Raw genomic sequence first — 40574 nt, 5'->3', positions numbered from 1 at the left:
TGGGGCTCGAAGCCTTCCAGCGCATCAAATTTGGTACCAGTCTGGCGCTCCGCGATGTGTGAATCGGACAGCCGCGCGCCGGGAGAGGTGAAGGAAGCGACGCTCAGCCCTTGATGAACGCGAGCAGGTCGGCGTTGATGGTGGCAGCTTCGGTCGTGGGCATGCCGTGCGGAAAGCCCTTGTAGGTCTTCAGCGTGCCGTTCTTCAACAGCTTGGCCGACAGCGGACCGGCGTCGGCATAGGGCACGATCTGGTCGTCGTCGCCATGCATGACGAGAACGGGCACGTTGATCTTCTTCAGGTCTTCGGTGAAGTCGGTTTGCGAGAAGGCGACGATGCCGTCGTAATGCGCCTTGGCGCCGCCCATCATGCCCTGGCGCCACCAGTTCTGGATGACCGCTTCCGACGGTTTGGCGCCCGGCCGGTTGTAGCCGTAGAACGGGCCCGCGGCGAGCTCGCGATAGAATTGCGAGCGATTCGCGGCGAGCTGCGCCTGCAGCCCGTCGAAGACATCCTTGGGCAGGCCGCCTGGATTGGCCGGGGTCTGCACCATCAAGGGCGGCACCGCACTGATGATCGCCGCCTTCGCCACCCGGCTCTCACCGTGCCGCGCGATATAGTGGACCACCTCGCCGCCGCCGGTGGAATGACCCACGTGAACGGCATTCTTCAGATCGAGATGCTCGGTCACCGCCGCGAGGTCGTCGGCATAGTGATCCATGTCGTGGCCATCGCTCACCTGGCTCGACCGGCCGTGGCCGCGGCGGTCATGCGCGATGACGCGAAAGCCGTGATTGAGGAAGAACAGCATCTGGGTGTCCCAGTCATCAGATGACAGCGGCCAGCCGTGACTGAAGACGATGGGCTGACCACTGCCCCAGTCCTTGTAAAAAATCATGACGCCGTCTTTGGTGGTGATCGTGGGCATCGCGCAGCCTTTCGTGCGAGTTAAGCTGATGGAACATACCGGTCGCGGGCATGCTCCGGATTTCAAAATCGCCCTGCGATATCAAATCACGATGTCAATTGGATCGTGAGCATGATCTCCGCGCAAACGCTTCGCGTTTGTCGCGAGGAAAACCGGTCTCCACTTTTCCGGATCATGCTTCAGGCGAAGGAGGCCATCGGCCTGAAGCGCCGCCAGATGCCGATGATCGCCACCACGAATAGCACCAGCACGATGCCCTGCACGACGGCGAAGACGGGGCCGGACGGCGGAGCCGGTGGCACGCTCGGCGCCAACGCGTGCAGCGGGGGTATCTTGAGGAAGGACTGAACCACCAGCACGAAGACGTTGAGATAGAGCGATATCATCGCCGTCACGATGTAGATCGGACGCCAGGTGCCCGAAAGCTTCATGACATAGAGCGCGATGCAGGCGATCGCGAGCAGGATCAACGAAATGATCCCGAATATATGCGAGGGCAGCAGCTCCTTGAACGGGAACATGAAGCCGGTGACGCTGGTGAGGATCGTGAACAGCAGGAAGATCGCGGTGAGCCCGGGCATCTGCTTCGAGCCGAGCAGCCCGAACATCACGACAAGGCCCGCGACGATTGCAATCAGACTGATCACCACGTGAACAAGCGTAAACGTGGCCAAGCTCATACCCAGGACCATGTGAAGCACTCCCGATTGAGAACCGCGCTGAACACTACGATGCAACAAGTGAGATTGCTACATGCTTCGCGGATCGGAAGCCGGCTTATATGATGAAGATAAGATGATTATGATGCGAATAAACTAAAGTATGGGATTTGCCGAAACCGTTTGCATGCCTGTCATAAATGACGGCACACCGACAGCAATCACCAAACTATCTGAATTAGTGCTGTAGCCCGGGTGGAGCGAAACCCGGGGCCGCTCGCGTATGCTGACACGGATGTCCCGGGCTACGCGTTCCCCACGGCGCTATGAATCAATAATAGCGCGGGATCGGGCCGTTATGCGGCGTCTTGCGCTGCGAGAGATCGAACAGCACGCGATCGACATAGCACCAGCCCCAGCCTTCCGGCGGATCATAGCCTTCGATGATCGGATGGCCGGTCGCGTGGAAATGCGCGGTCGCATGCTTGTTGGGAGAATCGTCACAGCAGCCGACATGGCCGCAGGTGCGGCAGATGCGCAAATGCAGCCATTGGCTGCCGCTCTTCAGGCATTCCTCGCAGCCGAGCGCGCTCGGCGTGACGGTCTGAATGTCGGCGATATGGGTGCAGCCTTTCGACATCTGCTGTTTCCTAAGCCGTAGAATTGGCGTTGTCGGCGAGGAAGCCGTGCAGCGCCGCGACGACTTGCGCGCCCTCGCCGATCGCGCCGCCGACGCGCTTGACCGATCCGGAGCGGACATCGCCAACGGCGAAAACGCCGGGCACCGTTGTCTCCAGCAATTGTCCCTGCCGCAGGCCATCCTGTCCGCTCTGGCCGGTGAGCACGAAGCCTCCGCGGTCAACCTTGACGCCGCAGCCCTCGAGCCAGCCGGTCGCGGGATCGGCGCCGACGAACAGGAACACGTTGTTGACGTCGAGCGTGTGCTGCTCCGGCGCCAGGCGGCTCTTCCAGCGCGCGCGCTGGAGCGTGGCATCCTCGCCGCCTTCCAGCGCTGTGATCTCGGTGTTGAACATCAGTTCGATGTTCGGCGTCGCCTCGATGCGCTCGATCAAATAGCGTGACATGCTGGCCCCGAGGCCGCCGCCGCGGATCATCATGTAGACCTTGCGCACATGGCCCGACAGGAACACTGCGGCCTGGCCTGCCGAATTGCCGCCGCCGACCAGCACCACGTCCTGCCCGGCACACAGCTTGGCCTCGATCGGCGAGGCCCAGTACCAGACGCCGCGGCCTTCGAAGGCCTCGAGATTTTCGATGCTCGGCCGGCGATAGCGCGCCCCGCTCGCAACCACGATCGATCGTGAGCGCAAGGTGTGCCCGCATTCGGTCGCGATCGAGAACAGGCCGTCCCGCTTGGAGCAGTCCAGCGACCTGACCGAGACCGGGATCAGGATATCAGCGCCGAATTTCTGCGCCTGGTTGAAGGCGCGGCCGGCGAGCGCCTGGCCGGAAATGCCGGTCGGAAAGCCCAGATAGTTTTCGATGCGGGCGCTGGCGCCGGCCTGGCCGCCGAAGGCGCGCGAATCGAGCACCGCGACCGACAGCCCTTCGGACGCCGCATAGACGGCGGTGGCGAGCCCGGCCGGCCCGCTGCCGACGACGGCAACGTCGTAGAGCTTGTCATGGGTGTGGCCGCCGATCATGCCCATCGCCATCGCAAGCGCGGTCTCGGACGGGTTGCGCAGCACGTTGCCGTTGGGGCAGACCACCAACGGCAACTCGGCGCGCGTTGCCGAGTAGCGCGCCACCAGGTCGGCCGCGTCCTTGTCAGTGGCGGGATCGACCACGTGATAGGGCTGGCCGTTGCGCGCCAGGAAATTCTGCAACTGCGCGATCTTTCCGAGCGACGGCGGGCCGATCAGCACGGGGCCGCCGACGCCGCCCTGGATCAGGTTGACGCGGCGCAGGATCAGCGCGCGCATGATGCGCTCGCCGAGATCGGCCTCGGCCACCAACAGCGCCCGCAATCTTTCCGGCGGAATCAAGAGCGTCTCGACATCGCCTTCGGCATGGCCGTCGACCAGCGCAGGCCGGCCGGAGAGCTGGGCAATCTCGGCCAGGAATTGTCCCGGGCCCTGGTCGATCACCGGCGTGACATGGCCGAGGCCATCGCGCTGGGTGATCGCGACCGTGCCCGAAAGCACCACGAACATGCCCGGTCCCGGCTTGCCGGTCTCGAACAGCGCTTCGCCGTCCGTATAGTGCCTGACCTCGCCGAACCGGCGCATCCGCTCGATCTCGTGGTCGGTCAGGGTCGGAAAGGTCTGCTCGTGCCGCGGAAACGCGAGGGACCTCGCGCTGATCGGATTCGCCATCGCCTCTGCAGCCATCTCAGCTACTCACTCCTCTTACCAAAACACGTCGCAACGATGCCCAGCATGCAGGGACCGGCTAGGGACCCGGCTCGCCATCGCTCGCGTCATCTAGTCGGCCTTCGGCCGGTTCGGAAGATGCAGGATCGCTGCGCCCGCGCGCCTGTGATTTCCGCCGCTTGAGGTTTTCGCGCAGCGCGAGCTTGAGGCGATGCTGTCTTGATTCGTCTGACGCAATCGCGACCTGCCGCTCCCGCCTGTCTTTCTCGTCCTGCATGTTGCATCCGTCTTTCAAACTTGCATGACAATAGACTAGGCGCCGAGGGACATGCACCGGTCGATCGGGGAGGTGGGCTCCCCGGTCTTCCGTGCGGTGGCAGGACGAACCGGCCAAAGCCGCACTCCCGAGCGCCCCAGGGAACCGAAGTGCCCCCGGATTGGCCGAATTTCGACGGGACGAGGTGTTTTTGCGGTCCGCCTCCCCGTCCCCGCGCTTGCGCCGGAGGGGGGCTTGTGGCAAGAACCGCCGCGCCCGCTGGGGCCAATTGGGCCGATTCTTTATTCCCGGGCATGCTGCCGTAGCTCAGTGGTAGAGCACTCCCTTGGTAAGGGAGAGGTCGACAGTTCAATCCTGTCCGGCAGCACCAGAAAACCCACAAAATCAGCAACTTAGATGACCGGCTCCCCGGCGGACGATACTCGATTTCGAGCCGGGTACCCAACCGGATCAAAAGTGCCGAACATGATCGATTTTTGCACAAGCGCCGCCATCAGGTCCAGATTTGGACCGCGTGATCGATTTCACGGCCGGCAGCGAAAATTCACGACTGCGGCGCCATACTCGGCGCCCTCGGCGTTATGTTTTTCACCCACTAGAGGGCGAAGACAGCGCTAACCCGGCCTATCGCTTGCGGATCGACGACGCTCCGCTCGCGCCAACCGCAGTCCTCGCAATTCAGGATGGATGGCGCATTTGCGCCGTCGGGCTAGTGGGTCAGTTTGTAGCAGTGCCCGCCGCCCCTATGCCTGACGCGCGCGCGGCACTTATCCAGCGTCGAAAATGAGCAGTCAGGCTGTCCTGCGGCTTTCGCCCCTCTTAGCTGCGCACAGAACGTGGCAGCGTTGGCAGGGTCTTGCGGATAAAGAACGAAGCTCATCGAGAGAAGCGTCATCATAGCGACAAATGCTAGCGTCGAACGCGACATATCAAGCCTCCCTATGAGGTCTTGCCCACGCGGCAAGCACACGCGTCGTCACAGCACGTTGGTCCGGAGCAGCGGCGGCGCCGCTCCGGACCAACGACACCGCTTTTGATCGGCCGGAGCACGCCAGAAGCGGCGCAAACTGGTGTATCGGCGTTCGCGGCGGGTCTTCAAGTAGAAGAAACCCGCCATTTTCGACGGAAAAAGTCCCTAGAGCTTCGGTTCTGATTGAATCAGAACCGAAGCTCTAGATTCTTGTTTTGACGCGTTTTCTGCGCAGATAAGTCTACGCAATCTGCGTAAACTTGATTGCTATGCGAACCGGCGCCCACCCTCGGATCAAGTCCGAGGGCGTGCTTCGCTCGAAAACGCTCTAGCCTAAGACCGATCTTCTTTTGCGCCCGGCGAGCACCGCACAGTATATGGCCGGATTGGTCGCGCGTTGAGGAGGAGTGATGGACCTCACTCAAATCATCGGCTTCGCGGCGGGATTCGGGACAACCTTCGCGGCTCTGCCCGACCTCATTGCGATGCTGAATCGGCGCTCCAGTGTCGGCATGAACCCCCGAATGGCGGCCATCATGGGCACTTTCCAAATTCTCTGGGTGATCTATGGCGTATCGATCGGCTCAAAGAACATCATCATGTGGAATGTGATCGCGGTCGCGACCAATTACCTTACCGTTGGGGCATACATGTACTTTCGTCGCCACGAAGCGCGATCGTGATATCGGATTGTGAGCTGAGCCGCGCGAAGCGACGCTACCTCATGTCCTGAGGGCGTCGACCATGTGGGCGATGAGAACGCCAACGCTGAGGACGAGCAGGCAAACAATTACAGCTTGAAACAACATCGGTGCGAATTCCGGTGGGGCCGAGGGCTTCATATAGTCCTCAAACGTCGGCGGCTTTTGGTCGTCCCGATGGCGCCTTGGTGTTCACGCGATTACAAATTTGCAAGGGTCGCGCTTGCAAGGGTCGCGCCGCTTCATCGACGTGGACAGGCATCCGGCCTGCGCAATCGTTGGCCGTCGGCAAATTTTCGGGTTCTCGACTGGCGGGACTATGCCCGCCATAACCAGGCACAACCCACGCTAGAGCGCTTCCACCTGGCCATGAGCGCGAAGTTACGAAAGGCGCGTCACGACGAAACCGCCGCACGGGCGCGATTGAGCTGGCGATGTCGGCTTATCGAGCTAAAAGCAGACATCGCGATGGCCCGCAGGCCGTTTTCCGATAGTGAACCGCGCCAGTCAGCTACGCGAACCAGAAATCACTTGCGCTGAGGTTCTGAACGCCCGCGATGGTGAGGTCATTGTTGGCATCAAAGTGAATGATGGTGTTTCCGCCGGTCACCTCGATATTCAAGTCGGCAAGATCGTGGATGTTGTTCGCTGCCAAAGCCGTGAGGTCGATCTTGTCTCGCCCTGCTTGGAAATCGGCCGTGTCATGCCCGCTCGAGGCGGCAAAGACGAACGTATCCGCGCCGCGTTCGCCAAGCATATTGTCGTTCCCGATGCCGCTCGTGAGCCTGTCGTTGCCATCGCCGCCATCAAGGACGTTTCCTGACCCGCCAAAAACCGTGAGTTGATCATTGCCCGCACCGCCGCTGAGGAAGTTCGATCCGAGCGAACCAGGCGCAATGGTCGCCGTCAGGACATCGTTTCCAGCGCCGCCATCCAGGCGGTTCTCGGCAACAGAGTTGTCCGTAACGCCGGGCTTGGGCGTTGCCGAAAGAAACGCGGTGAGCTGATCATCTCCGGCCCCGCCATTCAGGACATTCGCGACATCGTAGAGATCCGCCCCGGGGGGACCAAACCTGCCGCCGGCTACCGCGTCGAGATGTGCCGTGAGGCTGTCGTTTCCGCTACCTCCCTCGAGTTGATTGAGTGCGCGAACAACTTCACCAAGCGCGGTGGAGTTCGCAATCAAGGTGTCATTGCCTCTCCCGCCGTCCAGATAATTCGTGAGATCCGTAACGGTGTTCTCCCCATCGGTGGAATGAGTCGCCTCGAGGGTGTCGTTGCCGTCATCGCCCCAAAGCTGGTTGATGCCGACCGGCGTGGCGCTGTTTGAGTCTGTCACATTGAAAGCGTGCAATACGTCGTCGCCCCGGCCACCGTGAAGCTCGTTTGTTACCAGGTCGGTGGAATTGGATCGTCCTACAGCGCTCGCGTCCAGCACGTCGTTGCCGTCACCGCCGAAGAGTACGTTACTGGCGCTGCCGTGAAGCGCAGCGAATTCTGTTTCGGCATGAGCCGTGACGTGGTCATCGCCGGAGCCGCCATCGACGGTGTTCATGGCGATACTGTTTCCGAGAACGTTACGGCCATCTGCCAGGGCATGAATGGTGTCATCGCCGCTTCCGCCGAACACATCGGTTCTGACCGTTACGCTTCCGAAGACAGCAAGCTCCACATTGGCCGTGGCGTTGATAGTGTCGTTTCCGCTGCCGCCATCGAGGAGCACATCTGCGGTCTTCTCGGTGCTCTGAGGCGGGCTCTCACCCTGAAGGGTGACGGTCCCATCGAGGTGGTCGTTGCCGGCCCCGCCGAATTGAATGGCAAGTCCGTGCAAATCGCCCTGCGGGACGACAACATTGGTTGTCAAAGTGTCATCGCCGCGACCGCCGATCAATGCGGTCCGGTTGAATGCGCTGCTCAAATGATCGTTGCCGGCAAGGCCCAAGACAATGTCGCCGTCAGCCTGTGCGGCAAGGACATCGTCGTGTCTGGTGCCAATGATCAAACTGTTGATGGGATCGATGAGGGAAAGCCAATCGAAGGCCCGGGAATCTGGGAAAAACCCTTCAGTTCCCAACAATTGCTGAGCGGCCTGGCCTTCGATTTGAATCGTATTCGCCATATTTTCCTCCTTGGCACCGGGATAATGATGTCGACGAAAGCTGAGCGACGGAATCGAATTCCGCGAAGCACGAAAATAAATGACAATTAAATGACGCCATTATGCACTGCGCCCGCCGGCAAATTCAGGCCGCGTATTTTGCGGCTACAGGCCCCGTCTCGATTACCCTCCTACGTCGCTGTTGCCGTTGCGCAAATCATCGCGAATTTCCCGCATACGGCCAGGAAATTGCGCCGATCAGAAGCGGATTGGGATTCGACCATCGGGTCGGGCTCTTCTGAGTTGAGCATCCGAATCTCTTTCTTGCAGCATGAAACGAACGAATAGATTTAATCCACCCAACAACAAAGCATTAAATCAGAAGTTGCGCGACATCTAATCACATTTAATGCGCACCGCGTAAATAAAGCCGGGTGCGACAATATATCCGGATATGCGGAACCGTTACGACTGGAGCGGTTCCCACTCGTCTCCGCGCCGCGCTTCGCGACAGGACGAGTCGCTTCGTAACATCAGGGATGACGCTGCGGCTCAGGTGAGCGGAAACCCGCGTGGCCGGGGCCGCTTGAATCCGCGGGGAAGCAGCCGGTGATGAGACTGAAGGGAAATCTTCAGCTCGTGCGCCTTCGCGATGACACCACCAGGAGATCGATGCAGCATCCGTGCGATGCTTTGTGCGGGGTAATCGCTACGCGCCATTCGCTTGAGATCGTCGATGTCGAGGTCAGACCAACGGCGTCCCATGATCCCTCGAGATAATTTTTTGAATACGGATCGAAACGAGCAATTAATTGGGTGGGCTTCGGGGGACCGAATCGGGAAATGCTTGCCGCGCTGAAAATGTACCGGGCCCCGGTTCTTTGACATTGCTAACACCGCGGCTGCTCCCGTTCTTCCCCGGGAAACTACGGCATTCGCGTGCAGAAACGTGAAGCAGTTCGATGGGGGGCGACTTCGGCGGTACTGCGCCTTGGCGCTCAGCGGAGCCGCGCTGACTTGGTCGGCTTGATCGTTCGAAGCGTGTTTCGGTTTGTCATCAAGCGGAATCCGTCCGTGAATTCAACAAGGCACCGGTTCTTGTTGCCGCGGACCAGCACGCGGCAACCTTGGCCCTTCCGTGCCTGGTCACGGCCGCGATAGATGTGTGTCAGCACTTTGTTCGACAGCACGATTGCCCTACCTTTCGTGCCAGGCTCAGTGAACGGCCCTGGCCGGGCGGTGGGACCGCTCAGGGGGCTCCGAAAAAATGCGCTAGGGTTCGGCGCCGAATGGTAGTTCCAGGGATGTGCCTTTTTAAGCTACCTTTTCGGGTATAAACGCGAAGCGCGATATCAGGCCGTGCACGACAGGACGAAGCCAAGCGCTGAAGCGGCTGCTGCCGGATGACATTCTGAAGATCGTCATGCGCGGCCCCGAAGGAAGACAGAGTAGAACATATTCGCTTCTGATTGAATCAGAACCGAAGCTCCAAATTCTCGCCGGATCGCGTCGACGCCATATTCGGCATCCGCCTGATTTCAATGGCTGAATGTCCCGGCTAAGGCTGGCGGCGCCTTCGACCCGTTCAGTCCGGACCTAGCACGTCGAACAAACTCGCGACCCAGATGATCTGGATTGCCAACGCAAAGGCGACGAACGAAACGTGGTATCGTTCGGAAGCCGTAAGCAGCGCCCCTATTGTCCCGCCGATCAGGAGGCTCTGCCTCACCGGATAATACCAGCCATAGAATTGCTTGTAGTAGTTCGCTCCTTTCAGGAGCGTGTCGAAAACATCAACTGAAAACAGAATCAAAAGGAGAACGTAGAATACGGCCCTGCGATTCCAAAAATACTCCTTCAGCCCCTCATGTTCCCCGATGTTGTCCGGAAACACCATTGCGGACAGCATGACGAACACCACGGCGTAGCAGATGATGAGAAAATAGCTCTCGAACGTCCATCGCTCGATCTTGGACAGCGCGAATTCGAACCACCAGAAGTGGATGATGGCGAGGAACAGGAAGATGGCCCATCCAATATGGAGGAGGTTGATCCTCTCCTTTCCGGGGTGCTGAATGAACCGCGTCACGCCGCTGACGAGGCGGGCAAGGCTTATGCCCAGGATCATTCCGACGATGATGCGGATGTGGACGAAGATCTCGTGGCTCTGATGCAGGTCATTGTAGCCATCCATCCGAGTGCCCCCGGTTGACGTCACAATGAGCTTCAGGCTCTGACGGCATGTGACTCCCGTGCCAGGAACCCTGGCACGTTCCGATCAGCTCGAACTGCGACGCCAACCAGGGATCTGGCTGGCGGACGCGTCACTTCGTGGTGTAGCCGCCGTTGACGAGAATGGTCTGACCCGTCATCCACCAGCCGTCGGACACCATGAAGCGAATCCAGGGCACGATGTCCTGGATATCGGTGAGACCCGTCCTGGTCAACTTCGACAGGGCTGCCGCGGTCTTGTGATAGGCGACCGCATCGGCGCCTTCGGCCGGGTAGAAGAACGGCGTGTCCATCGGACCGGGGCCGATCGCCGTCACCGAAATGCCCCGCGCGCCGAACTCCTTGGCCGCGGCGCGCGTAAAGTGTTCGACCGGCGCTTTCATGCCAGCATAGGCTGCATAGAACGGCGTGAACGCCCCCAGCAGGGACGTGACCAGGGTGCAGATCTTGCCATTGTCGTTGAGCGTCTTGCCCGCTTCCTTGAGGAAAAAGAAAGCCGACTTCGAATTTACCGCGCTCATCTCGTCGAATTCAGCTTCGGTGATCTCGGCCATCGGCTTCTTGAGCACCTTGCCGACGGTATTGACGGCGATATCCGGCCTGCCGATGGCGGCAACGGTTTCGGCAAACAGCTTCTCGACGGCGGCGGCGCTGGTGAGGTCGCCTTGAAAGGCCACGCCCTTGGCGCCGGCAGCATTGATGGCCTTCACGGTCTCGTCGGCGGCCGGCTTCGTCGCGGCGCTGTTGTAGTGAATGGCGACGGCTTTCGCGCCATGCGCGGCAAGGTTCCGGGCGAGCAGGCCGCCGAGATTTTTCGCGCCGCCGGCGATGATGACGGTCTTCCCCTGGATGCTGTGATCGATCATCTTCTTTCTCCTTCGTGCTGCTGGTGCGCCAACGGTTTGAACTCCCGTCACGTGCCGCCCTTGCGAGGGGAAGCCGCGATCGTGAAGGCGCCTTTCGTATCGAGTCTATCCCTTGCCCGATGATCGATGCCGTTTCATCAACCGGGCGCGACCCACGCGGTGAAACTGGGTGGGATTTCGACAACATGATCGCTTTCTGCTAGCCTGCCGATGACTGATCGCCCGAGTGCTCGCGTCGTGGATGACGTCGGCAGCATCGACTGAAGTGATGTTGTGGAGGAAGGACTTGCCAGCGTTGCTAGCTTGCGTTCCGGACGCCTGGGGTCCCAAATTCGGCACGGAAAGCGGCGCGGTCACTCGAACATGGACTGGCCCGAACGAAATCGCCTTCAAGGCGCCGGCGCATATGGCGCTGGTGATGCTCACGCCGCAGCCCAATCGCGAGATCGCTCTCAACAGCAGCCGCAAGACGGTCACGCTGGCGCCGGTCGGGACGATCGAGGTCGTGCCGGCCGAGGCTGATCTGTTCGCACGCTGGTGCGTCGCGAAGGAGAACCTGCTCGTCGCGCACGACCAACACCGTCTGGCCGAGCTCGCCGGAGCGGAGTTTCAGAACGAGGATTTCGAGTTCCAGCCGCCCCGGCCAGGCTTCGTCGACCAGCAGGCGCTGCAGCTCGCCAATCTGATCCGGGCCGAGTTCCAGCGCGGGGAGGCCGCGAACGATCTCTGCTTCGACGCGCTGATCACGCTGTTTGGCACTCACCTCTTGCGCAGCTATTCGTCCTTCAGCGCTCGGCCGCGCCCTCTGCTCAGCGGCGGTCTTTCACCCAGGGCATGGCGCGCCGTGACCGACTACATCCATGCCAATCTTTCGGAGAGCCTGTCCGTCGGTCGCCTTGCCGAACTGGCCGGACTTTCACCCAGCCATTTCCTGCGCGCCTTCCGGCAAACGTCCGGCCAGGCGCCACACCAATATGTCGTCGCGCAGAGGCTCGCCCTTGTCGAACGGCTTACCAAGACAACCGACATGCCTTTCGCCGCGGTGGCCAAAGCCGCCGGCTTTTCCAGCAACAGCCATATGACCGCAACCATGAAGCGGACGCGGGGAGTCACGCCGAACAACCTTCGCCGCGACGACCGCCACTAGTCCTTCGACCGCAGGATGCTGATCCGTGTTTCGTCGACGAAGCTCTTCGTATCCTGATCGGCCCGGCGGAACAGATTGCGTTCCACGACGAGTGAGCGGCCGCTGATGGTCTTGGTGCAGCGCTCCTTGAGGTAGACGCCGCCGACCGGCTGGTCTCCCTGATCAGGCTGGCGTTCGGTGCAGGCCCAGCCCTCCGCGCCGTAGCGGGACTTGGCTTGCAGCCCGAGCAGGAACGCCTTCTTCCGGATGTAGAGGCGCGCCTTCGGATCGGTCTCGATCAGCAAGCCGGAGACATGCCCGCTATCGTCGATCGATAGGGTCAGAAGCGCCGGATGGCCCGCCACCATCGTGCCGTCCCGGCTGGTCATCGGATCATATCCAAACCGGATCGCCCGCGTTCCACTGGCGCCGGCAGGACAGTCACGCCAGTCCTTCCAGCCGGTCAAAATATGCCGCGGATCCGTCGCACAATAGAGGTCGACATAGCCTGATTCCGCCAATTCGTTCACGGCCATGCCGAGGCGGATGTCGCGCAGGTCGTTGCCGCCGAATTCTTCCGTCCGGGCCGGAGAATTGGCGAGCGCGACCGCCTGCCAGGCGAGCAGAACGCTGAGGATTGCACAAAGTTTCAACCTGATCGTCACTGGCTCTTCCCCGTGCTGGCCGTCGCATCATCCTGCTTCTTGTAGATGTCGCAAACCCGCGACGTGCTCGAGAAGAAGGTGACGCACTCCGCATAAGTCGGCTCGCCGGCGCCCTTGATATGCGCAAGCACATAGTCGGCGACCGCCTCGATATCCTTCTGCCGCAGGAACGTTCCGGCCTCAGGCGGCATATGGCTGCCCGCCTCCTCGCGGTTCATGCCGTAGCACGTCACCTCGTCATAGGCGCCACGCACGAAGAACGGCATGCCTGTGCTGGGCCGCCCGCAACTGACCGTTTCAATGATTTGCTCACGCGTCAGCACGGTCTTGCGCAGCGACAGCGCATCGCCACCGTAGCCGCCGCCGCCATTGCCGTGCCATTTGTGGCAACCCATGCAATTGGCCTTGCTGAACACCGCCTTGCCGGCATTGGTCGGATCCGAAGCCGTCGCTTGCGCCGACTGACCGAAAGCTGCGGCTGGCATCGAAAGAATCAAGGCGACGACACTCATGAGCAGCACACGTGCCGCCGCCGAGGATGCGTTGAAGATCATCATGACGTCTCTTGTTGACGAAGCAGGAGGGCCCGACATTGCGGGCCCTCCATGGTTGGAAACTCAGAGCGCGAACACGTAGAGCATCGATCCCGGCTGGATCTTCTTCAGCTCGGGCGTTGAATCGATGAACCACTTGTCCCAGGCGCCGCCGAGACCGACGAGGATGGCGAGATATTGCTTGCCATCGACCGTGAAGGTCATCGGCGGTGCGTTGACGCCGCCTCCGGTGTTGAACTCCCAGAGCTTCTGCAGCGACTTGGCATCAAGCGCCATCACTTCGCCGGACGGCTGGCCGCTGAAGACGAGATCAGGAGTTGCAAGAATGCCGCCCAGATTGGGGAACGGCGTTTCCATCTTGCCGGCGATCTTCCCGGTGGTGACGTCGATCGCGGTGACGCTGCCCGTGATCTTGAACGGCTGGCTCGGACCACCGCCGGTCCAGAACTCACGCGGCTTCAGCTTGTCGGGCGTAGCGACCTCGACCTTGATCCGGTTGCAGCTCTCGATCACCGGGATGTACCAGAGCTTCAGATCCGGATTATAGGCGGTCGGCGGCCAGTTCTTGCCGCCCATGTTGCCGGGGCAGATGTCGGTTTCCATGTTGGTGCGGCTTGGCGTCACCGAGGCGACGTAAGTCTGCACCGCCTTGTTCGGGTCGTACTCGATCGGCTTGCCGGTCTCCGCATCGAGCCCCTTGGTCCATGTGACCTTCTTGACGAACGGAAGGCCCCAAATGAACTTGCCGGTGGTGCGGTCGATCGCATAGGCGAAGCCGTTGCGGTCGGCTTCGAGCGCGAGCTTGCGCGGTCCGGTGGGTCCGGGAATATCGACCAGCACGTTCTCCGCCACGCTGTCATAGTCGTAAGGGTCGTTCGGCGTGTGCTGATAGTGCCACTTGATCTTGCCGGTGTTGGCATCAAGAGCCAGCGAGCTGTCGGTGTAGAGATTGTCGCCCGGCCGATACTCGTTGTCCCAGTCCGGTCCCGGATTGCCGACGCCCCAGATGATGGTGTCGGTCGACGGATCGTAGCTGCCGGTCACCCAGGTCGAACCGCCGCCGGCGGCAGCCGCGTTGTTGCTGTCCTTCCAGGTGTCGCTGCCTGGCTCGCCCTTGCCCGGAATCGTATGGGTGCGCCAGAGTTCCTTTTGGGTGTTGAGATCGGTCGCGGCGATCCAGCCGCGGATGCCGTATTCCGCGCCGGCCACGCCTGTTATCGCCATGTTCTTGACGATCAGCGGCGCGCCGGTGATGACTTCGCCCTTATCAGGATCGGCGACGGTGCGTTGCCAGGCGACCTGACCGGTCTCCTTGTTGGTCGCGATCAGCCGGCCGTCCAGCGTGTGGGAAACGACGAGATTGCCCCACAAGGCAACGCCGCGGTTGTCGACGCCGCAGCAGGCGACGGCACCGGCCCAGTCACGGTCGGTCTTGGGATCCATCTTCCAGACCAACTGGCCGCGGCCGCCATGCGCGTCGATCTTGTAGACCGAGCCCCATCCATCGGTGACGTAGAGGAAGCCGTTTTCGGCGATCGGCGTGCCTTCGAGGCCGCCATGGCTCCAGATGCCGCCGGGCTCGATGCCGCCGAGATGCATGGTCCAGGCGACCTTCAGGTTCTTCACGGTATCGCGGTTGATCTCCTTGAGGGAGGAGAACCGGTGAGCGGAGTAGTTCTGGTGATGATGAAGCCAGTTGCCCGGTTCCTTGTCGACGTTGAGCAACCGTTCCTGGTTGACCTCGTCAGCGGCGAAAGCCGGCAATGCCGCCATCATGCCTCCGGCGGCGACTGCTGCGGCGAGCAGACCCGCTCGCCTGGTGATTCTTCTTGCGTGACCTGAAAATCGCTCCATGAGCAAATGCCCTCCTTTGGCAAGTTCATGTTGGATCGAGCGTCCGGCACATCCGAACCGCTCAGTCGAGAAGCCTCGTTCAGCGGGCTCACCTTGCCCGTTGTCGCGATCACGGCGTTCGTGAAACCTCCACCTCCGTTTCCTTGGTTCCGGCTTTCTGGAAGACGACGGCGCATGTGAACTTCTCGCCGTCGACAAGCTTCTGCCGCGTCTGCAGCAGCATCACGTGATATCCGTCGCGCTTGAGCTCGGTGGTCTTGTTTTCCGGAATCGGAATCGACTTGATCTCGCGCATGGCCGGCGCGCCCTCGCCGCGATCGACGGTGTGCTTTTCGGAGAAGTTCGCGAACGGACAGCGGACGCGCAATATCGCGTCGGGCTCGGTCGCATCGTTCCTGATCGTCATCAGTAGCGGGAGATTGATGCCGATCTCGTTGGATGCAGGCACACGGGCGTTGGTCACCTGCAGCGGAACATCCGCCGCGGCGGCCCCGAGCGTCAGCCAGGTTCCGACCGCAACCAATCCAATCGCAAGGATTCCCGATCTGCGGGACAGCGATGTCGCTATGGCGATCATCGGCTACGTCCTGGCGGAAGCGTGATCCTGCGAGTGCCCTGTCGGCAGCGAGCGACAGGTGATGGATGCCCAAACGAAATGCTTCGTCCGACTCATCGGCGCTTTCCTCCCAAGATCATTCTTTTTTCTTAGCGAGCGACGTTACGCTCGTTGCAAAAACAAATCATCCCAAAATATGGCGACGAGAGGACCGATGTCTGGAAAAGGATTCCAATGAATGATGCGCTTCACGCATTTCATTCCAACGATGCGCACAGAGACAAGGCGTGGTCACGCCCGCGCGAGAGCCCAGTGTTAGAGCCAAGTCTTCGTGAGTGCTCAACCAGCGCAGTGCAAGCCCGCTGGTACATTGGATTCCAAGTGGGCCATGATGGCCTCGAAGCGACCCGGTACGCGTCGATCAAGCTTTGCTCAAATCACTCGAAGACTTCGTTGCACCGCAACAGCCGTGGCCGGCGACAGCGTTGTGATCCTCATTCTCCTTTGAGACCGGCGTCGCGGATCAACTGGCCCCACTTGCTCGTCTCCGCGTCGATGAACGCGCCGAACTCCGCGGCCGTGCTGCGGCGGACTTCCAGCCCCTGGGCGAACAGCTTTTGCTTCACGTCGGGATCGGCAAGGATGCGGACGATCTTGTCCTGCAGACGATCGACGACGGAGCGCGGCGTGGCAGCCGGCGCCATGAAGCCGTACCAGCCGGCAGCGATCACATTGGGCAGACCTTGCTCACGCAAGGTGGGCGCGTCCGGATAGATCTGGCTGCGCTCGACTGACGCCACACCCAGCACGCGGAACTTGCCGCTTTGGATATAAGGCAACGCCGTGCTGATCGCGGTCAGCGTGGCATCGACGCGGCCTGCCAGCAATTCCGTGTAAGACATCGCATCGCCGCGGAAGGGAACGTTGAGGCCCTTGACGCCCGCATCCCTGAATAACAGCTCGGCCGCCAGATGGGGTTGGGAGCCGGCGCCTGGAGAGGCGAAGGTAAGCCCGTTGGGCTGCTGCTTGCCGTAGGCGATCAGCTCCTGCAGGTTCTTGAAGGGCGCCTCCGCACTGATGATCAGGAACAGCGGCACGATGACCGCCATCGCCACCGGCTGCAGGTCCTTGCGGTCATAGCCCAGTTTTCCGAACAGCGCCTCGGCCGTCGCATAGGGCGCCGCGGCGTAAAGGAAGGTGTAGCCATCCGGCGTGGCGCGCGCGACCGCTTCGTTGGCGAGGCGCGTGCCCGCGCCCGGCCTGTTCTCGACGATGCATTGCTGGCCGAGCTGACGCTCGAGCTGCTCGGTCAGGATGCGCAGCGAGATGTCGTTGGCGCCGCCTGCCCCATACGGCGATACAAACCGCACAAGACGCGAAGGCCAGGCCCCCTGTGCGAACCCCCGGGAACCGCAGACCGCAGCGAAGCAGGCCGCGACGCCGCCCAGCAGAGTTCGGCGTGTGACTTTCATGAATGCCTCCCTTTCGTTGTTGCACGTCCGCAGCGTGTTCTTGTTGTCTCCGCGGAACCGCGCCGGTGCATGGCCGACCTCAGATCACTTTCTTCTGGGTGAGCCGTTCGATCTGCTGCTCCGAAAGGCCGAGCCAGTCCCGATAGACCTCGCGATTGTCCTGCCCGACGTCGCCGGCGGAATGGCGCAATTGCGCGGGATCGGCGGCAAAGCGCGGGACGACATTCGCCATCGCCACCGAGCCGAAGTCGCGATCAGGAACGCGGGCGATCATCTCGCGCGCCTTGGCTTGCGGGTCTGCCGCGATCTGATCGATCGAATAGATTGGCGCGATCGTGCCCTGCGCGGCCGTGAATTTTGCGAGCACCTCCTCGAGCGTGTGTTCGGCGCACCACGCCGCGAAGATCTCGTTGAGCTCGCCCGCATGCTTCACGCGCCGCTCGTTGCCGGAGAAGCGCGGGTCCTCGATCAGGTCGGGCCGTCCGATCGCCCGGCAGTTCGCCGCATAGAGCGCATTGGTCGAACCTGCGAGCGTGACCCAGCGATCGTCCTTGGTGCGAAACACCGCCGCCGGCGCGGAATAGCCGTTGGCATTGCCGATCCGGCTGCGCACGGAACCAAGCTGGTCGAACTCGATGGGAAGGACATCGAGCAACCGGAACACCGCCTCGGTCAATGCGAGATCGATCTCTTCGCCGGGAGCATCGGGATCCCGCGCCCGCTTCCACAGCGCCGCGAGCACGCCGACGGCGCCGAACAGGCCGCCGATGGAGTCCCCGATCGGGTAGCCGGGATGCGTAGGCTCGCCATCGGCCTCGCCCGTGATGTAGGTCAGCCCGCTCATCGCCTCGAAAATGCGGGCGAAGCCGGGTCTATCGCTATAGGGCCCGTCCTGTCCGAAAGCCGTCGCACGCAGAATAACGAGGCGAGGCTGGATCGACCACAGGACTTCGTTCGAGAGACCCCAGCGATCGAGCGTGCCCGGACGAAAATTCTCGATCAGCACGTCGAAGCGCGGCAGCATCTGCTTGAACAGCGCAAGGCCTTCGGGGGTGCGAAGATCCAGCGTCGCGAATTTCTTGTTGCGGTTTGCCGCCTTCCACCACAGGGGCTTGCCGTCCTTCAACGGCGGGAACGACCTGAGCCCATCGCCCTGCCCCGGCATCTCGATCTTGAGGACCTCGGCGCCATAGTCGGCCAGCAGGGTAGCGGCCAGCGGCGCGGCGATGATGGTGGCGATGTCGAGAACCTTCAATCCCGCGAGCGGTCCGGCCATCTCATGCTCCGCTACTTGCGACGCGCATCGCGCCAGCGACCGTCGTTTCCCGCATCATTTCGTGACCTTCGTCTTGGGCCGTTCGCGCGGCTCGATGATCGGCTCGGCCTCGTTGACGAGCGAGCGGATGCTGACGGCAAGAGCCCGGATGCGCGGGCCGATCTCGGATTCGAGCTGTCCGGGCTGCAGGCGGAACGCAGGGATTCCACAATTGATGGCAAACGACTGCTTCAAGCGCCGCGCGTGAAACAGCGGCGCGGCGACCGCGTGGATCGACGGCATGTATTCGCCGTAGCAGGTGCAGAAGCCGCGATCCGCGCACTGCTGAATTCCGGCGCGGTACTTGTCGCGATGCGTGGACCACGCTTCGGCGTTATCGGTTTTGATCTGCCGCTCCAGCAATGCGGAATCAGCGGCAGGCAGTGTCGCGGCCGCAGCGCGTCCCATCGCCGTGCTGACGACGGGAATGGGCATGCCGATGTCTGGGACATGCGGTCCGACATCGCCCGATCTCGCGGACTCGACATAGACCATCGCCGTTCCGTCGAGCAGGCCGATTGAGACGGTGCCGCGCACGCTCTCCGCCAGTTCCTGCATCAATGGCCGCGCCACCTGGCGAAACTGCATGCCCGCAAGCAGCGGATGGGCCATGCGCAACGCCCGCGCGCCGAGACAGTATTTCGCGAGATCCTGGTCGTAACGGAGATAGCCGAGCTCGGCGAGCGTATGCGTCAGTCTCGCAACCGTCGGCCGCGGGATTCCCGTGCGCGCCGAAAGCTCCATGTTGCCGAGCATGGTCGCCTGGGCATCGAAGGCCTCGAGCACCACCAGCCCCTTGGCCAGCGTCGTGGCGAAAGCGGCATCGCCCGCGCTTTCAGCTAGCACCGCCTCCGCGGAGGGAGATGGAATGAAGGTCGGTTTGCGGGTCGCGGAAAGGGCCATGTGGCTCTGCTAGACCAGATCAAGATTTTTGTCCATATATTCTCCGTATTTATGAATTACGTCCGCTATTCGGACGATTGTCAGATAAGACATTGATTCTACTGTCTTACACGGGGCGCCGACAGGAGAATTCAGCTTGCGGGGCGTGATGTGATTCTCGGCTTGCGCGTCGACGCTTCTTGAATGCTGGATCGCCCGGTCAAGCCGGACGATGACAGCGGAAAGCTGTTTGACATTTGAGTCAGAAGCCTTCCCCGTCATTCGACGAGACGAGGCCGGTGCAAGGCGCGCCAGCGACAAAACAACGACGACGGAGAGAGCGTCGCGCTCCAGCCAACGCGGGAATCAACACAGGGCAAATGAATGGTCGGCCGGTTTTTCCTACTCGCAGCCTGGTGCGCTCTGCTCTGGTGCCTGCAGGTCGACCCTGGGCTTTCGCGCGATGCCGCTGCGGAAGCCGATGACATCGTCTGGACGGCGATCATTCCCGACGCTTTCCCGCGCTACGTCTACACGTGGCGCATGAGTCCGGACGGGAGCTACCGCGAGGACGGGCGCGATGCCGCGAGCGGCAGGCCGATCCAGGCCACGCTTTCCGGACATTGGAGTCGCGATGGGGCGCGCATGATTCTGCGGCAGGAGGGCTACCCCTTCGTCTTCGACGGGCTGGTGGTCGGGAATAGCTATGCGGGCACGCTGCATCTCAACGGCCGCTCCTTCTCCCGCTTCTGCGCCGCCAAGGGCGAGAAGCCGCCCGAGCGCTGTGGCAGCGAGGCCGGCGTTGCGATGATGCAAAGGCGGGATTGATCGGACGATCGCGCCACGATCGTCAAGGCTTCGGTCTAGAGCATTTTCGGTTCTGATTGAATCAGAACCGAAGCTCTCGATTCTTGCTTTGACGCGTTTTCTTCACGCGAACCGGTGTCCACTTCGCTCGAAAACGCTCTAGGAGCGCCGATACCCGAATCAGGCCGAATCAGTTGGAGCCGGAGCGCGGAGCCCTGCCGCGATCACCGTAATGAAAAACCTCCGGCAGGGCATTGCCGGAGGTTTCGGAGGTTTAGCATTAAGAGGTTCTGTCTCAGCGAGACCTAACGGGCCGGCCATGCTGCGCCGACTTAAGTCCTTACTACCTTAGAAAATTACCTGAGTAAATCATATTTTTTTGACCGTTCACTGAAGCCGCAGAGGTGGCGAATGGGAAGCAGCGAATGGCGAGTAGCGAATAGCGAGTAGGGAATGGCGAATAGAGAAGTGTGATGGAGTGCGCGATGCCCGCTCGCATTTCCTACTCCCTACTCCCTAATCCCTACTCGCCATTCGCCACTCACTCTTCACGCAACGAAAAATCCCCGGCAGTTGCCCGCCGGGGATTCTCTAGAGATGCTTCAGATCGAGCGGATCAGAAGTTGCGCTGAGCGCGGACCTGCAAGCTGACCGTATCCTGGTCCTTGTACTCGTAAAGCGTGGTCGGCTTTGGGGCCGGCACAGCGAGAACGGCACCACCAGTGAACTTCTGGTCGAGGTGGAGCCAGATGACTTCGGCCGAGAACGTCAGGTTCTTGACCGGGGTCCAACGGGTGACCACGCCGAGCTGAGACACGTTGAAGTTCGGGTTACAGCTGTAATCCGCAGTGACAGCCTTGGTACCGGTGTAGTTGGCGCAGATGAACGCCTTGGCCGTGTTGTCGTAGCTCACGCTGGAGTAGCTGCCGAACAAGCTGGTCGACCAGTAGGGATCCCAGTTGTGGTTGAACGCACCACGGATACCCCAAGCCTTGGTCAGGTGGATCGAACCATCGCCACCGGCCGCGACCGGGAGATACACACCATCGGTGGTCGCACCGAAGCCGACGCTCTGATAGGCACCGAGCCTGCTGCTGCTGCCGAACATCGCAAAGCTCGGCGAGGCCCCTGACGTCGAGATCACCTGCTTGGTGTCGCCGACGGCATAGGTCGCATCCAACTTGATGTCGTCGCCGGGACCGGTCGGGATGTTCTTGATCTGCAACGCAGCCATCACTGCACCACCCCACTTGGTGTCGGGGTGACCGGACAGTTCCGAAGCGGCGGTCGGGGCCGCACCCGGCAGACCGACGCCACCTGCGGGAGCCCCAGCGGCGTTCAGCACGTTGTAGGAGCCACTGACTTCATGCGCAGCAGCCGAAATCTGGAACAGACCCCAAGCCTGATCGACGCGGATGTTACCGACGATGTCTGGAGCATGGACGCCCGCATACGCGTTGGCGACGCCACCGGTCGCGGTGAGAGGCAGCGTCAGGTTGGCAACCGTGGTGCGGTTGAACACGGTCGGATCATCGAGGCCGATGGTGCCCGATACGCCGTTGCCGAACTGCGCGGTGTACTGGATGTTGTTCACACCGGTGACGGTGTCATGACCGCCGAGCAGGTTGGACGAGTTGTTGCCCGGATAACCGTTCCAAGGCGTCGCAAACGCGGACGACGACTTACCGAAGGTAAAGCCCGCGAACTGGATGAACACGTACTCGACCGCGACATAGCCGCCGCCCGGCGTGTGCAGCAGGTTGGCACTTGCGACCGGAAGCGAACCGTTGATCGAGTTCGGGCTGTAGGTGTTGTTGCCGAGCGTATCGAACTGGAAGTCGCCCTGAGCGAAGGTGCGGACGACGCCATATTCCGTCGCGGTACGGGTATCGATCGTCAGCGCCATACGGGAGCGGGCGGAGAAGTAGTCTTGATAACGGTTATGCTGACCCGCATCACCGCTCCAAGCCTGCGAACCGTAGATGCCGCCGTTGAACGTGGTGTCGACACGCAGATAACCACCGATCTTCATGCAGGTATCGGTGCCCGGGATGTACCAGAAACCGGCACCATAGAGCGAACAGACCTTCACGTACTCGACCGCTTTGGCCTTGACGGGAAGATCGGCCGCCTGAGCCCCGCCCATCGCGAGCAGAGCCGCCGCTGAGCCGAGAATAAGGCTCTTAGCCACCTTCATTGTTAACCTCCAAGTAAGTGCTATGCACGAACCCCCGTGCAAAGCGGATTAGACTGCCCTCGAAAAAAACGTTGAGGATCAACGCATCTCTCAAGCCGGTGGACTGATGAGAACCACCTGAGACGAGACGGTCGGGTGCCCCCCTCCGTCGGAATGAAAGTTATGCATGTGCTATTTAGATAATCAAATTAGTTTACTCACTCATATATTGATTGCCACCTCGATGTGTCTTTTCGGCAACTGAGGCGCGCACCGCCGAAGACCACCTGTTGCTAATTTCTCGTGCGAATTGACACGTATAACGGATTACCGCTGTCGTTTCCGCCGGACATCCGCTATGGAATCTGAAGGGGGTGAGTACAGTGCCCATGGATGAGTCCGCCACCAAGAGCGAGAATGTCATTCGGCGATTCGCCTGGGAGATCGCGGCGATCAGCGTTCATCTCGAGGAGATTCGCTACTTCTGGGCCAAGAAGCTCGGAATCAGCGGACCGCAATGGATGATGATCGTGGCGCTTGCCGACCTCGATCAGGGCGACGGCGTCCCCGTAAACGCTGTGTCAAAAATGCTGCATGTCGACCCGTCGTTCGTCACGACCCAATCGAAGCTTCTGGAGAAGAAAGGTTTAGTCCGTCGCAAGCCGGCGAAGGAAGACGCCCGCATCGTGAAGATGTCGCTGACGGACAAGACCTACAAGCAGCTCGCGGGCCTGACCTCGCAGCAGGAAAGCCTGAACGAGTTCATTTTCGCGGAATTCAGCCCGCGCGAGCTGGATGATCTGACCAACAAGCTCGCTGCCCTCAAGAAGCGCCTGGAGAAAGCCCGCCTGAAAGTGGCGGCGGACTTCTAGAGACACGAAGTCTTCCGGCCCAAACGCAAAGAGGGTAGCGACAGCGCGGCTTCGGACTATGCCCTATTATTCGGACTATGCCCTCTTATAAAGGCTGCGCCGCGATGCGGGATGCTATCCAATCCAAAATGCACTCGTTGGCGAGAGTTGGATTGTCGAAGAGCCCCTGGCCTGCGGCAGTCTCCGCGCTCTCAAAAATCTCGAGCGTGATGTCCCGGTCGCGCCGCCCCGCCCGCAACTGATCCGTCAGTTCTGCAACCCTGTCCGCCCTGAGTCCGCCGCGCTCGCTCGCGGCAATCAGCAACGGACACCTGATGCTCCTCAGGATGCGGTCGGCTTCCAATTCAGGACACGATTCGATGCCGAATGGCCTGTCCTGCGGATTCAGGAATGACCCTATATGCAGATCCCAGATGCCGCCGTCGCAAACGGCCGCAGCAAAGCGATGGTCGAAGGCGATGCCGCGCGCGACAAAGGACGAACTCCAGCCGTCGGCGAGGATCGCGATCCGCCGCTCATCGACATCGTCGCGGCCGACAAGGTAATCCATGATCGGTGCAATGGCCCGCTGCGGCTTGTGGCGCAGCGATACCTCCTCGAACGACTGGCCGGTGCCGTCGCCCAGGACGTCCACCGCAAGCAACGCCATCCCGCGCTCGGAGGCGTGGTGCGCAAGCTTGAACAGGAATTCTTCCTTGTGGTGTCCGGGCTCTCCGATACAGATGACCACCGGCGCACGATCGCCGCCGCGGCGCGCCGGCAAATAATATCCCTGCAAGGTGAACTCGTTCAGCCAGGGTATCGAGACGACCTCGCCGACCGGCTCGCGGCAGTTGAGATATTTCGCGGCGCATTCGCGCATCGATGCGGTCGCTGACCGCCGCTTGTCCGGCGAAAGATCAAACGGATATGCGGCGGTAAGATAATAGTTGATGGCGCGCAGCCAATTGCTCCTCGCCGTCGCCAGATGGCCCTGTGCGGCCGCGGATGAAGCCCGCTCGCGATTGACTTCCGCGGCGCCAATCCATTCCCGGTGCCAAGAATCGTCGCCATCGTCGCCAGCGAAATCGATGCGGCTGGCGGTGAGCCAGCATTCCGAAAAAGTCGCGCCGCCTTCCTGGACGGAAGCCAGCAAGCGCATGAACTCGAGCGAGAGATCCTCACGTTCAGGCCACCAGATCCCCCCTTGCGGGCTCAGATCAGAGTCCATGGCCGGAACCGCCCCCACGCGGGAGAGATGATCGCGAGGACTGCGATCTCCATAATCGACTACCGGCAACAATTAGCGCGTCCCCCAAAAAGTCTCAGCCAACGTCAACAGCCCAACAAGCGCGTCACAAAAGGTTCATGCGCGCTGTTCTTCCCCAACTTCGCCCATCGAGAATGAGGCCCTTCTTTCGGCGCAAATCACATTGCTGTCAAAGCAAATGGCGGGGTTGCGGCATTTTGCGACGATCGCGAGTCGATTGTGCTCACCCGTTCATCACTAAGAGAAGTTGCGATCTGCATCATAGCGGGCAGAGAGACAGCCAGCGCCAGCGATCCGGCGAGAATGGCCCCGCGAGTATGACGCCAAGTTCGGCTATCGCGGCGTCTGTCGCCGTAGCAACTTCGAGAGTCGATCAGCAGACAAATCAGACCGCGCAGCCGCGCGCGGCCTTGATGTGCACATCACTTTCACTCGCAGCGACCCGACCAACATCAGTGCGCCGATCGTCATCGGCGCACGAAACGATATACAGCTCAGATCACAGCTTCACCGGCCGCGGCGATAGTTCTTCGCGTAGTCGGGTACGGCGATACCGGGTTTCAAGGCCGAACAATTGCGCGGCTCGCCGGCGGTAAGTTGGAGCGGAATCACGCCCGACCAGGTGTCGAGCCGATAATCCTCTTCGGGATCCACCACGCCCTGATTCCTGATCTTGACCGAGGCTTCGGTTAGCGGAAACCGCACGAAGAGCGTGGCGGCGATTTCCTTCGGTTTCGGCGCGCGCACCTGGTGGCCTGGGCAGATATCCTCGATGAACGCTGCGACAAGGCGCTCCTTCTCGCCGGGATCGACGATCTTCTCAGCCGCCGCGAAAATCATGACGGAGCGGTAGTCCATGCTCATTCCAAATCCCGATCGTCCCGCAACGATCGAATCGATCAGGGTGACCGTGATGCAGGCGGGAGCGCCGGCGGCCAGCGCCGCGAGCGACTGATTGGCGGGACTGCCATGGATGTAGGCGAAGTCGCCGATCCTGACGATCGCGGTCGGAAGCACGCGCGGCGCGCTATCGACCACGACACCGACGTGACAAACCAGCGCCTCGTCGAGGATGCGATACATCACCTCGCGATCATAGACGGCGCGCTCCGGATGAAGCCGGACGCGGGTACGCTCGGTCGGCGATAATGTCGAGCCTGTCATGGCTGCCCTCACCTCGCGACGGCCCGACCGGCATCCTTGCGATGCGTCAGGTGATCGCCCTCATAGGCATTCCGCTCGGCTGCTTGCTTGCCTGCGATGTAAAGCTCGATCGAGTCGCGGAGCGATTTCGGCACCAGCACCCCTTCGACTTCGGTGCGCTTGCGGGCCTCGTAGCGGCGATCCGAAGGCAGCCGGACGCCGTCCTGTGCCAGCATCCTGCCGAACAGCAGTTCGGCATGTTCGAGCTGTTTGGCGCGATCCCCGTTCGCCATGCAGCGGACCGGATCGATCGCGATCACGAGTTCTCCGCCGCACGGGGCGCCCGTATTTGCCTTGTCGCGCTCGCCGGCTTCGAAGCTGAGGACATCTCCGAGCAGCGGGCCCGCCAGCAATTCCACCATCATGGCGATGTTGGAACCCTTGAAGCCGCCGAACGGAAGCTGCGCGCCGGCCAGCGCCTGGGCCGGATCGCTGGTCGGCGTGCCGTCCGGTCCAATGGCCCAGCCGTCGGGCAATGTCTTGCCGTCGCGAAGCCGAAGCTGAATCTCGCCGCGGGCGCTGGCGCTCGACGCCTGATCAAACACGACCGGAGGCTCGCCGTTTCGCGGCCAGGCGAATGCCATGGGGTTGGTGCCGAACAGCGGCTTTGTGCCGCCGGCCGGCGCGACATAGGGACTGGCGGCGACAAAGGCGAAGCCGACCAGGCCGTGCTCCGCCAGCCGCTCGACCTCCGGCCAAAGCGCGGCGACGTTGAGCGCGTTGTTCACCGCCATCGCCGCGATCCCCATCTTCTTGGCGAGCGCGGCGAGCGGCTCCGCGCCGCGCTCCAGTGCCAGCGGCGAGAAACCGTATTTCGCATCGACCTTGATCACAGCACGCGCAAGTACCGACAGTTCAGGCTCGGCGTCCGGCGACGCCTGACCTGAGTGCAGCCCGTTCATATAGAAGGGCAGCCGGAACAAGCCGTGATGGCGGCATTCGTCCCGCTCGGCCATGGTCACGGTGTTCGCAATCGCATTTGCATGTGATGCACTAAATCCTTGCGCAAGCAGCGCGGCCTTGGCTGACCTGTGCACGTCAGCCAACGACATCAGGACGGCGTCCGACATCCCCTACTCCTGTTTCTCTCAGCTTTTTCGGCGCGAGGGGCCGGCCTAGCTGCGTTGAGCATTTTGCATATTATGCAAATTACGTCCAGACTATTTCGTAATCGGCAAATGCCGATAATTTAATCCTACACTGAAGTGCATGATATGCAAAAATTGTGCGACGAGATCGCGCAAACGCCGTTCCCCGCCCAGCGAATCCAAAGGAGAAGCAAGATGCCGTCACTGACGAAATTCCTCAGGCTTGCAGTCGTGCCGATCGGCCTGGTCCTGGCCATGCAGCAGGGCCGGGCCGCCGACCCGGTCGTCTCGGACGACTTCGTCAAGATCGGCATCATGAACGACCAGTCCGGGCTCTATGCGGATCTGGCCGGTCCGGGCTCGGTGGTTGCGGCGAAAATGGCGATCGAGGAATTCGGCGGCACTATCCTCGGCAAGAAAATCGAGCTCGTCTCCGCCGATCACCAAAACAAGGCCGACATCGGCGCGGCGAAGGCGCGCGAATGGTTCGACCGGGATGGCGTCGACATGGTCGCCGATTTCTCGAACTCGTCGGTCGGCTTTGCCGTGCAGGCCCTGGCGAAGGACAAGAACAAGATCGCCATCATCATGGCGGCCTCTTCCGATTTCACCGGCAAGGCCTGCACCGCCACCTCGGCGCAATGGGTCTACACCAGCTATTCCAACGGCTACAGCCTCGCCAGGACGATGACCGATGCCGGCGACAAGAGCTGGTTTCTCCTGACGGTCGATTACGCATTCGGCCATGCCTTCGCCAACGATATCCGCAAGGCCGTGACCGAAGGCGGCGGCACCGTCGAAGGCGAGGTGCGCCACCCGCTCAACACCGCCGACCTCAGCTCATATCTGCTGCAAGCGCAGTCCTCGAAGGCCAAGGTGGTGGCGCTGGCGAGCGCCGGCGCGGACATGGCCAACGCGATCAAGCAGGCGGCGGAATTCGGCATCAACAAGAGCAAGACCTTCGTGGCGCCGATCGTCTTCATCACCGACATCCATGCGATGGGCCTCGCCAGCACCCAGGGCCTGCGCTTCGTCTCGGCCTTCTACTGGGACCGCAATCCGGAAACCCGCGCCTGGTCCGAAAAGTTCTTCAAACTGCACAAAGCCATGCCGACGATGACGCAAGCCGGCGTCTATTCGGCGGTGCGCCATTATCTTCGTGCGATCGAAGCGGCCGGTACCGATGAGGCAACCACGGTGATGGCGAAGATGAAGGAGCTGCCGGTGGATGACCTCTTCACCCACAATGGCCGGGTCCGCGAGGACGGGCTGCTAATGCACGACATGTACCTGATGCAGGTGAAGCAGCCCCAGGAATCCAAGGAGCCGTGGGACTATTACAAGATCCTGGCCACCTTGCCGGCCGACAAGGTATTTCCGCCCTTGGAAGCGAGCGCATGCCCGCTGATCAAGAAGTGACTTGCACATTGTGGTACGGCGCAAGCCGGAGCTTGCGCCGTTTTACCGCTGATCTTGCGTCCGATGCAAATCACCTCTAGAGCAAGTCCCGGTAAGCCATCACGATAGCTTTCGGGAGGGGCCATGGATCAGGCGCGGCTGATCGCCCGGCAACTTGGAGTGCGAATCCGTAAAGCGCGCACGGATCGGAAGCTCACGCTGCAGGCGCTCGGCAACGATACCGGCCTCTCGGCGGCCTATCTCTCGCGGGTGGAGCGCGGCGAGGCGGCGATGTCGATCGCCAATGTGATCCTGATCGCGACCCGGCTGAACATTCCGCTCCGCGACCTGTTCGAGGATTCCGGCGACGTCCAGGCGCCCAAATACTACACGATCTCGCGCCGCCGCCAGCGCGAGACGTCTCCGCCGCACTCCGCGAGCGGCTATGACTATCACTGGCTCTCGGGCGACCTCGCAGACCCCAAGCTCAGCGCCTTCGTGCTTGATTTTCCGGTCACCTCGGACCTCGACATCAAGCTGCTTTCCCACGAGGGCGAGGAAGTCCTCTACGTGCTCGAGGGCAGGATCGAATTTCAGATCGGCGAGGAACGCTTCGTGCTCGACCAGGGCGATTGCGTCCATCTGTTCGGCGACCGGCCGCATATGGGCCGCAATGCCGGGCTTGGACCGGCGCGATTATTGATGGTCGCCACGCCGCCGGACGTGATCGAGCATCATTCGGAAACCTAGAGCATGATCCGAAGTGGAAACTTCTCCCTCGCGGCGAACGCAAAGCGTCTGCGCGGAGACCATGACCCGATTCCGTCTGATCGGATCATGATCCAGTTCGATCAATCGGCCGCAAGCGCGCAGGACACGCAAGCGACCGCGGCCAGCGACATCTCGTAAGCCGAGCCTTTCGTGGATCGATGGGTCATCAGCAGACCGGCTGCAATCACCACCACCGCCATATAAAACGCGAACATGGCGCCGATCCATTTCCACTCGATTCGGCAAGCGTCGGGTGTGAGGCTTTCAATCAAGCTGCGCATGATCTCCTCCTCATCAGGAATCGGCGAGCGGTATAACTTGCTTCCGCGATGGGCTATGTGATCTGGTTCACAAACCATCCGAATGGAGCGCCACTAAAGCGTGATGAACCGTCATTCCGCTCTATCTTTTGTGTGAGCATGATATTCCCGCAGACGCTTCGAAAGCTGGCGCCTACTTTTCCGGATCATGTTCCGGTCCGAACGAGGTATCGATGACCGGCCCAGAGCTGAAAAAGCTCCGCGAGCATCTCGGCGAGGCTATTGGCCGGCCACTCACGGCGGCCGACATGGCGAAGCTGTGCGGACTGAAGGAGCCCGAGGGCGCCAACACCGTCCGCCGCTGGGAGGTGACGGGACCGAGCGCGCAAGTCGCCGATCTCCTGCGCGTGCTGGCGATGGCCAGCGAGCACTATCCGATCCTCGAGAAGTTCAACGTGTTCGACCGCTATGACGTCCCGGAGAAGGAACGGCCGGCGCGCAAGGCTCAATTCCGCGAACAGATGCGCGAGGACGTCCGGCGCCGGCTTGGTTAAGCAAGTCTTGCCCGGTTAGGAATGGCTTCCGCAAAGCTTGCGCACCCAAGCGCAAATTAAGCCTTCCTTCACCCTTCCTTAAGCCGCCGTTAAGCACAAAAAACAATTACCGGCCAATAGGTTGGATTATCGACCGCGATCGTCCCCCGCTGACATCATTTTATTCAAATGCGGTCTTTACTCGCCCCAGGGGGCGCTGCGCGCAGCGTCTCGTTTGTATTTTCGAGGACTGGAAATGAAGAAGATCCTGCTCGCAACCGTTGCCCTCATGGCGTTCGCCGCAGCCGCGCCGGCATTTGGCGCCGATCTCGGCGCCCGCCCTTACTACAGCAAAGCCCCGGCGCCGGTTTACGCCGCGCCGATCTACAACTGGACCGGCTTCTATGTCGGCGGCCATATCGGCGGCGCCTTCACCAGCAGCGACAACTTTAATGGCTTCGCGCTCAGCGACCGCAAAACCCGCTTCCTCGGTGGCGTCCAGGTGGGCGGTGACTGGCAATTCCACCCGAACTTTCTGGTCGGCGTCGAAGGTCAGTATTCCTGGCTCGGAGGCGACCAGGTCAGCGCGGCGTTCCCCGGCGGCTTCGTCTACAACAACGACCAGCGCGGGATCGGCTCGATCACCGGCCGCGTCGGCTGGACCTGGGGCCCGGGCCTGATCTACGCGAAGGGCGGCTACGCTTACTCCGACAACAATGAGACGCTGAGGTTCGGCGGCGTCCCGGTCGGATTCGCGCTAAGCGACCGCCACCGCAACGGCTTTACCGTCGGCGGCGGCATCGAATACATGTTCGCGCCGAACTGGTCGGCCAAGGCCGAATATCAATTCTACGATTTCGGCGACAGCCGCTTCGTCGCGCCGGCCCCGCTGGTGCCGTTCGGCAGCTTCCACAATGACGAGCACACCGTGAAAGCCGGCATCAACTACCGCTTCAATTTCGGCAGTTTCGGCGGGCCGGTGGCAACGGGCTACTGACCGCGATCCAAGAAATCTGAACAAGAGATCTGAACAAGAGATCTGAAAAAGGCCGGCATCTCGCCGGCCTTTTTTTGATTCTCGAGAGGTTGTAGGCGCGAGTTTCCTGCAAGCACTGCGTGATCAATTCCGACGTGCGGTACAAAGCTACTTCAACGCCGCCATGCGCGGCAAAAATTGCGCCGCCGCACATTCGGGTTCCCGATTTTGTTAACCCGCCATCGCGATACTGCCGCGCGAGGATTCAAGCTCAAGGACAGTGACTGCGGGGGCAGGTAGATGGCGTTACGATTCCGCTTCGGTAAATTGAAACTTAAAGGCATCCGCCGCCCGCGATGGGGCGTCAGGGGCAGCCTGTTCGCGGCGTTCGCCGTCATCGCCGCCATGGCGATCGTGATCAGCGCGGGCGCTGCCATGGTGTTCGAACAGCTCGGCAAGACCATGGGCGACCTCTCCGGCCGCGACATCCCGCGGCTTGCCGCCAGCCTGCAATTGTCGGCGCAAAGCGCGAGCCTGGCGAGCCAGGGTCCGGCGCTGCTCGCCTCGCGCACCGAGGAGGCGCTGAACGAGCGTTCTGCCAAGATGAAGGAAACGCAGAAGCAGGCGCTGCAGAAGCTCGACGAGATCATCAAGCTCGGCGCCGACAAGGCGATCGGGAAGGCGCTGACCGAGACGGTCAAGAACATCGACGACGTGATCGAGAGCCTCGGCTCGGCCGCGCGCGAGCGGTTGGAGACGGCGGCGTTGCACGACAAGCAGTATGAAACGCTGCGCAAGGTGCAAGCCGAGTTCGTCGCGGCCTCGGCGCCGGCGATGATGGACGCGCAGAGCCAGCTCCATGCCATCCTCGGCGCGGCCGAGCCGTCGTCCGACGACGCAAGCAGCGCCGCACGCGTCGTCGAGCAGCTCGGCGATGTGATCGCCAGCGGCAACCTGATGGCCTCCAACATGGCCGCAGCGCTGTCGGCGACCAACAGCGACACGCTGGAAGCGATCGAGAAGGATTTCAAGCGGGTGCTTTCGCAGACGATTTCCAATCTGGAGATGCTGCCGAAGAATTCCGGCACCAAGGCGCTGGCCGATGCCGCCGCAAAGCTGCAGACGCTCGGCCAGGGCAAGACCGGCGTGTTCAAGGTCCGCCAGAAGGAATTGGACGCCACCGATTTCGGCGAGACCATCCTGGAGGAGACCCGCAAGCTCAATATTGGCCTCGGCATCAGCGTGCAGCAGCTCGTCGACGGCGTGCGGAAGGCGACCGATGCGTCCACCAGCCAGGCGCAACAAGAGATTTCGTTTGCGACCATGGTGATGCTCGCGCTCGGCATCGGCACCCTGATCGGCTCGATCCTGTTCGTCTGGCTCTATGTCGGCCGCAACATCCTCAAGCGGCTCAAGGGCCTGCAGGACGCGATGCAGCGGCTGTCGGCCGGCGATCTCGACACCGAGATCCATCAGAGCCGCCAGGACGACGAGATCGCCGCGATGGGCAACGCGCTGACGGTGTTCCGCGAAAGCATGATCGAGGGCCGCGCGCTCTCGGCCGAACAGGACAAGGACCGCATCGCCAAGGCTGAGCGCGCCTCGCGCATGGAAGCCCGCATCGTCGAATTCGAATCCACCGTCCGCAGCGCCCTCGACAGCCTGCAGAACGCCGCCAGTTCGATGCAGTCGACGGCGCAGAGCATGTCGGCGACCGCCGACCAGTCCAGCGCGCTGGCGAACACGGTCGCCTCCGCGGCCGAGGAGACCTCGGTCAACGTGCAGACGGTGTCCGCGGGCACCGAGGAGCTCTCTTCCTCGATCGCCGAGATCGGCCGCCAGGTCGTGACCTCGGCCGAGATCGCGCGCAAGGCGGTGGACGAAGCCGGCCAGACCGACGTCACCATGCAGGGCCTTGCCGAGAACGCCGGGCGCATCAGCGTGGTGGTCGACCTGATCCAGACCATCGCCTCGCAGACCAACCTGCTCGCGCTCAACGCCACCATCGAGGCGGCGCGCGCCGGCGAAGCCGGCCGCGGCTTTGCCGTGGTCGCCTCCGAGGTGAAGAGCCTCGCCAACCAGACCGCCAAGGCGACCGACGAGATCCGCCAGCAGATCGTCAGCATGCAGGAGGTGACGACGACGGCGGTTTCCGCGATCCGCAACATCAGCAATACGATCGGCGAAATCAACGACGTCACCACCGCGATCGCCGCCGCGGTCGAGGAACAGGGCGCGGCGACGCGCGAGATCGCCCGCAACATCCAGCACGCGGCCGGCGGCACCAGCGAGGTCTCAAGCAATATCGTCGGCGTCAGCAGCGCCTCGGCGGAAGCCGGCACCGCCGCCGGCGAGGTGCTGAACGCCTCCAGCGAATTGCGCCGGGAGGCCGAGGTGCTGCGCGCCGGAATCGACGCGTTCCTGTCGAATATCCGCGCGGCGTAAGGAACCGCCGCCACCCCGGGAACAACCGTAGCCCGGATGGAGCGAAGCGTAATCCGGGGCCGTCTCGCCCCGGATCACCAATCCCGGATTGCGCTTCGCTTCATCCGGGCTACGGGATATTCATGCCCATTATCCGAACCGGCATCTGCTTTTTTGAGCTAGCGCCGGGCGGCCGGTACCGCTAAGCCGGTAGGCGATGCATTCGAAAACAGACAGCGTGCAGTCCTCGGCGGAGGCACTGCGATACCCCTTCGAAAATCACCCCGGCCCGGACCAGGTCGTGGAAGTGATGCCGGGCGTGCTCTGGGCGCGGCTGAAACTGCCGTTCCGCCTCAACCACGTGAACATCTACCTGCTCGCCAACGGCGACGGATGGACCATGATCGATTCCGGCTTCGGCAACGAGGAATCGATCGCAGCCTGGACCACGCTGTTCGAAGGCCCGCTCAAGGGCGTGACCATCACGCGGCTGATCGTGACCCATTCGCATCCCGATCATGTCGGGCTCGCCGGGTGGATCATCGAGCGGTTCGGCTGCCCACTATACATGTCGCAGGTCGAATACCTGCAGTCGGTCTATCACCAGAACCGCGGCACCGCCGAACGATTGACCGCGCAACGTCTGTTCTTCCGCCGTCATGGCATGGACGAGGACCTGACCGACAAGCTGCTCGGCCGCGGCCAGGATTATCTGAAGCGGGTCTCGGTGCTGCCGGCGTCCTACCGCCGGCTGAGCCATGGCGACGAGGTCGTCATCGGCACGCGGCGCTTCAAGGTCATCACGGGCGGCGGACATGCGCTCGACCAGGTGATGCTGTATTGCGCCGCCGACAAGCTGTTCCTCTCCGCCGACCAGGTGCTGAGCAAGATCTCGCCCAATGTCAGTGTCTGGGCCGTCGAGCCCGAACAGAACTCACTCGGCGAATATCTGGCCTCGCTGGCGAGCCTCACCACGACGCTGCCCTATGACGCGCTGGTGCTGCCCGGCCATGGCGTGCCGTTCTACGGCCTGAAGACACGGATCAAGCAGCTCGCCGACCATCACGAGGAGCGCTGCGGGCTGATCGCCGAGGCCTGCCGCGAGACCGCCAAGACCTCCAAGGAGCTGGTGCCGGTCGTGTTCCACAAGCACGTGCTGGATGCGCACCAGATGGGATTCGCCGCCGGCGAACTGATCGCCCACGTCAACTACATGCTGGTCGAGGGCCGGCTGACGGCCGAGGCAATCGACGGCGTCCTTCGCTTCCGCACCACCTGACGCTACGCTCCGGTTCGGCTGATCCGGACAATTACGGGCATCGTGCGATTGCGTAACGATGCGGCCCGCGAAGCTATTGGCGCGCATTCCAGCGGCCCGTCTAGGTCGTTGATCCACATCAACATTTGCCGCGCTTCCATGGACAATCTGTCCAATGTCTGGTGCATGCCCAAACATGGGATAGCGGATAGACATTAGAGATTGAAAAGCTCTAAGAAGAGGTGGCCGCCCCGGCCGGGTCCTGCTCCAGGTTTGCCGATGGATTACAGCCAGTTTTTCAGCGCCGCCCTTAACCGCCTCCATGACGAACGGCGCTACCGCGTATTTGCCGACCTCGAGCGGATCGCGGGCCGCTTCCCGCACGCGATCTGGCACTCGCCGAAGGGCCAACGCAATGTCGTGATCTGGTGCTCCAACGACTATCTCGGCATGGGCCAGCATCCCAAGGTCGTCGGCGCCATGGTCGAGACCGCGACTCGCGTCGGCACCGGCGCCGGAGGCACCCGCAATATCGCCGGCACCCATCATCCGCTGGTGCAGCTCGAAGCCGAGCTCGCCGACCTCCACGGCAAGGAAGCATCGCTCCTGTTCACCTCCGGCTATGTCTCGAACCAGACCGGCATCGCGACGATCGCAAAGCTGATCCCGAACTGCCTGATCCTGTCGGACGCGCTGAACCACAATTCGATGATCGAAGGCATCCGCCAGGGCGGCTGCGAGCGGAAAGTTTTCCGCCACAGCGACCTCGCGCATCTGGAGGAGCTGTTGCGCGAGGCCGGTCCCGACCGGCCGAAGCTGATCGCCTGCGAAAGCCTCTATTCAATGGACGGCGACGTCGCGCCGCTTGAGCATATCTGCGACCTCGCCGAGCGCTATGGCGCCATGACCTATGTCGATGAAGTCCATGCGGTCGGCATGTACGGGCCGCGCGGCGGCGGCATCGCCGAGCGCGATGGCGTCATGCACCGTATCGACGTGCTCGAAGGCACGCTGGCGAAGGCGTTCGGCTGCCTCGGCGGCTATATCGCCGCCAAGGCCGAGATCATCGATGCCGTGCGTTCCTACGCGCCGGGCTTCATCTTCACGACCGCGCTGCCGCCGGCGATCTGCTCGGCCGCGACCGCTGCGATCCGCCACCTCAAGACCTCGAGTTGGGAGCGCGAGCGCCACCAGGAACGCGCCGCCCGCCTCAAGGCGATCCTGAACGCGGCCGGACTGCCCGTAATGTCGAGCGACACCCATATCGTGCCGCTGTTCGTCGGCGACCCCGAAAAGTGCAAGCGCGCGACCGACATTCTGCTCGAGGAACACGGCATCTATATCCAGCCGATCAACTATCCGACCGTCCCCAAGGGTACCGAGCGGCTGCGGATCACGCCATCCCCCTATCACGACGACGGCCTGATGGACGGCCTCGCCGAGGCCCTGCTGCAGGTCTGGGAGCGGCTTGGGCTGCCGCTCCGCAAGCGGTCGATGGCGGCAGAATAACCCTAACGACGCGACATCAGGAATTGGAACGGTATCGTACGGTGCGCCGCCCGTGCGATGCCGTTATACTGCCCCTTCACGGCCCGCTCTGAGGCCGGGAAGGGAGATGAGCAGCGATGCTGCACGACTGGGGCGTCATCGCCGCCGCGTTCGGCTATATCGGGTTCCTGTTCTTTGTCGCCAGCCGCGGCGATCGTTCGCTGCCGACGAAGCGCGGTCGCGCGGGCATGGTGATCTACCCGCTGTCGCTCGCGATCTACTGCACCTCCTGGACCTTCTTCGGCTCGGTCGGATTTGCGACCCGCACCAGCGTCGACTTCCTCGCGATCTATGTCGGCCCGGTCCTGATGATCGGCTTGTGCACGCCGCTGCTCCACCGCGTGATCGGGCTTGCCAAGTCGCAGAACATCACGTCGATCGCCGACTTCATCGCCGCGCGCTACGGCAAGAGCCAGGCGGTGGCCGCCACCGTGGCGCTGATCGCGATCATCGGCTCGGTGCCCTATATCGCGCTCCAGCTCAAGGCGATCGCCTCCTCGCTGGAAACGATCCTGACCGAGGACAGGGCGTTTTCTTCGGTCCCCATCCTCGGCGACATCGCGCTGGTGGTGATGCTGGCGATGGCCGTATTCGCGGTGCTGTTCGGCACCCGGCAGGCTGATGCCACCGAGCATCAGCACGGCCTGATGCTGGCGGTCGCGACCGAATCCATCGTCAAGCTGGTGGCGTTCCTCGCCGCGGGCATCTTCGTCACCTTCTGGATGTTCTCACCGACCGAACTGATCGAGCGCGCGATGAAGACGCCGGAAGCGGTGCGCGCGATCGAATATGTGCCGTCGGTTGGCAATTTCCTGACCATGACGCTGTTGTCGTTCTGCGCGATCATGCTTTTGCCGCGCCAGTTCCATGTCAGCGTGGTCGAGAATTCAGGCCAGGAGGAGGTCGGGCGCGCGCGCTGGCTGTTCCCGCTCTATCTCGTCGCGATCAACCTGTTCGTGATCCCGATCGCGATCGCAGGGCTCGTGACCTTCCCGTTCGGCGCCGTCGACAGCGACATGTATGTGCTGGCGCTGCCGATGGAGGCCAACGCGTCGCTGCTCAGCGTCGCCGTCTTCATCGGCGGGTTGTCGGCGGGCACCGCGATGGTGATCGTGGAATGCGTGGCGCTGTCGATCATGGTCTCCAACGACATCGTGCTGCCGATGGTGTTGCAGCGAAGCCGCGAAGCGCTCGCCGGGCAGAAGGATTTCAGCGACTTCCTGCTGAGCGTGCGCCGCTTTGCGATCTTCGGCATCATGGTGATGGCCTATTTCTATTATCGCACGCTCGGCAATACCCAGCTTGCCGCGATCGGGCTGTTGTCGTTCGCGGCGATCACGCAGCTTGCGCCCGCCTTCTTCGGTGGGCTCTTGTGGCGGCAGGCGACCGCGCGCGGTGCTATCGCCGGCATGGTGGTCGGCTTTGCCCTGTGGATCTACACGCTGTTTCTGCCGAGCTTCCTGGAGAGCAGCACCACGGGGCTGATGCTGCTGCAGCACGGCCCCTTCGGCATCGAGGCGCTGCGGCCGCAGGCGTTGCTCGGCACCGACCTGCCGCCGCTGCTGCACGGGGTGCTGTGGAGCCTGTCGCTGAACATCTTCACCTACCTCGTGTTCTCGCTGGCGCGCGAGCCGACCTCGATCGAACGCCTGCAGGCCGACCTGTTCGTGCCCCACACCTTCACGCCGATCGCGCCGAGTTTCCGGCGCTGGCGCACCACGGTGACGGTGCAGGACATCCAGAGCACGGTGGCGCAATATCTCGGGCCCGAGCGCGCCGGCCTCGCCTTCGAGGCGTTTGCGACCGAACGTGGCGGCAGGCCCGACGCGTCGGCGCCCGCCGGCCTCGAATTGCTGCAGCATGCCGAGCGCCTGATCGCGTCCTCGATCGGCGCCGCCTCCTCGCGGCTCGTGATGTCGCTGCTGCTCCGCAAGCGCACGGTTTCGGCGAAGGCTGCGCTGAAGCTGCTCGACGATTCCCATGCGGCGCTGCATTTCAACCGCGAGATCCTGCAGACCGCGCTCAATCATGTGCGCCAGGGCATTGCGGTGTTCGACGCCGATCTGCAACTGATCTGTTCGAACCGCCAATTCGCCGAGATCCTGGCATTGCCGGCGCATCTGGTTCAACTCGGCATCCCCTTGTCGGAAATCCTGGAGTTCATGGGCGCGGTCAATCCGTCAGGCTCCGGAGACGCCCAGATCATGCTGGAGAAGCGGCTCGCCGCCTACACCACCGAGGGCGAGCCTTACCTGGAGCGGCTGCCCGACCGCCACATGGTGATCGAGGTCCGCACCAACCGGATGCCCGGCGGCGGCTTCGTCATCACCTTCTCCGACGTGACGCCGAGCTTCGAGGCGGCCGAGGCGCTGGAGCGCGCCAATGCGACGCTGGAAAAGCGCGTGCGCGACCGCACCGAGGAACTCACCCGCCTCAATTCCGAGCTGGCGCTGGCCAAGAGCGCCGCCGAGGATGCCAACATTTCCAAGACGCGATTTCTCGCCGCCGCCAGCCATGACATCCTGCAGCCCTTGAACGCGGCGCGGCTTTACGTCACGAGCATGGTGGAGCGCCAGCAGGGCGGCGAGGATTCCCGCCTGGTCGAGAATATCGACGACTCCCTGGAAGCGATCGAGGAGATTCTCGGCGCGCTGCTCGACATTTCGCGGCTCGATGCCGGTGCCATGACGCCGTCGATCAGCCGCTTCAAGATCGGCGATCTCATGCGTTCGCTCGAAATCGAGTTTGCGCCGATCGCGCGTGCCAAGGGGCTGGAGCTGGCCTTCGTGCCCTGTTCGCTGGCGGTCGAGTCCGACCGTTCGCTGCTCAGGCGGCTATTGCAGAACTTCATCTCCAACGCGATCAAATATACGCCGCGCGGGCGCGTGCTGGTGGGCTGCCGGCGTCGCGGGAAGTCGCTCAAGATCTGCGTCTACGACACCGGCGTCGGCATTCCCGTGCTCAAGCGCGGCGAGATCTTCAAGGAGTTCCACCGCCTCGAACAGGGCGCGCGGATCGCGCGCGGCCTGGGGCTGGGGCTGTCGATCGTCGAGCGGCTGGCGCGCGTGCTCAACCATGGCATTGCGCTCGATGCCAATACGGGCGGCGGCTCGGTGTTCTCGGTGACCGTGCCGGTCGCAAAAGCCATCAACCATACGGGTCCCGTGACCAGCGCAACGCCGCTCGCCAAGACCCCGATCAGCGGCGCGCTGATCGTCTGCATCGAGAATGACCTGACGATCCTCGATGGCATGAAGACGCTCTTGACCGCCTGGGGCGCCGAGGTGATTGCGGTCGCCGATCCCGAAAGCGCGATCGGTGCGATCGAGGCCGCGGGCGGGCGCGTCACCGGCCTTCTGGTCGACTACCATCTCGACCGCGGCAACGGCGTCGCCGCGATCCGCGACATCCGCCGCCGCCTCGGCGAGGGGCTGCCCGCGATCCTCATCACCGCCGACCGCAGCCCCCATGTCCGCGCCGCCGCACGCGAGGAAAACATCGCCGTGCTCAACAAGCCGGTGAAACCGGCGTCACTCCGCGCCTTGCTCGGACAGTGGCGGACCCAACAGATGGTCGCGGCGGAGTAGATCTCAGCGGGCCTGCCGCTGGGCCGTGACAATCAACATCATTGGCCGCTCCAGCTCCTCAGCAAGATCGCGCATTGCGGCAATCTGATCGGGTGTCGGAGCAAATTCCTCGACGTGCCGGACCTCAAATCCGACGCCGATCAGCATATTCAGTGTCGTTCCGATCCTGCGATGATACTTGATCACGCCATCCGCAAACCAGTTCGTCTTGCGTGGCCCCTCAAGCGCGTATGCATCGACTGGCCACGTCTTGCGCCCCTCCTGATCGGTGCGCCAGCCCGGGTTACTCGAAGCCATATAGATTGGATGCTCTATGGTGAAGACGAAACGCCCGCCCGGCCCCAACGCATGATAGACGCTGCGCACGAGCCTCTCGAAATCCTCAATGTAATGTAGGGCCAGCGAACTATAGGCAAGGTCGACCGAGGACGGCGGAAACTCGACCCGTTCGAGATCGGCGATCCTGTATTCGATGCCGGCATCATGGGTAGCCAGCCTCGCGCGGCCGATCATGTTCTCGGAGAGATCGAGACCAAGCACATGCGCAGCTCCCTGCGCGCGGGCCCATCTCGCAAACCAGCCGAAGCCACAGCCGAGATCGAGGACGCGCTTGCCGGCCAGATCGGGGAGTTGCGCGCGGACCGCCGGCCATTCTGGCGCGCCGTCAGGCCCGCGCACGGACCGCGGCAAAGTGGTGTAACCGGCAAAAAAGACAGGATCGTCGTAGATGTTTTGGGCCAACAGGCTCTCCATCGATGCCGCCGGGCAGATGCGTAGGATGGGCAGAGCGAAGCGTGCCCACCACCACGGGCGGGATGCTTGATGGTGGGCACGCTTCGCTCTGCCCACCCTCATATGGGGCTTAGTGAGTCAAGGCTCTCAACGAACAGGGTTGGGTTGGGTTTTTGCGGTGAGAGGGCGGCGCGCGGAGCCATG

The 40574-nt window shown here is 62.2% G+C and carries 32 protein-coding genes and 1 tRNA gene; 13 read left to right on the top strand and 20 right to left on the bottom strand.

All coding sequences use genetic code 11. The annotated features are described in order from the left end of the window. Positions 1–103: 103 nt before the first annotated feature. The 4 genes from OZ411_RS37085 to OZ411_RS37070 form a co-directional block, all read right to left on the bottom strand. A complete protein-coding gene (locus tag OZ411_RS37085; RefSeq protein ID WP_130579949.1) occupies positions 104–928 on the bottom strand; it encodes an alpha/beta hydrolase in 825 nt (274 codons plus the stop codon). A 179-nt stretch (positions 929–1107) separates the two neighbouring features. Then, positions 1108–1620 (bottom strand): hypothetical protein, encoded by a 513-nt coding sequence (locus OZ411_RS37080; RefSeq protein ID WP_130579948.1) that lies wholly within the window; start codon positions 1618–1620, stop codon positions 1108–1110. Between the two features lie 298 nt (positions 1621–1918). Further along, on the bottom strand, positions 1919–2227 hold the full coding sequence (locus OZ411_RS37075) for a UBP-type zinc finger domain-containing protein (protein ID WP_130579947.1): 309 nt from the start codon (positions 2225–2227) through the stop codon (positions 1919–1921). A gap of 10 nt (positions 2228–2237) precedes the next feature. Further along, on the bottom strand, positions 2238–3938 hold the full coding sequence (locus OZ411_RS37070; protein WP_282531893.1) for an FAD-dependent oxidoreductase: 1701 nt from the start codon (positions 3936–3938) through the stop codon (positions 2238–2240). A gap of 554 nt (positions 3939–4492) precedes the next feature. Between OZ411_RS37070 and OZ411_RS37065 the strand changes: the two genes are divergently transcribed. Both OZ411_RS37065 and OZ411_RS37060 read left to right on the top strand, forming a co-directional pair. Further along, positions 4493–4567 (top strand) — tRNA-Thr (locus tag OZ411_RS37065). Positions 4568–5577: 1010 nt separating this feature from the next. Continuing rightward, positions 5578–5850 carry a SemiSWEET family transporter gene (locus OZ411_RS37060; protein ID WP_282531894.1) on the top strand — a complete coding sequence of 91 codons (273 nt, stop codon included), beginning with the start codon at positions 5578–5580 and terminating at the stop codon, positions 5848–5850. 529 nt (positions 5851–6379) lie between these two features. Here OZ411_RS37060 and OZ411_RS37055 read toward each other — a convergent pair. From OZ411_RS37055 to OZ411_RS37045, 3 genes are all read right to left on the bottom strand, one after another. Further along, on the bottom strand, positions 6380–7987 hold the full coding sequence (locus OZ411_RS37055; protein WP_282531892.1) for a calcium-binding protein: 1608 nt from the start codon (positions 7985–7987) through the stop codon (positions 6380–6382). Between the two features lie 1564 nt (positions 7988–9551). After that, a complete protein-coding gene (locus tag OZ411_RS37050) occupies positions 9552–10160 on the bottom strand; it encodes a hypothetical protein (protein WP_130579940.1) in 609 nt (202 codons plus the stop codon). A 130-nt stretch (positions 10161–10290) separates the two neighbouring features. Continuing rightward, positions 10291–11064, bottom strand: coding sequence for an SDR family oxidoreductase (locus tag OZ411_RS37045; RefSeq protein ID WP_282531891.1), 774 nt, complete (start codon positions 11062–11064; stop codon positions 10291–10293). 286 nt (positions 11065–11350) lie between these two features. On the opposite strand from OZ411_RS37045, the gene OZ411_RS37040 reads away from it, so the two are divergent. Further along, positions 11351–12211 carry an AraC family transcriptional regulator gene (locus OZ411_RS37040; protein ID WP_282531890.1) on the top strand — a complete coding sequence of 287 codons (861 nt, stop codon included), beginning with the start codon at positions 11351–11353 and terminating at the stop codon, positions 12209–12211. Here the strand turns inward: OZ411_RS37040 and OZ411_RS37035 are convergent. From OZ411_RS37035 to OZ411_RS37005, 7 genes are all read right to left on the bottom strand, one after another. Then, on the bottom strand, positions 12208–12855 hold the full coding sequence (locus tag OZ411_RS37035; RefSeq protein ID WP_282531889.1) for a hypothetical protein: 648 nt from the start codon (positions 12853–12855) through the stop codon (positions 12208–12210). The genes OZ411_RS37040 and OZ411_RS37035 overlap by 4 nt on opposite strands. Next, positions 12852–13340 (bottom strand): c-type cytochrome, encoded by a 489-nt coding sequence (locus OZ411_RS37030; RefSeq protein ID WP_130579950.1) that lies wholly within the window; start codon positions 13338–13340, stop codon positions 12852–12854. Before OZ411_RS37030 ends, OZ411_RS37035 begins: the two co-directional genes overlap by 4 nt. Before the next feature lie 132 nt (positions 13341–13472). Beyond that, the gene (locus OZ411_RS37025) at positions 13473–15263 is read right to left on the bottom strand and encodes a PQQ-dependent dehydrogenase, methanol/ethanol family (RefSeq protein WP_282531888.1); all 1791 of its coding nucleotides are present in this window, start codon (positions 15261–15263) and stop codon (positions 13473–13475) included. Between the two features lie 109 nt (positions 15264–15372). Beyond that, positions 15373–15840 (bottom strand): copper chaperone PCu(A)C, encoded by a 468-nt coding sequence (locus tag OZ411_RS37020; RefSeq protein ID WP_282531887.1) that lies wholly within the window; start codon positions 15838–15840, stop codon positions 15373–15375. A 473-nt stretch (positions 15841–16313) separates the two neighbouring features. Then, on the bottom strand, positions 16314–17291 hold the full coding sequence (locus tag OZ411_RS37015; RefSeq protein WP_282531886.1) for a tripartite tricarboxylate transporter substrate binding protein: 978 nt from the start codon (positions 17289–17291) through the stop codon (positions 16314–16316). 79 nt (positions 17292–17370) lie between these two features. Next, positions 17371–18567, bottom strand: coding sequence for a CaiB/BaiF CoA-transferase family protein (locus tag OZ411_RS37010; protein ID WP_282531885.1), 1197 nt, complete (start codon positions 18565–18567; stop codon positions 17371–17373). A gap of 54 nt (positions 18568–18621) precedes the next feature. Further along, on the bottom strand, positions 18622–19509 hold the full coding sequence (locus tag OZ411_RS37005; RefSeq protein WP_282531884.1) for an IclR family transcriptional regulator: 888 nt from the start codon (positions 19507–19509) through the stop codon (positions 18622–18624). A gap of 363 nt (positions 19510–19872) precedes the next feature. Here OZ411_RS37005 and OZ411_RS37000 point away from each other — a divergent pair, with 363 nt between their 5' ends. After that, a complete protein-coding gene (locus tag OZ411_RS37000) occupies positions 19873–20316 on the top strand; it encodes a hypothetical protein (protein ID WP_282531883.1) in 444 nt (147 codons plus the stop codon). A gap of 595 nt (positions 20317–20911) precedes the next feature. On the opposite strand, the gene OZ411_RS36995 is transcribed toward OZ411_RS37000, so the two are convergent. Continuing rightward, positions 20912–22492 carry a porin gene (locus OZ411_RS36995; protein ID WP_282531882.1) on the bottom strand — a complete coding sequence of 527 codons (1581 nt, stop codon included), beginning with the start codon at positions 22490–22492 and terminating at the stop codon, positions 20912–20914. A 368-nt stretch (positions 22493–22860) separates the two neighbouring features. Here OZ411_RS36995 and OZ411_RS36990 point away from each other — a divergent pair, with 368 nt between their 5' ends. Continuing rightward, positions 22861–23343 carry a MarR family transcriptional regulator gene (locus OZ411_RS36990; RefSeq protein ID WP_130579931.1) on the top strand — a complete coding sequence of 161 codons (483 nt, stop codon included), beginning with the start codon at positions 22861–22863 and terminating at the stop codon, positions 23341–23343. A gap of 85 nt (positions 23344–23428) precedes the next feature. Here the strand turns inward: OZ411_RS36990 and OZ411_RS36985 are convergent, their stop codons facing one another. The 3 genes from OZ411_RS36985 to OZ411_RS36975 all read right to left on the bottom strand — a co-directional run bounded on the left by OZ411_RS36985 (position 23429) and on the right by OZ411_RS36975 (position 26865). After that, positions 23429–24553 (bottom strand): dienelactone hydrolase, encoded by a 1125-nt coding sequence (locus tag OZ411_RS36985; RefSeq protein WP_282531881.1) that lies wholly within the window; start codon positions 24551–24553, stop codon positions 23429–23431. A 546-nt stretch (positions 24554–25099) separates the two neighbouring features. After that, positions 25100–25756 carry a pyridoxamine 5'-phosphate oxidase family protein gene (locus OZ411_RS36980; protein WP_282531880.1) on the bottom strand — a complete coding sequence of 219 codons (657 nt, stop codon included), beginning with the start codon at positions 25754–25756 and terminating at the stop codon, positions 25100–25102. A gap of 8 nt (positions 25757–25764) precedes the next feature. Beyond that, positions 25765–26865 carry an Ldh family oxidoreductase gene (locus OZ411_RS36975; protein WP_282531879.1) on the bottom strand — a complete coding sequence of 367 codons (1101 nt, stop codon included), beginning with the start codon at positions 26863–26865 and terminating at the stop codon, positions 25765–25767. Between the two features lie 213 nt (positions 26866–27078). Between OZ411_RS36975 and OZ411_RS36970 the strand changes: the two genes are divergently transcribed. Next, the gene (locus OZ411_RS36970) at positions 27079–28302 is read left to right on the top strand and encodes an ABC transporter substrate-binding protein (RefSeq protein ID WP_282531878.1); all 1224 of its coding nucleotides are present in this window, start codon (positions 27079–27081) and stop codon (positions 28300–28302) included. Positions 28303–28425: 123 nt separating this feature from the next. Next, positions 28426–29031 (top strand): XRE family transcriptional regulator, encoded by a 606-nt coding sequence (locus OZ411_RS36965; RefSeq protein WP_282531877.1) that lies wholly within the window; start codon positions 28426–28428, stop codon positions 29029–29031. A 101-nt stretch (positions 29032–29132) separates the two neighbouring features. Here OZ411_RS36965 and OZ411_RS36960 read toward each other — a convergent pair whose 3' ends face one another. Next, complete coding sequence (locus tag OZ411_RS36960) at positions 29133–29333, bottom strand: hypothetical protein (RefSeq protein ID WP_282531876.1); 201 nt, start codon at positions 29331–29333, stop codon at positions 29133–29135. A gap of 212 nt (positions 29334–29545) precedes the next feature. Here OZ411_RS36960 and OZ411_RS36955 point away from each other — a divergent pair, with 212 nt between their 5' ends. The 6 genes from OZ411_RS36955 to OZ411_RS36930 all read left to right on the top strand — a co-directional run bounded on the left by OZ411_RS36955 (position 29546) and on the right by OZ411_RS36930 (position 39638). Then, a complete protein-coding gene (locus tag OZ411_RS36955; protein WP_130582105.1) occupies positions 29546–29866 on the top strand; it encodes a hypothetical protein in 321 nt (106 codons plus the stop codon). A gap of 235 nt (positions 29867–30101) precedes the next feature. Continuing rightward, complete coding sequence (locus OZ411_RS36950) at positions 30102–30842, top strand: outer membrane beta-barrel protein (RefSeq protein WP_282531875.1); 741 nt, start codon at positions 30102–30104, stop codon at positions 30840–30842. A 279-nt stretch (positions 30843–31121) separates the two neighbouring features. Next, positions 31122–33266: a HAMP domain-containing methyl-accepting chemotaxis protein gene (locus OZ411_RS36945; RefSeq protein WP_282531874.1), complete on the top strand. Its 2145-nt coding sequence runs from the start codon at positions 31122–31124 to the stop codon at positions 33264–33266. A 196-nt stretch (positions 33267–33462) separates the two neighbouring features. Continuing rightward, entirely contained in the window at positions 33463–34524 is a 1062-nt protein-coding gene (locus OZ411_RS36940; protein WP_282531873.1) for an MBL fold metallo-hydrolase, read from the top strand. A gap of 258 nt (positions 34525–34782) precedes the next feature. Beyond that, on the top strand, positions 34783–36012 hold the full coding sequence (gene hemA, locus OZ411_RS36935) for a 5-aminolevulinate synthase (RefSeq protein WP_282531872.1): 1230 nt from the start codon (positions 34783–34785) through the stop codon (positions 36010–36012). Positions 36013–36128: 116 nt separating this feature from the next. Then, entirely contained in the window at positions 36129–39638 is a 3510-nt protein-coding gene (locus tag OZ411_RS36930) for a PAS domain-containing hybrid sensor histidine kinase/response regulator (protein WP_282531871.1), read from the top strand. A gap of 3 nt (positions 39639–39641) precedes the next feature. Here the strand turns inward: OZ411_RS36930 and OZ411_RS36925 are convergent, their stop codons facing one another. Next, entirely contained in the window at positions 39642–40379 is a 738-nt protein-coding gene (locus OZ411_RS36925; RefSeq protein WP_130582111.1) for a class I SAM-dependent methyltransferase, read from the bottom strand. Positions 40380–40574: the final 195 nt, after the last annotated feature.

Origin of the sequence: Bradyrhizobium sp. Arg237L (assembly GCF_029990105.1) — a bacterium.
GTDB lineage: Bacteria > Pseudomonadota > Alphaproteobacteria > Rhizobiales > Xanthobacteraceae > Bradyrhizobium.
This window is presented reverse-complemented; position numbering and strand designations above follow the sequence as displayed.

Bases quoted from the DNA above. Each gene is read 5' to 3' on its own strand.
- OZ411_RS37085 (WP_130579949.1), bottom strand. From the start codon at position 928: ATGCCCACGATCACCACCAAAGACGGCGTCATGATTTTTTACAAGGAC.
- OZ411_RS37080 (WP_130579948.1), bottom strand. From the start codon at position 1,620: ATGGTCCTGGGTATGAGCTTGGCCACGTTTACGCTTGTTCACGTGGTG.
- OZ411_RS37075 (WP_130579947.1), bottom strand. From the start codon at position 2,227: ATGTCGAAAGGCTGCACCCATATCGCCGACATTCAGACCGTCACGCCG.
- OZ411_RS37070 (WP_282531893.1), bottom strand. From the start codon at position 3,938: ATGGCTGCAGAGGCGATGGCGAATCCGATCAGCGCGAGGTCCCTCGCG.
- OZ411_RS37060 (WP_282531894.1), top strand. From the start codon at position 5,578: ATGGACCTCACTCAAATCATCGGCTTCGCGGCGGGATTCGGGACAACC.
- OZ411_RS37055 (WP_282531892.1), bottom strand. From the start codon at position 7,987: ATGGCGAATACGATTCAAATCGAAGGCCAGGCCGCTCAGCAATTGTTG.
- OZ411_RS37050 (WP_130579940.1), bottom strand. From the start codon at position 10,160: ATGGATGGCTACAATGACCTGCATCAGAGCCACGAGATCTTCGTCCAC.
- OZ411_RS37045 (WP_282531891.1), bottom strand. From the start codon at position 11,064: ATGATCGATCACAGCATCCAGGGGAAGACCGTCATCATCGCCGGCGGC.
- OZ411_RS37030 (WP_130579950.1), bottom strand. From the start codon at position 13,340: ATGCCAGCCGCAGCTTTCGGTCAGTCGGCGCAAGCGACGGCTTCGGAT.
- OZ411_RS37025 (WP_282531888.1), bottom strand. From the start codon at position 15,263: ATGGAGCGATTTTCAGGTCACGCAAGAAGAATCACCAGGCGAGCGGGT.
- OZ411_RS37020 (WP_282531887.1), bottom strand. From the start codon at position 15,840: ATGATCGCCATAGCGACATCGCTGTCCCGCAGATCGGGAATCCTTGCG.
- OZ411_RS37015 (WP_282531886.1), bottom strand. From the start codon at position 17,291: ATGAAAGTCACACGCCGAACTCTGCTGGGCGGCGTCGCGGCCTGCTTC.
- OZ411_RS37010 (WP_282531885.1), bottom strand. From the start codon at position 18,567: ATGGCCGGACCGCTCGCGGGATTGAAGGTTCTCGACATCGCCACCATC.
- OZ411_RS37005 (WP_282531884.1), bottom strand. From the start codon at position 19,509: ATGGCCCTTTCCGCGACCCGCAAACCGACCTTCATTCCATCTCCCTCC.
- OZ411_RS37000 (WP_282531883.1), top strand. From the start codon at position 19,873: ATGGTCGGCCGGTTTTTCCTACTCGCAGCCTGGTGCGCTCTGCTCTGG.
- OZ411_RS36995 (WP_282531882.1), bottom strand. From the start codon at position 22,492: ATGAAGGTGGCTAAGAGCCTTATTCTCGGCTCAGCGGCGGCTCTGCTC.
- OZ411_RS36990 (WP_130579931.1), top strand. From the start codon at position 22,861: ATGGATGAGTCCGCCACCAAGAGCGAGAATGTCATTCGGCGATTCGCC.
- OZ411_RS36985 (WP_282531881.1), bottom strand. From the start codon at position 24,553: ATGGACTCTGATCTGAGCCCGCAAGGGGGGATCTGGTGGCCTGAACGT.
- OZ411_RS36980 (WP_282531880.1), bottom strand. From the start codon at position 25,756: ATGACAGGCTCGACATTATCGCCGACCGAGCGTACCCGCGTCCGGCTT.
- OZ411_RS36975 (WP_282531879.1), bottom strand. From the start codon at position 26,865: ATGTCGGACGCCGTCCTGATGTCGTTGGCTGACGTGCACAGGTCAGCC.
- OZ411_RS36970 (WP_282531878.1), top strand. From the start codon at position 27,079: ATGCCGTCACTGACGAAATTCCTCAGGCTTGCAGTCGTGCCGATCGGC.
- OZ411_RS36965 (WP_282531877.1), top strand. From the start codon at position 28,426: ATGGATCAGGCGCGGCTGATCGCCCGGCAACTTGGAGTGCGAATCCGT.
- OZ411_RS36960 (WP_282531876.1), bottom strand. From the start codon at position 29,333: ATGCGCAGCTTGATTGAAAGCCTCACACCCGACGCTTGCCGAATCGAG.
- OZ411_RS36955 (WP_130582105.1), top strand. From the start codon at position 29,546: ATGACCGGCCCAGAGCTGAAAAAGCTCCGCGAGCATCTCGGCGAGGCT.
- OZ411_RS36950 (WP_282531875.1), top strand. From the start codon at position 30,102: ATGAAGAAGATCCTGCTCGCAACCGTTGCCCTCATGGCGTTCGCCGCA.
- OZ411_RS36945 (WP_282531874.1), top strand. From the start codon at position 31,122: ATGGCGTTACGATTCCGCTTCGGTAAATTGAAACTTAAAGGCATCCGC.
- OZ411_RS36940 (WP_282531873.1), top strand. From the start codon at position 33,463: ATGCATTCGAAAACAGACAGCGTGCAGTCCTCGGCGGAGGCACTGCGA.
- hemA (WP_282531872.1), top strand. From the start codon at position 34,783: ATGGATTACAGCCAGTTTTTCAGCGCCGCCCTTAACCGCCTCCATGAC.
- OZ411_RS36930 (WP_282531871.1), top strand. From the start codon at position 36,129: ATGCTGCACGACTGGGGCGTCATCGCCGCCGCGTTCGGCTATATCGGG.